Annotated in this window: 46 protein-coding genes and 3 pseudogenes; 29 read left to right on the plus strand and 20 right to left on the minus strand. The window is 51.3% G+C overall.

Annotation, left to right across the window (positions count from 1 at the left end; all coding sequences use genetic code 11):
- Positions 1-182: 182 nt before the first annotated feature.
- Positions 183-1,385 carry a succinyldiaminopimelate transaminase gene (gene dapC, locus N5J69_RS20410; RefSeq protein ID WP_116585174.1) on the minus strand — a complete coding sequence of 401 codons (1,203 nt, stop codon included), beginning with the start codon at positions 1,383-1,385 and terminating at the stop codon, positions 183-185.
- Between the two features lie 574 nt (positions 1,386-1,959).
- Between dapC and N5J69_RS20415 the strand changes: the two genes are divergently transcribed.
- On the plus strand, positions 1,960-2,742 hold the full coding sequence (locus tag N5J69_RS20415; protein WP_279772454.1) for a transporter substrate-binding domain-containing protein: 783 nt from the start codon (positions 1,960-1,962) through the stop codon (positions 2,740-2,742).
- Between the two features lie 376 nt (positions 2,743-3,118).
- Positions 3,119-3,595: pseudogene (locus N5J69_RS20420) on the plus strand (alkene reductase); the annotation flags it as partial.
- A 20-nt stretch (positions 3,596-3,615) separates the two neighbouring features.
- On the opposite strand, the gene N5J69_RS20425 reads toward N5J69_RS20420, so the two are convergent.
- Both N5J69_RS20425 and N5J69_RS20430 read right to left on the minus strand, forming a co-directional pair.
- The gene (locus N5J69_RS20425; RefSeq protein WP_201306397.1) at positions 3,616-4,251 is read right to left on the minus strand and encodes a TetR/AcrR family transcriptional regulator; all 636 of its coding nucleotides are present in this window, start codon (positions 4,249-4,251) and stop codon (positions 3,616-3,618) included.
- A gap of 56 nt (positions 4,252-4,307) precedes the next feature.
- The gene (locus N5J69_RS20430) at positions 4,308-5,171 is read right to left on the minus strand and encodes a helix-turn-helix domain-containing protein (protein ID WP_159222806.1); all 864 of its coding nucleotides are present in this window, start codon (positions 5,169-5,171) and stop codon (positions 4,308-4,310) included.
- Positions 5,172-5,466: 295 nt separating this feature from the next.
- Here N5J69_RS20430 and N5J69_RS20435 point away from each other — a divergent pair, with 295 nt between their 5' ends.
- The 4 genes from N5J69_RS20435 (at position 5,467) to N5J69_RS20450 (ending at position 10,463) form a co-directional block, all read left to right on the plus strand.
- Positions 5,467-6,582 (plus strand): alcohol dehydrogenase catalytic domain-containing protein, encoded by a 1,116-nt coding sequence (locus N5J69_RS20435; protein WP_159222807.1) that lies wholly within the window; start codon positions 5,467-5,469, stop codon positions 6,580-6,582.
- A gap of 53 nt (positions 6,583-6,635) precedes the next feature.
- Complete coding sequence (gene nth, locus N5J69_RS20440) at positions 6,636-7,301, plus strand: endonuclease III (RefSeq protein ID WP_159222808.1); 666 nt, start codon at positions 6,636-6,638, stop codon at positions 7,299-7,301.
- A 31-nt stretch (positions 7,302-7,332) separates the two neighbouring features.
- The gene (locus N5J69_RS20445) at positions 7,333-8,859 is read left to right on the plus strand and encodes an FAD-binding domain-containing protein (protein WP_159222809.1); all 1,527 of its coding nucleotides are present in this window, start codon (positions 7,333-7,335) and stop codon (positions 8,857-8,859) included.
- Positions 8,860-9,302: 443 nt separating this feature from the next.
- The gene (locus tag N5J69_RS20450; RefSeq protein ID WP_159222810.1) at positions 9,303-10,463 is read left to right on the plus strand and encodes an IS30 family transposase; all 1,161 of its coding nucleotides are present in this window, start codon (positions 9,303-9,305) and stop codon (positions 10,461-10,463) included.
- Positions 10,464-11,459: 996 nt separating this feature from the next.
- Here N5J69_RS20450 and umuC read toward each other — a convergent pair.
- Entirely contained in the window at positions 11,460-12,734 is a 1,275-nt protein-coding gene (umuC, locus tag N5J69_RS20455) for a translesion error-prone DNA polymerase V subunit UmuC (RefSeq protein WP_064741215.1), read from the minus strand.
- 8 nt (positions 12,735-12,742) lie between these two features.
- Positions 12,743-13,192: a translesion error-prone DNA polymerase V autoproteolytic subunit gene (gene umuD / locus N5J69_RS20460; RefSeq protein ID WP_073991704.1), complete on the minus strand. Its 450-nt coding sequence runs from the start codon at positions 13,190-13,192 to the stop codon at positions 12,743-12,745.
- A 348-nt stretch (positions 13,193-13,540) separates the two neighbouring features.
- On the opposite strand from umuD (N5J69_RS20460), the gene N5J69_RS20465 reads away from it, so the two are divergent.
- Positions 13,541-13,876, plus strand: a complete 336-nt coding sequence (locus N5J69_RS20465; RefSeq protein ID WP_050680605.1) for a metalloregulator ArsR/SmtB family transcription factor — start codon at positions 13,541-13,543, stop codon at positions 13,874-13,876.
- A 5-nt stretch (positions 13,877-13,881) separates the two neighbouring features.
- Positions 13,882-14,595: an arsenical resistance protein ArsH gene (arsH, locus tag N5J69_RS20470; RefSeq protein WP_116197965.1), complete on the plus strand. Its 714-nt coding sequence runs from the start codon at positions 13,882-13,884 to the stop codon at positions 14,593-14,595.
- A gap of 58 nt (positions 14,596-14,653) precedes the next feature.
- Here the strand turns inward: arsH and arsC are convergent, their stop codons facing one another.
- The 4 genes from arsC to cadR all read right to left on the minus strand — a co-directional run bounded on the left by arsC (position 14,654) and on the right by cadR (position 17,586).
- Positions 14,654-15,082, minus strand: coding sequence for a glutaredoxin-dependent arsenate reductase (gene arsC, locus N5J69_RS20475; protein ID WP_050680607.1), 429 nt, complete (start codon positions 15,080-15,082; stop codon positions 14,654-14,656).
- Positions 15,083-15,131: 49 nt separating this feature from the next.
- Positions 15,132-16,415, minus strand: coding sequence for an arsenic transporter (locus N5J69_RS20480; RefSeq protein WP_050680608.1), 1,284 nt, complete (start codon positions 16,413-16,415; stop codon positions 15,132-15,134).
- A gap of 96 nt (positions 16,416-16,511) precedes the next feature.
- Positions 16,512-16,865: a metalloregulator ArsR/SmtB family transcription factor gene (locus N5J69_RS20485; protein WP_006785991.1), complete on the minus strand. Its 354-nt coding sequence runs from the start codon at positions 16,863-16,865 to the stop codon at positions 16,512-16,514.
- Between the two features lie 262 nt (positions 16,866-17,127).
- On the minus strand, positions 17,128-17,586 hold the full coding sequence (gene cadR, locus N5J69_RS20490) for a Cd(II)/Pb(II)-responsive transcriptional regulator (RefSeq protein WP_050680609.1): 459 nt from the start codon (positions 17,584-17,586) through the stop codon (positions 17,128-17,130).
- 259 nt (positions 17,587-17,845) lie between these two features.
- On the opposite strand from cadR, the gene N5J69_RS20495 reads away from it, so the two are divergent.
- Positions 17,846-20,296, plus strand: coding sequence for a heavy metal translocating P-type ATPase (locus N5J69_RS20495; RefSeq protein WP_050680610.1), 2,451 nt, complete (start codon positions 17,846-17,848; stop codon positions 20,294-20,296).
- 199 nt (positions 20,297-20,495) lie between these two features.
- On the opposite strand, the gene silA is transcribed toward N5J69_RS20495, so the two are convergent.
- The 4 genes from silA to silC form a co-directional block, all read right to left on the minus strand.
- On the minus strand, positions 20,496-23,642 hold the full coding sequence (gene silA, locus N5J69_RS20500) for a Cu(+)/Ag(+) efflux RND transporter permease subunit SilA (protein ID WP_050680611.1): 3,147 nt from the start codon (positions 23,640-23,642) through the stop codon (positions 20,496-20,498).
- 10 nt (positions 23,643-23,652) lie between these two features.
- Positions 23,653-24,945 carry an efflux RND transporter periplasmic adaptor subunit gene (locus N5J69_RS20505; RefSeq protein ID WP_050680612.1) on the minus strand — a complete coding sequence of 431 codons (1,293 nt, stop codon included), beginning with the start codon at positions 24,943-24,945 and terminating at the stop codon, positions 23,653-23,655.
- 113 nt (positions 24,946-25,058) lie between these two features.
- Positions 25,059-25,412 carry a cation efflux system protein CusF gene (gene cusF, locus N5J69_RS20510; protein ID WP_279772459.1) on the minus strand — a complete coding sequence of 118 codons (354 nt, stop codon included), beginning with the start codon at positions 25,410-25,412 and terminating at the stop codon, positions 25,059-25,061.
- 28 nt (positions 25,413-25,440) lie between these two features.
- The gene (silC, locus tag N5J69_RS20515; protein ID WP_039389859.1) at positions 25,441-26,826 is read right to left on the minus strand and encodes a Cu(+)/Ag(+) efflux RND transporter outer membrane channel SilC; all 1,386 of its coding nucleotides are present in this window, start codon (positions 26,824-26,826) and stop codon (positions 25,441-25,443) included.
- Between the two features lie 194 nt (positions 26,827-27,020).
- Between silC and N5J69_RS20520 the strand changes: the two genes are divergently transcribed.
- From N5J69_RS20520 to N5J69_RS20530, 3 genes are all read left to right on the plus strand, one after another.
- Positions 27,021-27,704, plus strand: a complete 684-nt coding sequence (locus tag N5J69_RS20520) for a copper/silver response regulator transcription factor (protein WP_039389857.1) — start codon at positions 27,021-27,023, stop codon at positions 27,702-27,704.
- Entirely contained in the window at positions 27,694-29,148 is a 1,455-nt protein-coding gene (locus tag N5J69_RS20525; RefSeq protein WP_050680614.1) for a Cu(+)/Ag(+) sensor histidine kinase, read from the plus strand. Before N5J69_RS20520 ends, N5J69_RS20525 begins: the two co-directional genes overlap by 11 nt.
- A gap of 269 nt (positions 29,149-29,417) precedes the next feature.
- On the plus strand, positions 29,418-29,840 hold the full coding sequence (locus tag N5J69_RS20530) for a hypothetical protein (protein WP_039389853.1): 423 nt from the start codon (positions 29,418-29,420) through the stop codon (positions 29,838-29,840).
- Between the two features lie 853 nt (positions 29,841-30,693).
- Here the strand turns inward: N5J69_RS20530 and N5J69_RS20535 are convergent.
- Positions 30,694-30,924, minus strand: a complete 231-nt coding sequence (locus N5J69_RS20535; protein WP_050680615.1) for a hypothetical protein — start codon at positions 30,922-30,924, stop codon at positions 30,694-30,696.
- Between the two features lie 297 nt (positions 30,925-31,221).
- Between N5J69_RS20535 and N5J69_RS20540 the strand changes: the two genes are divergently transcribed.
- The 7 genes from N5J69_RS20540 (at position 31,222) to N5J69_RS20570 (ending at position 37,997) form a co-directional block, all read left to right on the plus strand.
- Positions 31,222-33,063 (plus strand): copper resistance system multicopper oxidase, encoded by a 1,842-nt coding sequence (locus N5J69_RS20540; RefSeq protein ID WP_039389849.1) that lies wholly within the window; start codon positions 31,222-31,224, stop codon positions 33,061-33,063.
- Between the two features lie 190 nt (positions 33,064-33,253).
- On the plus strand, positions 33,254-34,051 hold the full coding sequence (locus N5J69_RS20545) for a copper resistance protein B (protein ID WP_231102759.1): 798 nt from the start codon (positions 33,254-33,256) through the stop codon (positions 34,049-34,051).
- Between the two features lie 31 nt (positions 34,052-34,082).
- On the plus strand, positions 34,083-34,463 hold the full coding sequence (gene copC / locus N5J69_RS20550; RefSeq protein WP_039389843.1) for a copper homeostasis periplasmic binding protein CopC: 381 nt from the start codon (positions 34,083-34,085) through the stop codon (positions 34,461-34,463).
- Between the two features lie 4 nt (positions 34,464-34,467).
- The gene (gene copD / locus N5J69_RS20555) at positions 34,468-35,400 is read left to right on the plus strand and encodes a copper homeostasis membrane protein CopD (protein WP_159222823.1); all 933 of its coding nucleotides are present in this window, start codon (positions 34,468-34,470) and stop codon (positions 35,398-35,400) included.
- A gap of 31 nt (positions 35,401-35,431) precedes the next feature.
- On the plus strand, positions 35,432-36,112 hold the full coding sequence (locus N5J69_RS20560) for a heavy metal response regulator transcription factor (protein ID WP_039389839.1): 681 nt from the start codon (positions 35,432-35,434) through the stop codon (positions 36,110-36,112).
- Positions 36,109-37,518 carry a heavy metal sensor histidine kinase gene (locus tag N5J69_RS20565; RefSeq protein WP_064740973.1) on the plus strand — a complete coding sequence of 470 codons (1,410 nt, stop codon included), beginning with the start codon at positions 36,109-36,111 and terminating at the stop codon, positions 37,516-37,518. Before N5J69_RS20560 ends, N5J69_RS20565 begins: the two co-directional genes overlap by 4 nt.
- Before the next feature lie 128 nt (positions 37,519-37,646).
- The gene (locus N5J69_RS20570; protein ID WP_039389835.1) at positions 37,647-37,997 is read left to right on the plus strand and encodes a DUF305 domain-containing protein; all 351 of its coding nucleotides are present in this window, start codon (positions 37,647-37,649) and stop codon (positions 37,995-37,997) included.
- A 149-nt stretch (positions 37,998-38,146) separates the two neighbouring features.
- On the opposite strand, the gene N5J69_RS20575 is transcribed toward N5J69_RS20570, so the two are convergent.
- From N5J69_RS20575 to umuD (N5J69_RS20590), 4 genes and pseudogenes are all read right to left on the minus strand, one after another.
- A complete protein-coding gene (locus N5J69_RS20575; protein ID WP_061704456.1) occupies positions 38,147-40,252 on the minus strand; it encodes a tyrosine-type recombinase/integrase in 2,106 nt (701 codons plus the stop codon).
- Positions 40,252-41,238, minus strand: a complete 987-nt coding sequence (locus N5J69_RS20580; protein WP_064740974.1) for a tyrosine-type recombinase/integrase — start codon at positions 41,236-41,238, stop codon at positions 40,252-40,254. The genes N5J69_RS20575 and N5J69_RS20580 overlap by 1 nt, the downstream gene beginning before the upstream one ends.
- Positions 41,239-41,311: 73 nt before the next feature.
- Positions 41,312-41,536 (minus strand): annotated as a pseudogene (locus N5J69_RS20585) (DNA polymerase V subunit UmuC); the annotation flags it as partial.
- Between the two features lies 1 nt (position 41,537).
- Positions 41,538-41,978, minus strand: coding sequence for a translesion error-prone DNA polymerase V autoproteolytic subunit (gene umuD, locus N5J69_RS20590; RefSeq protein WP_159222825.1), 441 nt, complete (start codon positions 41,976-41,978; stop codon positions 41,538-41,540).
- A gap of 899 nt (positions 41,979-42,877) precedes the next feature.
- Here umuD (N5J69_RS20590) and N5J69_RS20595 point away from each other — a divergent pair.
- From N5J69_RS20595 to N5J69_RS20625, 7 genes and pseudogenes are all read left to right on the plus strand, one after another.
- A pseudogene (locus tag N5J69_RS20595) lies at positions 42,878-42,990 on the plus strand (single-stranded DNA-binding protein); the annotation flags it as partial.
- Between the two features lie 26 nt (positions 42,991-43,016).
- Positions 43,017-43,559: a single-stranded DNA-binding protein gene (locus N5J69_RS20600; RefSeq protein ID WP_159222826.1), complete on the plus strand. Its 543-nt coding sequence runs from the start codon at positions 43,017-43,019 to the stop codon at positions 43,557-43,559.
- Positions 43,560-43,709: 150 nt separating this feature from the next.
- Positions 43,710-44,252, plus strand: coding sequence for a conjugation system SOS inhibitor PsiB family protein (locus N5J69_RS20605; RefSeq protein ID WP_159222827.1), 543 nt, complete (start codon positions 43,710-43,712; stop codon positions 44,250-44,252).
- 194 nt (positions 44,253-44,446) lie between these two features.
- Positions 44,447-44,647 carry a hypothetical protein gene (locus N5J69_RS20610; RefSeq protein ID WP_279772460.1) on the plus strand — a complete coding sequence of 67 codons (201 nt, stop codon included), beginning with the start codon at positions 44,447-44,449 and terminating at the stop codon, positions 44,645-44,647.
- Between the two features lie 354 nt (positions 44,648-45,001).
- A complete protein-coding gene (locus N5J69_RS20615; protein WP_159222829.1) occupies positions 45,002-45,259 on the plus strand; it encodes a hypothetical protein in 258 nt (85 codons plus the stop codon).
- 27 nt (positions 45,260-45,286) lie between these two features.
- On the plus strand, positions 45,287-45,508 hold the full coding sequence (locus N5J69_RS20620; RefSeq protein ID WP_279772461.1) for a hypothetical protein: 222 nt from the start codon (positions 45,287-45,289) through the stop codon (positions 45,506-45,508).
- 149 nt (positions 45,509-45,657) lie between these two features.
- Positions 45,658-46,047, plus strand: coding sequence for a hypothetical protein (locus N5J69_RS20625; RefSeq protein WP_159222831.1), 390 nt, complete (start codon positions 45,658-45,660; stop codon positions 46,045-46,047).
- A 192-nt stretch (positions 46,048-46,239) separates the two neighbouring features.
- On the opposite strand, the gene N5J69_RS20630 is transcribed toward N5J69_RS20625, so the two are convergent.
- Together N5J69_RS20630 and N5J69_RS20635 are read right to left on the minus strand one after the other, a co-directional pair.
- A complete protein-coding gene (locus N5J69_RS20630) occupies positions 46,240-46,524 on the minus strand; it encodes a helix-turn-helix transcriptional regulator (RefSeq protein WP_159222832.1) in 285 nt (94 codons plus the stop codon).
- Complete coding sequence (locus N5J69_RS20635) at positions 46,514-46,834, minus strand: type II toxin-antitoxin system RelE/ParE family toxin (protein ID WP_137230237.1); 321 nt, start codon at positions 46,832-46,834, stop codon at positions 46,514-46,516. Before N5J69_RS20635 ends, N5J69_RS20630 begins: the two co-directional genes overlap by 11 nt.
- Positions 46,835-47,458: 624 nt before the next feature.
- Between N5J69_RS20635 and N5J69_RS20640 the strand changes: the two genes are divergently transcribed.
- From N5J69_RS20640 to N5J69_RS20650, 3 genes are all read left to right on the plus strand, one after another.
- Complete coding sequence (locus N5J69_RS20640) at positions 47,459-47,836, plus strand: DUF5983 family protein (protein WP_159222833.1); 378 nt, start codon at positions 47,459-47,461, stop codon at positions 47,834-47,836.
- Positions 47,837-47,914: 78 nt separating this feature from the next.
- A complete protein-coding gene (locus N5J69_RS20645) occupies positions 47,915-48,064 on the plus strand; it encodes a hypothetical protein (protein ID WP_159222834.1) in 150 nt (49 codons plus the stop codon).
- Positions 48,061-48,423, plus strand: coding sequence for a hypothetical protein (locus N5J69_RS20650; protein WP_159222835.1), 363 nt, complete (start codon positions 48,061-48,063; stop codon positions 48,421-48,423). Before N5J69_RS20645 ends, N5J69_RS20650 begins: the two co-directional genes overlap by 4 nt.
- The last annotated feature ends 471 nt before the right edge of the window (positions 48,424-48,894 follow it).

The raw sequence follows: 48,894 nt of genomic DNA on the forward strand, positions 1-48,894 counted from the left end.
TACAAATCCCGAGAGGCATGTTGACCAAAAGTTGGTCGGAGTGAGGCGCAAATGTTAAAAATGAGATTTTTTTAAATTTTTATATGAGCTTCATATGCTTGAAACCTGACCAGAGAGAATTAAGGATAGCCAGTGGTATCTAAATTTGATACCACTGGCTAGTTTACGTTTGTTATAAGTACTTAAATACGATAGGTAGACATAAAATCCCGTATACGTATTGCCGCTTCCACACATTCTGCAACAGATGCAACCAATGCCATTCGAACCCAGCCTGAGCCCGGATTGATTCCGTCAACCTCCCGCGAGAGATAGGAACCTGGAATAACCGTAACATGTGCATGGCGAAAGAGTTGACGGCAAAAGTCTGTATCGTCGCCAGGAACTTTTGCCCAAAGATAAAAGCCTCCGTCAGGCTTGTTCACTTTAAGAACGGGGGTCAGAATTTCCAGAACCGCGTCAAACTTTTCCCGGTAAAGAGAACGGTTGTCGCGAACGTGTGTCTCATCCCGCCAGGCAGTGGCGCTTGCTAGCTGGCTGTGCACCGGCATTGCGCAGCCGTGGTATGTGCGGTAAAGCAAAAATGCTTTGAGAATTTCTGCATCGCCAGCCACAAATCCAGACCTAAGACCCGGAAGGTTCGAACGTTTTGAAAGACTGTGGAAAACAACACAGCGCTTAAAATCGCTTCGGCCAAGTTCAGAACACGCAGTCATTAAGCCCGGAGGAGGCGTCAGTTCGTCAAAGTACAATTCGCTGTAGCATTCATCAGCTGCAATAATAAAATCGTATTTATCCGCAAGGCTAATGAGTGATTTCAGTGTTTCGAGAGGAATAAGTGCACCGGTAGGGTTGCCGGGGGAACACAGAAAGACAATTTGACAACGTGTCCAGATATCTGCTGAAACAGCCTCAAAGTCAGGAATAAAACCATTACTCTCAAGGCATGGCAGGTAATGCGGAACAGCGCCAGCAAGGATGGCAGCACCTTCATATATCTGATAGAAAGGGTTTGGGCTGACCACTAGGCCATCGACATTCGGTTCAACAACGGCCTGGGTAAAAGCAAACAATGCTTCACGTGTCCCGTTTACCGGAAGAACGTGACGGCTGGCATCAAGCCATCCTGCCGGAACGTCAAACCTCTGTTCACACCAGTTTATGATTGCCTCGCGCAATGCAGGAATACCCAAGGTAGCGGGATACACCGACATCTTATCAATACTGGCGATAAGCATTTGTTTGACCAGGTCAGGGGCCGGATGTTTAGGCTCTCCGATCGACAATGATATAGGCGTGTGATTTTCATCAGGTTGAACCTCAGCAAGCAAAGCTCGAAGTTTTTCAAACGGGTAGGGGTGAAGTTGTTTCAGCGCAGGGTTCATATTGGCCAACACTCCAGTGTTTCTGAGTTGAAGGAAATTTCGTGACGCAAGCCACAAATCCTTCTTAGAGACCACTCTTTATCATGATCGTTCTCATTCGCTGATTTTTCTGAACACTTCAGAATTCGAAAAAAGCCACCCTCTTTTGCCTTAAACGTGGCCCGTAATGTATCTTGCTAAGACCATATACACTAGGTATATACACGATAGTGTGACCACACCAGTACACTCTAAAATTTTATTTATATATATGTATTAAAAGGAAAAAATATTTATTCTTTAATCATTCCTGCAGGCAGGAAAGTATACTACCCCATCAAAAATTTAGGCATATTTTTACGGCAATTTAGTCATCAGGTACCTTGGAAAAAAATAATTTTTTTACATTTTGTAAGGAAATAGTCACTTAAAGTTATAATTGTTTGTGTAGATTAAATTCTTGCTAAACCGGATGAAGGGAAGGACATCGAGCAGTGTCGTCAGTGAAGTAGCACATACTCAGACATAAGTTTGGCGAACTAAGGCTACTGCTCTTAATCCAGAGCGATTTTAAAATTTAATAGGAATGATTATCGTGTTAAGTAAAAATAATTTTCTGCGAATTATTGTTCTTCTGACTCTGTCACCAGCAGTTTTAGCAGATCGGCTGACATTACGTGTTGGGGTTGATTTGACTTATCCTCCCTTTCAAAGTGCCGAAAAAACAGGGCATCCAGAAGGATTCGATATTGACGTGACCAATGCCATTTGCAAATCGATCAATGCAAAATGTGACTACGTAGTCAATACGTTCGACGCTCAGATACCGGCGCTTCTGGCAAAAAAAATTGATGTTATTTCCCCACTAGGCGTCACACTAAAAAGGATGAAAGCCATTGATTTTAGCGATTATGTATTCCATGTGCCGACACAACTCGTAGCCCGGAAAGATCTTTCCCTTTATCCTCAAGCAGATAAGCTGAGGGGGGAAAATATTGCCGTCCAACAGGGATCGATTCAAGAGGCCTATGCCAATAAATACTGGCTTCCTGCTGGTGTTAACATTAAGAGTTATCCTGATCAGGATGCCATCTACCAAGATTTATATGCAGGTCGTGTCGACGGCGCGCTGAGTCCGTCAGTAGGAATTATGTTTGGTTTTTTAAAAACGCCGGAAGGTCAGAATTTTGAACTTAAAGGACCAGAGGTGACCGACGATAATCTATTCAGTGCAGGGTCGGCATATGGGATTCGTAAAAATGATGACCAGACTAAAAGATTAATCAACAAAGGGATACAAAATATTATAAATGATGGTACTTTTGAAAAACTTAAAAAACGCTATTTTGGTAATGTAGACCTGAGCGTGAAAAAATAGTGCAGGATGGCAAAGGTAAGCAAACGTTCTATGCTCGGTCTCAATGCAATTGAACTGTTTTTTAAAACCCTTCTACTGTTTCTGGTCATTATGTTCAAGCTGTTTTCATAGGTAACTTTCTTTGTTATATATGACTAATCAGGCAGATAATCTGCGCTGACTATGATTTCAATCTTAGAGGGCATTATTACATTCTCATTTTACTATTTTTTCTACAACGGCATATACAGTATCATGCAAAATAAATATATTATGGTTGATGGAGGCACGGTTTAAACTTTGTCATTGAATTACTATACATCAGCAGAGAAACGTAATGCCGAGAATGGGCTGGTTATGAAAGACGATTCATTCCTAGTAAAGCGGAGGGACGGTTGGAAATCGTATCCGTTTTCTTTCTGAGGTGGTCAGCGAAGTGGTGTCTGCGGTCGGAACTGAACAGAGGGGCGTACGCATATCGCCTAACGGGGAGATTCTGGGCGTTAACGATACCGATCCGGTTACGCTGTTTACCGCTGCTGCCCGGAGACTGGACGAAATCGGCATTGCTTATCTTGAGGTACGCGAGTCACCAGACGGTCCCGGAATGCTTGGTTCTGATAAGCCTCCGGTGTATCCGGAAATCCGCCAAGCGTTTTCCGGCACGTTTATCATGAACAATGACTTCAGCTATGCCCGTGCTACACGAGCATTGGCTGATGGGGAAGCTGATGCAGTTTCGTTTGGCAGAGACTTCATCAGTAATCCTGATCTGCCGCACGTATTCCGTCAGGGCAAAATGCCCGTCGAGAGCAATGTCTCCACCTGGTATTCTGCCGGTGAGAAAGGTTACACGGAATATCACGCTATCTGAAAAACCGGCACCCCGGCACGTCAGGCTTCCGGGAAGCCATCAGGAAACAGCAGCCTTATGGCATCGCTGATATCGTCCGGGCACCGCTTAAGCAACGTCTGCACATCCGCACCGTAGAGCGCCTTAAAAGCAGCTGGCTGAAGGACCAGCTCTACAAAGCGCTTTGCCTGTTCATCTGACAAAGGCATTCCGCAGGATGAAATGGCATCGCTGAGGCAGCGTATCGATCCCTCCAGGCTGACCTGATAGGCCATTGCGGCCAGTTCGGGGAAGTTTGCCGTCTCTGCGGCCGTTATTCGCATCAGAGCTATGCAGCGTGGGTGAAGCAGGTTCCGGAGTAACTCCAGCCCGGTCTCGTGAAGTCGTTCGGTCGGATCACCTCCAGTCGGCAGGACAGCAAAGTTACCAAACATCATTTCAATCGAACGCTGTACTACTGCGCCAAACAGAGCCTGCTTGGTAGTGTAGCGGGCATAAAGTGATGACTTTCCGGTGCCGGAAGTCGCCGCCACCATATCCATCGACGTACGGGCAAAACCCTGCTTCAGAAAAAGTGTGGTTGCGGCATTAATAATGAGTAAATCAACCTGACCGATATCTTCTGCCCGTGGTCGGCCTCGGGGGCGCGATACAGGCTCCTGAGTTTTTTTCTTCACCTTTTCAGGAAAGCTCCGTGTAGTTACTGATGAAAAGTGGGGAACAGCTGTGCCTGCTAGCCTGTTTGGAAAAGGTTATCAGTTACGGGGACATAATAGTCGCCCCGGAAGCGGGGTGATAGTAGGTTTTCATCGTCTACCGGGCTGATAACGAACAGGTCGTGTCCGTTACGCCTGGCTTCGGCCCGGCATGGCAGAATATGACGGTATGCAGCTACCTGCAGTTCGGTCAGATCGGCCGAAGTACCTTCAAAAGGAAAGCGCAGGAACCTGCCCTGGCTGGAGCCTCCATCCCCGGGAATGACATTTTTATCCCCGGAGCAGCCAAATGTCAGTGTAAAGCGGATGGTGCCGCAGGTGTCAGCCGCTTCAAACCGTTCGGCAAACCGATCCGGTGTTGCTCCGTGCAGAAGACGCACCGCCTTTTTCAGCCCATGATCACGCTGCGCAGTATGAAAATTGTTGCTGGCAAGGTTTTCACGGTCGCACAGGTAGCTGAAGGTCACGTCAGAAAATGCGGGGACACTTAACCACACTGGCTCCGGCTCCGGTATTGTGTGTGCGACTGACAACAGGCTGGGCTGCAGCCCGTAAAAATACCAGTCCTCTGTCTGCCGGTAGCGTGCCGGTGGCTGGCGAAAGTGCCGTGTAAAAGTCCGGGTGAAAGCCTGCTGATTGGCAAATCCAAATTGTTCAGCTGCGCTGATAACCGGTATGCCTGTCATTTTCAGCATAATGGCCGATTCAGACAGCCTTCTTTCCCTGATGTATGTCGCCAGCTTCATCCCTGTCTCTTGCCTGAAAAGCCGCTGAAGATACCATTTGCTGTAACCGGACTTCCCTGCCACGTCGTCCAGAGTGATTTTTTTATCGAGGTTTTTTTCAATCCATACGATCAGATCACGGGTAAAACTTTTCATTTTAATGGCCCTGGTGTGACAGCTTTTTTCCGGGTTCTTTGATTTTCTTTATCGCGTTTATCAATGAAATTAATCAATATCTTATAGAAGACAGCTGAAATGAAAAAAATCGTTTCAGAATAAAAACGATATCGTCCATTAATCATGATAAAGCCTTTGATATGAAACTGATTTTTATCTTTGCGCACAATTTTAATAATATGCAAATGGATGCTGTAATTTATTTAAATAGAAATTATTTATCTATAATTATACCACCGAAGCGCGCTGCGCTCATTATTAAGGAAAAGCTATCATGAATAAAAGAAAGATGCGCGCTGCAAGAATGCATGAAAAAGGGAAGCCGCTGGCAATTGATCACATCGACATTCCTGACGTGAGGCCCACAGAGGTGCTTGTCCGGGTGAAGGCCTGCGGACTCGTACCCAACCTGCAGAACGTTTTGCAAAAGTGGGATGAAATTGCGCCGGATCTGCCTCTGCCGGAAATGCCTGCAATTTTTGGTCTGGACGTCTCCGGCGTGGTGGAATCCGTGGGCGAACGCGTGCGTGACTTCAGTCCCGGCGATCGTGTGTACGTTAACCCGCTGCGCTTTTGTGGCTCCTGCAGCGCGTGCCGCAATGGTCACAGCCTTGACTGTGACAGGATGATTCTGAACGGTTATTTTGGGATACGGCCCGAGAGCAAGGCGCTGTTCGAAGACTACCGGTACGGAGGCTATGCTGAATTTATGCCAGCACCGCAGAACAGCCTTGTGCGAATACCGGACAACCTGAACTTCAATACTGCTGCGCGTTTTGGCTACCTCGGCACCGCTTATCGTGCACTGAAACGTGGAAATGTTGGCCCCGGAAAAACAGTCCTCATCAATGGTGTTACAGGCACGCTGGGGCTTGGCGCCGTGGCGTTAGCGCTTGCGCTGGGAGCTCGTCAGGTACTCGGAACCGCCCGGGACGAATCGCTTTTTGAGCGAGTCAGAACGCTGGGAGAACCAGGCAGAATCGAAATTCTTAAATCAGGAACTGAATCCTTAAAAGAGTGGAGTCAGCGCATTACCGGCGGCCGGGGTGTGGACGTGGTGATTGATGCACTGAGTCCCGGAGCTCCGGGTAAACCTATGCAGGATGCAATAGAAAGCCTGAATCGCGGAGGCTGCATCGTGGATGTTGGCTCCGTGAATGAGAAAGTGCCGCTGGACGTGTTCTGGATGATGTCCAACAACATCAGCTTTATCGGCTCCTCCTGGTTTTCTGCTGAACAGGGACAGGAGATGGCAGACCTCGCTGAGACCGGGGTCCTGGACCTGGCATTTTATGATAACCAGCCTTATTTGCTGGACGACATCAATGAGGCTGTCAGCGATACAGAGGATCGTCAAGGTGGCTTCACCAACATTATTGTTAACCCCTAATGCAGCCCGTCTCTTTCCTCAGAGGGAAGAGACGCACTCTCAGGCAGAACTTTATGCGCGCAGCTACAACCAGCCGGGTAAGTAAAATATACCGCATCCTCAGGGACACGCAGCCTACCTTTGAAGAAACAGATGACGAGTGGATGACGCACGGCCTCTCTGAAACACCTTTTAAACATCTGGTCTCCTCAGCACTGTCCACTGTAACCACCACCCGACGAACTGTCAGAGCCTGCGATGCGCTCTATGCGGAAGTGAGCAATTTTGATGACATCCGCCGGATGCCTGAAGAGAGGCTTATTGAACTGATAAAGCCGGTTGCACACTACAACCGCAAGGCGAAAACCCTTCAACGAATGTGCGATATGATTATTGAAGATTTCGGCAACACGATCCCGGATACGAAGGAAGATTTGCTCAGACTGCCCGGTATCGGCCAGAAGTGTGCAAACCTGATGCTGAATTACAAACACGACAAGCCGGTAGTCGCCGTAGACACGCACATACACCGTGTCATAAACCGGCTTGGCATTGTGAAAGCAAAAACGCACGAAAAATCAGCGGAACAGCTGAACAGTATTACGCCCGGAGAGTTTAAAAAACATGCCCACGAATGGCTTATTGCTGTCGGCATGAACATCTGTAAACCCAGAAATCCACGCTGTAAAGAGTGCCCCGTATCGCCTTACTGTGACTATTACCAGGGCAATACGGAATAAGTATTCAGGACGTTAAAACAGGACGGTAGAGATGCTTCAGGTGGTCTGGTTTAAGCGTGATCTGCGCATATATGATAACGAAGCACTTTCCCGCGCGTGTGCTGCAGGTCCGGTACTGTGCATCTACGTGCTTGAACCGGAGTACTGGTCGCTGAAAGATACCAGCGATCGCCAGTGGCAGTTCATCCGGGAATCTCTGGATGACCTTTCTGCGCAGCTGCGCAGCATTGGGGGCCACCTGACGGTACTGGAGGGAACCGTCACGGGAGCGCTGTCAGAACTGCGCCGGCGTACCGGAAGATTTGTTCTGCACAGTCACGAAGAAACCGGAAATCTGTGGACCTTTAGTCGGGACAAAAATGTCATGGCCTGGTGCCGGGCGCGGGGTTGTGACTGGTTTCAGTACGCCCAGAATGGCGTATGCCGCCCCGTTTCGCGGCGCCACGAACGCTTTAAGGCACACTGGGATGCCTGGTCGGCCCGCCCTCTTTTTTGTGTGCCGGAGCAGGCAGACTTTCTTACCGTGCCAGACGGACTGGCTACGGCCTCTTTGCCTCAGAGCGTGTGCCACGATCCCTGGGCATGTCCGGGCCGGCAGACCGGAGGGAGGGCCGCAGGCCTGGCGGTCCTGAATGACTTCCTGCAGCATCGCGGAGAAATGTACAGTGGATCCATCAGCTCACCTGTTACGGCTGAGTCCGGCTGTTCACGGCTTAGTCCTCATATCGCTAACGGTACGCTGAGCCTGCGCGAAATTGCCCAGCGCACTACTGACTCACGTACACAGACTCTTTCACCACAGAGGAAGAAGAGCCTCAGTGCCTTTCATACGCGACTATGGTGGCACTGCTACTTTATACAGACGCTTGAAAACCGGCCGGAAATGGAGGAAGTGCCTCTGGTTCCCCAAATGGGGCTTCTTGAGAGGCCGTTCAGCCAGGAGAGGTTCAACGCCTGGAAGAACGGGCGTACCGGCTGGCCGATGGTGGATGCGTGTATGAGATATCTGCATCATCACGGCTGGATCAACTTTCGCATGCGGGCCATGCTGGTATCAGCGGCTTGCTGGTCGCTCTCTCTTCCCTCAGGTCCGGTAGCGGCCTGGCTTGCACAGCTGTTTGTTGATTACGATCCCGGCATTCACTATCCGCAAATTCAGATGCAGAGTGGAATGGCGGCTAACGGTGTATTGCGTATCTACAACCCGGTGATGCAGGCTCACTCGCTTGATCCTGATGCCCGGTTTGTCAGGACCTGGGTACCTGAACTCCGTGATATCAGTGATGCATGGATATTCGAACCCTGGAAGATGCCGTCCCGCCTGCAAAAGCAGGCAGAACAACAGAGCGGCGTTTCCGTTTCTCTGCCGCTGGTCGATTTTGCCCTGGAACATCGTCAGGCAAAAGCGGCGGTCGCATCACTCAGGCAGCGACACGGGCTGACTGCTGCACCGGGGTTTCGTGAGAAACCTGACGGCCAGCACACCAGGCGCCCGGCGACACGGAAAGAAACAGGCGTGAAAAAGAAGAAGGATGCACAACAGCTGGATCTATTCTGATGATATGAGCGCTTGTTCAGAACAAAAACAAACCGGCAGGGCACAGGCAGGACAACCTGAGTTTTATCGCTTAGAAATCAGGTAGCACTAACAGTGCGCCTGCTTAGGCCTCAGTTACGTCTGCGATGGCAGCTAAAGGTCAAGCCTGGTGATGCAAACGGTGTGGGGCCAGCGAATGTGCAGGCTAAGTCGTCACAGTGGGCCGGGAAGGAATTGCCACCATTTTGCGGTGTACTGGCCCGCGCGCCAGACAATCCGAGGTGGATCAAACCGTTGCTCTCACGCAATATTTTACGATGTACCAATCAATGTTGATCATTCACAGTAGAATGGCAATGTCCGCTATTCGCTCCTGGCGGAACTTGCAGTGCGCAGTTCCGATTTGTGCTGTGAGTTCAACGGGTCGACGCAACGCTATCCTTAAACAAGGGGGGGACGTTGCCATGAAACGAAGAACGCGCATTTACTACACACCAGAACAGAAAGCGATTATCTGGGACAGGTATAAGCAAGGTGATTCCATGCATGATATCGCCAGAATGTTCGACAGATATCACTCTTCTGTTATGCCCACTATTCACCAGACTGGTGGTTATCGCCCTCCTGTCAGAAAGCGACACCGGCTGGCTCTTTCACTTGATGAAAGAGAGGAAATATCCAGGGGGCTGGTAGCAAAAAGTAGCATCAGGGACATCGCCGTCAAATTATCAAGAGCCCCTTCAACTATTAGTCGCGAGATCAAAAGGCATGGAGGTGCAAAACATTACCGAGCTGCAAATGCGGATAAGGACGCGTGGGAAAGTGCTCTGAGACCAAAACCTTGCAAGCTAATTGAAAGCCCCACATTGTGTAAACTCATTGCAGAAAAGATGCATCAGGACTGGTCGCCGGAACAAATCGCCGGTTGGCTGAAACGCTGTTATCCGGATAATCAGGAAATGCATGTGTCACACGAAACGATTTATAAAACGCTTTTTATACAAACCCGGGGAGCATTAAAAAAAGAACTACAGCAATGCCTCAGAAGCGGAAGAGTTGTGCGTAGATCCAGAACGTCATCGCTTAAAGGAAAAGGATTAGGGTCAATCCCGGATGCGATACCTATCAGAGAAAGGCCACCTGAAGCCACAGACAGAGCCATACCAGGTCACTGGGAAGGCGATCTGATCCAGGGCTCGAAAAACTCCTATATTGTCACTCTCGTAGAACGCCATTCCCGCTTTGTTATGCTGGCTAAAATCAGGGACAACAGAACAATAACGGTTATATCTGCACTCATCAAACAAGCCCGGGAATTACCCGTTGAGCTTTATAAAACAATAACATGGGATCGGGGGTCTGAAATGACCAGCCACAACCGGTTTACTATAGCCACAGACATCCAGGTTTATTTCTGTGATCCTCAATCTCCCTGGCAACGCGGCTCAAATGAAAATACGAACAGATTGCTCAGACAGTATTTTCCAAAAGGAACAGACTTATCAGTTCACAGCCAGCAAAGACTAAACAGTGTTGCCAGACAGCTCAACGAGAGGCCGAGAAAAACGCTAGACTATGAATCACCCGCAGAGCGGTTCAATCAGTGTGTTGCATCCATCGGTTGAACTCACAGCAAAAAGCAGGCATTACTGCTCTGCTGATAGACTAATAAGCACTGTTAGATTAAATACTACATACAGGCGGTTACAAACTACAAACAATTGTGCTCTCCGGGTTTACACATGCGAAAATCCGGCTGATACTTAAGTAATCCTTCACCAGGCATGTGCAACGACCTAAACTATCGTTTTTCTTGGCTCCCTGTCTGGGAGCCATTTTTTTGCCATTCTCGGCCTATGCTTGCTTACGAAACTGTATTTTTCTTCCATGCTGAAGGGAGTATCTCTCCCCTGCTGGACTGGAGCCGGCACGTTTGCCGTAACCTGCGAACAATGGTTGATTATTCAGCCCGCTAAAGATGGCGGGTATTTACAGGCAGAGTCCCTTCGAGTCAGGTCTCTGGCTCAGCCATGCCGGTAGATGCGACCAAGTATGAAAAAGCGTTTTTTCCCGCTTACGCTTGTTATTGTGGCTATCTTTTCTATTGTTAATACCGGCCGGCGGCTCCGGCTGACCGCGATAAAATCAAGAGTCACAGTATTCCTCTTTGTACCGCCTTCTGGGCGGTTTTTTTTGTCCTGAAAACGGGCGTGCTGCTGCCGGCGTCCGCTGTCGGGTGCCTGAAGCGCAGGTGCGTGGTCGTGATATAGAAGTTAAGTTCCGGGGCAGCCATCCGGGATAAACATCCCGGATGGCTGAAAAAAATCCCGAAACCTGGCCACCAGAGCCGGGAAGGAAAATAAGGCAGTGAAATTCGCGATAAGAAAATCCGCCGCCTACAGTATCACACTTTTTGCAGGGGAGCGCAGAGGTTCAGCAGGCCTGCTGCAGGTCCCGGGATTCATGATCGGGACTTTATGTTTAATATTTAGTTGTCATCAGTAAATGTCTGCTCTTCGCTCATAGCGAACCTTAAAACACCAATAATTTCTGTAGATTTTCCATTCCACATAAAGTGATTTATGTGGAATACAGTTTCAACTGCTTAATTAATAATCGTCTCAGAGCACACGTGCTTTAGGAATGTCTGACCAGCGCGTGGTCCAGGCAGGGCTAAGCATTTCACGCTTCATTTTCCACTCAGTGTTAATTCCCTGTCCGGCAAACCACACATTTCCCAGTCCTGACTGATTAATGCCGTCCAGTACCTTCATCAGCTGTGCGCTTTTAGCCCGTGGCCGATTATCGTCAAACAGATTTAGCTGGCTTACGCCGTTCGGCGTAAAGTTATCAAGCATGATGCCTGCTTTCATGTATCTGCGACCCTCAAGCCAGATACAATCGAGCGACCGCATCGCAGACTCAATGATGTCCCGCGTATCCTGTGTTGGTAGTGTCAGCTTCTCTCCGGCGCTGTTTCCGTAAAACACCTCACCGCTGGCGTGTGGCGACGTCCGGATAAACACGCCGATGTTGCGGCAGTACTGACGTTCCCCTCGCAGCTTTTCCGCTGCGCGTGCAGCGTACTGACACAGCGCCTGCTGCATGGCTGTTTTTGTTGTAATGCGCTCCCCGAAGCTGCGACTGCAGACTATCTGCTGTTTTGCCGGCGGCAGTTCTTCCAGCGGAATACATGACTCACCGTTCAGCTCGCGTACGGTGCGTTCCAGTACCACGGAAAAGTTATCGCGAATGAACTTTGGACGCGCGCGTGACAGCTGCAGGGCGGTTTCGATGCCCATCAGGCTGAGTCGCTTACCGATTCGCCGTCCCACACCCCATATTTCCTCAACGGGCTGGTTAGCTAGCAGAGTTTCGGTACGTTTCGGATTACCCGGCGTCAGCGCCAGCACGCCGCGAAACTGCTTCCACTCCTTACTCGCCCACTGGGCCGATTTTGCCAGCGTTTTAGTGGGCCCCATGCCGACACCGACGGTAAGACCCGTTGTGGTAAATACATGCGCGCGCAGGCGACGACCAAAAGCTTCGAAGTCCTCACAGCCGTTAATACCGGTAAGATCCAGAAACATCTCATCGATGCTGTACTGTTCGACGCGTGGTGTTATGTCCTCAAGCGCGGTCATTACTCTCTGGCTGAGACTGTGATAAAGCGCATAGTTTGAGCTGAACACGTGTACCTTTTCCGGATAGTGCTGTGTTTTTATCTGGAACCACGGTGCACCCATTTTTATGCCCAGTGCTTTTGCGCCATCAGAGCGCGCAATAACGCAGCCATCGTTATTACTAAGTACGACTACTGGCCTGCCACGCAGGTCCGGGCGGAAAAGCGTCTCACAGCTGGCATAGAAAGAATTGACGTCAGCCAGTCCGAACATGGGCATAATTATCTCCGACGTGCACGTGTACTGTTAAAGAACCAGGTGACAACGCCGAGCAGCTGGAGCTCTTCCGGATAGATGGCGGCGTAAGCAGGGTTCATGGGCAGCAGTGCCACCCGTGGGATCAGCTGCAGGCGCTTAACTGTGAACTCACCTCCAACCTCGGCGATGACGATGTCGCCGTGCGTGGGTGGCTCTGCGCGATCGACCACCATAACATCACCGTCATAAAGCCCCAGCTCCTGCATGCTGTTGCCACTGGCCCGTACGAAGAATGTGGACGCCCGTCTGCGAATACAGAGCTCATTCAGGTCCAGCTCTTTCTCTACATAATCCTGAGCAGGGGAGGGAAAACCAGCTGAGCAGGGATCTGCGTACAGCGGCACCTTTACCGTTGGGGTAAAAATCGGCGGCCATAACAGCGTCAGGCCCTGAGCGCAACTGACCGCTTTCATAACGCGGCGTCCCGGACGTGCTGCCGAGTACGGATTAAGAAAAAAAATGTAAAGCGCATAAAAATCCTCCTTTAAATTATACTGTTTATATGAACAGTATTATTGAGCCTGAAATTTCTGGCAAGAGGAAGCGAAACGGTTATGGCTAAAGCTGTTGTCAGATCGCTGAAATTTTACCGAAATTCTGAGCTATGGCCTTTTTATATGCGCTGCCACTGCAGCCGGGTCAACAGGGTATAAAAGGCTTTCCTTTTGAGTGCAGCCCTTTTATGGCAATAAGAGGCTTGACCATTCAGTAAGCTTTAAATTATATTTCCATTATTCTGGAAATATAGATTTAGTGATGGCATGGACATACAAAATGCTGCTAATGCTCTCAGGGAACTGGGACACGTGACGCGACTGGGAGTTTACCGTGAACTGGTGAAAGCCGGGCCTGAAGGACTGCCCGTGGGTGACATCCAGAAAAGACTGGCTATTCCTGCCTCCACGCTCAGCCATCATCTTTCTGCGCTGATGTCCGCTGGCCTCATAAGTCAGGAACGTCAGAGCCGAACCCTGTTCTGCAGGCCCTGTTATTCGCAGCTTGAGCAGCTGATGGCTTTTCTGACTGAAGAGTGCTGCGCCGGCGGCAGCGACTGCAGCCTGTTCACCGCTATTACCCTTAAAGAGACTCCATTGTGAATAACGTGAATGATGCCCTGAACAATATCGATCCGACGCTCCTGGATGCACCGCTGACGGAAGAAAAGCTGAAGGCAGCAGAGGTGGCACACCCGCCCCGCATCCTGATGCTCTACGGCTCGCTGCGTGAGCGCTCTTACAGCCGTCTCGCCACGGAGGAGGCCGCCCGGCTGCTGATGGCCATGGGCGCGGAAGTTAAAATATTCAATCCGTCCGGCCTGCCGCTGCCGGATGACGCCCCGGAGACGCACCCGAAGGTTGCAGAGCTCCGCGAGCTGGTACTCTGGTCAGAAGGCATGGTCTGGTGCTCGCCGGAGCGTCACGGTGCCATGACCGGCATCATGAAGACGCAGATTGACTGGATACCGCTGACGTCCGGTGCGGTCCGGCCGTCACAGGGAAAAACCCTTGCAGTGATGCAGGTCAGCGGCGGCTCACAGTCCTTCAACGCCGTAAATCAGATGCGCATTCTCGGGCGCTGGATGCGCATGATCACTATCCCGAACCAGTCATCCGTGGCGAAAGCCTGGGCCGAGTTTGATGAGGACGGCCGCATGAAGCCTTCTTCGTATTACGACCGCATCGTGGACGTCATGGAGGAACTGATGAAGTTCACCCTGCTGACGCGCGGGCGAAGCAACTGCCTGACCGACCGCTACAGTGAAAGGAAAGAGAGTGCCGCTCAGCTCTCAGAGCGGGTCAACCAGCGCAGCATATAAAAAAGCCGGCAGATGCCGGCTTTTTTCACACTCGTTATGTCTGCAGCCTGGTGAAAAATCAGTGGCTGACGCGGTGACCGTGCTCATCAATGACCACTTCGCCATCCTCTTTGGTAAACGCTCCCTGCTGCGGATCTGGCAGAATGTCGAGAACCGCTTCGGACGGACGGCAGAGCTTCGTTCCGAGCGGCGTCACCACCACCGGGCGATTAATAAGGATCGGATGAGCCAGCATGGCATCGAGCAGTTCGTTATCGCTGAAGCGGTCTTCTGCAAGGCCGAGCTGCTCGTACGGTTCGGTATTCTTGCGCAGCAGGGCGCGTAAGCTGATGCCCATGTCCGCAATCAGCTTCTTCAGCTCGTCGCGTGACGGCGGTGTTTCCAGATACAGAATAACCTTGGGTTCGGTGCCGCTGTTGCGGATAAGCGCCAGGGTGTTGCGGGACGTCCCGCACGCCGGGTTGTGATAAATGGTGATGTCAGTCATAAGCGGTACTCCGTAAAGGCGCTGCACAGTCGCAACACCGGGGTTAAGGTTAAACAGACAGGCGCAGGGCCAGCGCGGTCAGCGTCACAAAAAGTACCGGCAGGGTCATCACGATGCCCACGCGGAAGTAGTAGCTCCAGCTGACAGTAATGTTTTTTTGCGCCAGTACGTGCAGCCACAGCAGGGTAGCGAGGCTGCCGATGGGGGTGATCTTCGGGCCGAGGTCGCAGCCGATGATGTTGGCGTAAATCATCGCTTCCTTCACCACGCCCTGTGCGGTGCTGCCGTCAATCGAAAGCGCACCAACGAGCACGGTAGGCATGTTGTTCATGACTGATGAAAGCGCCGCCGTCAGAAAGCCGGTGCCGAGCGTTGCGCCCCAGACACCATGCTCTGCAAACCGGTTCAGGGCGGCAGAAAGGTAATCAGTTAGCCCGGCATTGCGTAGTCCGTATACCACCAGGTACATGCCCAGCGAGAAGATAACGATCTGCCAGGGCGCACCTTTCAGTACCTTTCCGGTATCAATCACATTGCCTTTCCGGGCTACCAGCCAGAGAATAAACGCCGCCACCGCGGCCACAAGGCTGACCGGCACGCCGAGTGGTTCGAGGGCAAAGAAGCCGATCAGCAGCAGGATGAGAACAATCCAGCCGGTTTTAAAGGTACGCGCATCGCGAATGGCCTCACGCGGCGCCTTCAGCTTCGCCAGGTCGTAAGTGGCCGGGATGTCCCTGCGGAAAAACAGGTGCAGCATCACCAGCGTGGCGGCCACGGACGCGATATTCACCGGCACCATCACCGAGGCATACTCGCTGAAACCCAGTTTAAAGAAGTCTGCCGTGACAATGTTCACCAGGTTCGACACGATGAGCGGCAGGCTGGAGGTATCAGCGATGAAGCCTGCCGCCATCACAAACGCCAGCGTGGCGCCCGGGCTGAAGCCCAGCGCCAGCAGCATGGCGATAACGATCGGCGTCAGAATAAGCGCTGCCCCGTCATTGGCGAACAGGGCGGCTACCGCCGCACCCAGCAGAACGATATACGTGAACAGCAACCGGCCCCTGCCGCCGCCCCAGCGTGAAACGTGCAGCGCGGCCCACTCAAAAAAGCCGGACTCATCAAGCAGCAGGCTGATAATGATGACCGCAATAAACGTGGCCGTGGCGTTCCAGACAATCTGCCAGACTACAGGAATGTCCCCGATGTGTACCACGCCGGTCAGCAGCGCCAGTGCGGCGCCGATAACGGCACTCCAGCCAATGCTGAGCCCTTTCGGCTGCCAGATCACCAGTATCAGGGTCAGGATAAAAATCGCACCCGCCAGAAACATACTCTCTCCTTCTTAATTATACCTGCCCGTTAAAGCGGGCTGCTAAGTGTACCCTGTAAATATATTCGTTTAATCGAATGTGTTTAGATAAAATTTTTACATGCAGACAGCTTTGCCGTTGGTGGTTGCGTTATCACGCTCAGCCTGCTGACTGAGATGAAGAATTTCATCCCGCTGACACAGATATGCCTGCTCAATGACCGCTGCTGCCCACGCAGGCATGTGTGGCGATAACCGGTAATGGATCCACTTGCCGTCGCGCCTGTCGATAAGCAGTCCACTCTCTCTGAGCAGGGCCAGGTGCCGCGATATTTTTGGCTGTGTTTCTTTCAGGATAGATACAAGCTCGCAGACGCAGAGCTCCCCTTTTTCGCGCAACAACAGCACCAGGCTGAGCCGGGTTTCGTCAGAAAGATTCTTAAAAAGTTGCAGGGGCAGAAGTGACGGCATAATTTCTCCTTCGTGGCGGACAGCAACAAGTCTCGTCTTCTGCAGACGAAAGGTCAATTTTATATTGATAAATTCATATATGTTGTGACGTGCTTACAGGCTTTTCTGTACAGCTTAATGAGGGAATAGCGGTTAAACGATGTCACACAGATTTTAACGGCAGCATACTTTCAGCAACCTGAATGGCCGGGCATGACGAAGTAACATCACAAAAAAAGCCTGTTGCTTTAGTGAACCGTTCTACTTACAGCAGAAAGCAGCATCAGCAAGAGTGGCTTCCGGCCAGATGACCTGCAGTGATAACCGGCACGATATCCTCAGGCTCTTCTGCCTGCTCCAGTTCGCGCAGAATACCGCAGTCCCGTGTTGCCCGGTTGGCATTGCAGTGGCTCCGGAGCTCAAACAGTTGCTTTTCCAGCATATTCAGTTCACGAATACGGGCCTGAACGTGGTTCAGATGTTCATTTATCAGGGCATTAACCTTACCGCAGTCTGCGTCAGGCTGGCTTCGCGCCTGCAGCAGCACCCGGATTTCTTCATGGGTCATATCCAGCGCCCGACAGCGCCGGATAAACATAAGCCTTTCGAGATGTGCGCTGTCGTAATGGCGGTAGTTATTAGTCTGGTCCCGCAATGCGGCCTGCAAAAGCCCCTCTCGCTCATAATAACGTACCGTCTCTACAGGACATCCCGCCTGGCGGGCCAGTTCACCAATTTTCATATCACACCTCTTCTGAGCTTGACCCTGTAGTTACATCAGGGTCTTTAATGCCAGTATACGTTATGAACGGGATAAAAAAATGAGTGACTGCTGCAGTAATAAAAAATGTGGATCAGCCGCAACCGTAGAGGAGGCGTCTGTTAAAAATACCGCAACTGCCCCGACTGAGGCTTCCGGGAAGATGCCACCAAAAACGACTGAGACCACACCGGCTTGTTGCAGCACCGGGAGCTGCTGCTCAACGGACGGCCTGAGCCAGGTGTCCGAACTGGTTGCAGAGCATCCCCGCAACGATGACGTTCAGACGCGTCTGCGCATCATGCAGATGGACTGTCCGACGGAGGAGGCGCTCCTCCGAAAAAAACTGGCAAAACTACCTGCCGTCAGCAATCTTGAATTCAATCTGATTCAGAGGGTGCTCACCGTGACCCATACGCCGCAGGCGCTGGAACCGGTTCTGCAGGCGGTGCGCTCGCTGGGTTTTGACCCGGAACCGATTGATAAAGCAATGCAGCCTGAAGGCAACTGCTGTTCAGCCCGTGAGGCGGAAAGTACCGGCGGTTCTTGCTGCGCGCCTGCCCCTATCACATTCGGTGAGCTGCAGACCCAGCTGGTGACCGCTGAAGGGGTGCGTACCAGTATCAGGATCATGCAGATGGACTGCCCGGTTGAAGAGGGCATGATTCGCAAAAAGCTGGACGGCATGTCAGTCGTCAAGGAGCTGGATTTCAATCTTATGCAGCGCGTACTGACGGTAGTTCACGCACCGAATGCGCTGGAGCCTGTTCTGGCCGCCATTCGTTCGCTGGGCTTTGAACCTGAACTTCCTGACAGCAATGGCCGTCACGCGGTTACTGAGGAAAAGAAAAAACCCTGGTGGCCGCTCGCGTTTGCCGGTGTGGCGGCAATCGCCGCCGAAGCCATGCATTGGGCGGGCATGCCGGAATGGCTGGAAGCGGCTCTTGCTCTTGCTGCCGTTGCGGCCTGTGGCCTGTCCACGTACAAAAAAGGCTGGATTGCTCTTCGCAACGGCAACCTGAACATCAACGCCCTGATGAGTATTGCCGTCACCGGGGCGCTGGCGCTCGGACAGTGGCCTGAAGCCGCCATGGTAATGGTACTGTTCACGGTTGCGGAACTGATTGAAGCGAAGTCTCTTGATCGCGCCCGCAATGCCATTGGCTCTCTGATGAAGCTGACGCCTGAAACCGCCACGGTTCAGCAACCAGACGGCTCCTGGAAAGAAACTGAGGCCAGGTCTGTATCCCTTAACAGCGTGGTCAGGGTAAAGCCGGGCGAGCGTATCGCCCTCGACGGCACGGTGGTCCGGGGCAGGACTGCCATTAATCAGGCACCTATTACCGGCGAAAGTCTGCCGGTGGATAAAGGGGAAGGTGACCCGGTCTTCGCCGGGACGGTCAACGGCTCCGGTGGCTTTGAGTACCGGGTAACGGCCGCTGCCGGAAATACCACGCTGGCGCGTATCATTCATGCCGTGGAGGAAGCGCAGGGGGCAAAAGCCCCTACGCAGCGCTTTGTTGACCGCTTTGCACAAATTTATACCCCTTTGGTGTTTGCTATTGCCGTCGCAGTTGCCGTTCTCCCGCCACTGATTGCAGGTGAAAGCTGGCAGGAGTGGATTTACAAGGCGCTGGTTATGCTGGTTATTGCCTGCCCTTGTGCGCTCGTCATTTCCACGCCAGTGACCATTGTCAGCGGCCTGACGGCAGCAGCTCGCCGGGGGATATTTATCAAGGGCGGCGTTTATCTTGAAGAGGGCCGAAAGCTGAAGTGGCTGGCGCTCGACAAGACCGGCACCCTGACGCACGGTAAGCCGGTACAGACGGATGCGATTATCTATACCGGGGTGGCAGAAGAGGAGGGGCGCAAGCTGGCTGTGAGCCTGGCAGGTTACTCCGATCATCCGGTTTCGCAGGCTGTATCGGCGGCATCAGATGGCATTCAGCGTTATGAAGTGGAAAACTTTGAGGCGCTGCCAGGCCGCGGCGTGCGTGGCGTCATCAACGGTGAAACCTACAGTCTGGGCAATCTGAGGCTGGCTGAAGAAACGGTGCGCTGCCCGGAAGCGGTCAGGGCTGCATTAATGGAACTGGAGAACGTCGGTAAAACGGTCATCATGCTCTGTGACACTCATCAGGTGCTTGGGCTGTTTGCGGTGGCTGATACGGTGAAGGAAAGCAGCCGCGAGGCGATAAGTCAGTTGCATAGTCTGGGCGTCAAAACGCTCATGTTGACCGGAGACAATGCGCACACGGCGCAGGCCATTGCCGGTCAGGTTGGTATTGATGAGGCGCGGGGGGATCAACTGCCGGAAGATAAACTGCGTGCTGTAGAAACATTTACGGCGCAGGGCACGACCGGCATGGTAGGCGACGGCATCAATGATGCACCGGCGCTGGCCCGCGCCGATATCGGCTTTGCCATGGGTGCAATGGGCACGGATACCGCCATCGAGACGGCCGATGTGGCCCTCATGGATGACGATTTGCGTAAAATTCCGGCTTTTGTCCGACTCTCCCGGCAGACGTATAACATTCTGGTTCAGAATATCGTTATGGCTATTGGGATCAAGGCAGTATTCCTGGCCCTGACCATTGCCGGTATGGGGACCATGTGGATGGCCGTATTCGCGGATGTGGGGGCAAGCCTGCTTGTCGTGGCAAACGGTCTGCGCCTGTTGCGTAATTAGCAGGGCTGCTGCCTATCGGATTAGGGCGGGCAGTTACAGGAGATGTAGTTGGCTTATATTGTCTGCGTTATGCTACCAAGGTAGGCTCTGAAAAAGAGAGGGACAGCATCACTGACACCGCTCTTTTCATAATGGCTATAGTGCAGTTTTGATACCTATCCTGATATAAAGGCCCTCTCTGACAGAGGGCCTTTTGATATCATAATATCCTTGCTTTATGCCTACGCAGCCAGATTAATTTGTAGGCAGCAGGAATAATGAACAGTGATAGAAGCGGAGCTGTGATCATCCCCCCAATCATGGGTGCTGCAATCCGACTCATGACTTCTGAGCCTGCTCCCGTTCCCCAGAGAATGGGTAGCAGACCCGCAATGATCACTGCCACGGTCATGGCTTTTGGCCGGACACGCAGAACTGCACCATGGTAGAGGGCTTCATCAAGACTTTCAGATGTGAATGTCTCTCGGTGGGACAATTCCGGGTGTGCTTCAATGGCATGACGCAGATACATCAGCATGACCACTCCAAATTCTGCCGCCACCCCAGCCAGGGCGATAAATCCGGTTCCGGTCGCCACAGACATGTGGAAGTCCTGCCAGTAGAGGAACCATATTCCCCCGACCAGGGCAAACGGAAGACTCATCAGGATCAGCAGGGCTTCATCAGCCCGGCGGAAGGCGAGGTATAACAGAATGAAAATGATCATCACCGTCATCGGTACCATCAGTTTCAGTTTCTTGTTGGCGTGCTCAAGTAACTCAAATTGACCGGAGAATGACACACTGGTACCCGGTCTAAGTTTCACTTTCTTGCTGATGGCCGTCTTAATATCGTTTACCACCGAAACCATATCCCTGCCGCGCGCATCAATATAAATCCAGCTGGCAGGCCGGGCATTTTCTGTTTTCAGCATGGTTGGTCCGGAAACGACCCTAACGTCAGTTACATCCCCCAGCGTGATTTGCTGCTTCATCGGTGTCAGAATCGGCATCTGTTTCAGCGCCTGCGGACTGTTCCGGTAATCCTGCGGGTAACGGATATTAATCGGATACCGGGCCACGCCCTCAACCGTTTCCCCCACCGTCGCGCCGCCGATGGCTGAGGAGACGAACAGCTGGACATCACCCACCGTCATCCCGTAGCGGGAGGCTTTTTCACGGTTAATATCGATGCCAATGTAGCGCCCACCCTCCAGTCGCTCAGCCAGAGCAGATACCACGCCCGGCACGGTTTTGGCTACCGCCTCAATGCTCTGCGCCGTTGCATCGATATCGGACAGAACAGTACCTGACACCTTGATACCTATCGGACTTTTGATCCCGGTTGAGAGCATATCAATACGGTTACGGATGGGGGGCACCCAGAGGTTAGCCAGTCCGGGTAAACGGACCGTTTTATCGAGTTCGTCAATAATCTTGTCAATCGTCATGCCGGGCCGCCACTGATCCTCTGGTTTGAGCTGGATCGTGGTTTCCATCATTTCGAGCGGCGCGGAATCCGTCGCGGTCTCGGCCTTCCCGGTCTTGCCAAAAACAGAAGCTACTTCAGGTACGGTTTTGATGAGCTTATCCGTGGTCTGTAAGATCGCAGCGGCCTCTGCCGGCGATACGCCCGGCAATGTTGAGGGCATATACAACAGGTCGCCCTCGTTTATCTTCGGCAGAAACTCGCCGCCCACCTGACTCAGGGGCCAGATAACCGTGAAGATGGATAAGGTCGCAACCAGCAGGGTTGTTTTTGGCCAGTGAAGTACCCGCAGCAGCAAAGGATGATACGCTTTAATCAGCAGCCGGTTCAGAGGATTGCTGGTCTCGGCAGGAATCTTCCCCCGGATCCAGAATCCCATCAGAATCGGGATGACGATGATGGCCAGCGCGGCCGCGCCCGCCATGGAGTAGGTTTTCGTAAAGGCCAGTGGACCAAAGAGACGACCTTCCTGTCCTTCCAGGGTAAAAATAGGAATAAAGGACAGGGTAATGATCAGCAGACTGATAAACAGCGCAGGCCCCACTTCAACGGAGGCATCGGTGATAACCTTCCAGCGGGTTGCGTTGTCAATCTGCTCATCCGGATGCTGATGATCCCACTCTTCCAGCCGTTTATGCGCATTTTCAATCATCACGATGGCGGCATCCACCATCGCCCCTACCGCAATGGCGATCCCTCCCAGCGACATTATATTGGCGTTCAGCCCCTGGAAATGCATGACAATAAAGGCGATACACAGACCAAGGGGCAGAGAAATAATCGCCACCAGGGCAGAACGAACATGCCACAGAAACAGGGCGCAGACGATGGCTACCACGATAAACTCTTCCAGGAGTTTGTAGCTGAGGTTGTCAATGGCCCGGTCAATTAACTGGCTGCGATCGTAGGTAGTCACAATATCAACGCCCTCAGGCAAACTTGCCTTCAGGGTCTCCAGTTTATCTTTCACTGCAGTGATAACGTCGCGCGCATTTTTACCCGACCGCAGGATCACGACGCCGCCGGCGACTTCTCCCTGACCGTTAAGCTCTGCTATACCACGCCGCATTTCAGGCCCGGTCTGCACGCGGGCCACGTCCCGCAGATAAATCGGTACACCGTTTTCTCCGGTTTTCAGGACGATGTTATTGAAATCGTCTATGGACTGGAGGTAACCGCTGGCCCGGACCATGTACTCCGCTTCGGCGATTTCAACGGATGAGCCACCGGCTTCCTGGTTAGATGACTCAAGGGCCTGTTTTACTTCAGGCAGGCTGATGCCGTACTGGGTCTGTTTCTCCGGGTTAACCTGAATTTGGTACTGCTTGACCACGCCGCCTACTGATGCAACTTCCGCGACGTTAGGGATAGTTTTCAGTTCAAATTTCAGGAACCAGTCCTGCAGGGAGCGCAGTTCGGAAAGGTCATGTTTTCCGCTGTGATCAACCAGAGCATATTCAAATATCCAACCCACACCTGTGGCATCAGGCCCGATTTCCGAGCTTACACCGGCAGGCAGTTTCCGTTGAACCTGATTAAGGTATTCCAGCACACGTGAGCGGGCCCAGTACAGATCGGTCCCGTCCTCAAAAATGACATACACATAGGAATCGCCGAACTGGGAAAAACCGCGCACGGTCTTGGCACCGGGTACCGACAGCATGGTGGTCGTGAGCGGATATGTAACCTGGTTTTCAACAATCTGCGGAGCCTGACCAGGATAGCTGGTCTTGATAATTACCTGTACATCGGACAGATCGGGTAGCGCATCCACAGGGGTGTTGATGATAGTCCAGGTGCCCCAGACACTAAGAAACAGAGCGGCCATCATAACGAGGAAACGGTTGGCAACCGATCGCCGTATAATCCATTCAATCATCATCGTCTCCTCAATGACCGGAATGTGTATTTGCAGACGGAGCGGACATTGGCGGCATTGTGCCGTCCGTTGTTTCCGGATGACGCATACGTTCCAGTGCGCCCGTAATGTTGGCTTCGGAGTCAATCAGGAACATGCCGCTGACTACCACCATATCGCCTTCATTGAGGCCGGTGCCGATACCGGACTGTTGCTGAGATTCGTGGAGAACGTGGACCTTTTTTGGCACAAACCGACCTTCTGCATCGACAGTGATCACGCGCTGTTCTTTACCGGTGTCAATAACGGCCTGCGACGGGATCAGCAACATTTCCTGGCTCCGGGTATTCAGTTTCAGATAGGCATTCATGCCCGGTTTAAGACGTTCGTCCTTGTTTGATACCTGCAGACGTACCTGCAGGGTCCGGGTGGTTTGATCGACGCTGGGAAGAATGTTCCATTTTTCTACATGGAACGATTTATCCGGATAGGCCGGTACTGAAATTTCAAATTGAGAGGTGTCTTTCAGGAGATAGGCGATGGATTCGGGTACTGCCGCACTGATCCAGACCGGATCCATCCCCTGAATCTGTGCCACCACTTTATCTTTTGAGATATTCATACCAGTGCGCAGGTCAAACGCCGTAATGACACCATCTATCGGTGCCTTAATGGTAAACCGGGTCTGAATACTCCGGGTTGACCGCAGTTTCTGGATATCCTTTTCCGGCATTCCGGCCAGACGAAGTCGTTCAAGCACACCTTTAATTTGCGTTGGTGTCCCTCCGGTGCCAGATAACAGTAGAAACTCACTTTGTGCTTCCACCCATTCCGGAATGGTAATATCGATAAGCGGTGTACCTTCCTTCACATGATCGCCAATCGTCAGGGGATACACTTTTTCGACGAAACCGTCAGAGCGAGCCTGCACAATGACAAACTGATACTCGTTGTAACTAACATTGGCCGGTATTGTCTGAGAATAATTCAGCATTCCGCGTGTGACTTTTTGCGTTTTTAATCCCAGGTTCTGAACCAGCGTTGGATCAATACGGATCCCATCGCTGATTTTCTCGCCGCTTTCATCTGCATATTTTGGCACCAGGTCCATGTCCATAAAGGGTGATTTTCCGGGTTTATCAAATTTCGTATCCGGTTTCATCGGGTCATACCAGAAAAGTATCTTTCGCTCCGGTGCCTTTAGTTCCGTTTGTACTGTTTTTTGTTCCGGGTTTACATACTGCAAGGCAGTAACCGATATCAGCCCTCCTGCTATCAGGCTGCTGATAATTATTGCAGCATATTTTATCTTTAAAGAAGCCATACAATTTCTCGCTGAAAAATCAAAACACCTGACATATGCGCCTGATCATTAATTCACAGAAATCTCTTTTTAAATGTTCAGGCACACTGGATGTATTCGCTCCGGGCTGACAGTCAGGATTGCGTAACGTTAATGCTTTTGAGTAAGGAGACATTTCCCTGCTGAATAAACGAGAAATCAACGTGGTTACCGGTTTTCAGCGCATTAATGGTGTCGTCTGCATTCATAAAGGTGAAGCGCATGGTCATTGCAGGCCAGCCCACCTCAGGGATAGCTTCGTGCGAAATGGTGATTTTTTTACTGTTCATATCAATGTCTTTAACGACACCGTTGCTATTAATAATTTGCTGTGACGAAGCATCACTGGCAGCATTCATATCGCCATGGTGATGTATTTCAGCATGAAGACCGGCAGAAAACATGACAGAGAAGGCGCCCAATAAAACGGCTTTAAGTGAATTACGCATTTTTTATTTCCTGATTAATTAAATAAATTTACTGTACCCAACCGCCACCCAGTGCGGTGAATAGATTGATTTCGTTAACCTGCCGGGAATATGTAAGATCGAGAATGGTTTGCTGTGTCGTGAACAGGGAGCGTTCTGCGTCCAGCACTTCAATGTAGCTGACAGCACCACTTGAATATAATCCTCTGGCACGCTGGAGGGTTATCTGAAGTGAATCGAGATAACGCTGCTGTGCCTCAAGTTGCTGGTTAAGGCTGTCCCGCAGCGCAAGCGTATCGGATACATCCTTAAAGGCGGACTGAATTTTTTGTTCGTAGTTAACCACCGACTGTTGCTGGCGAATTTCGGCCAATTTCAAATTGGCTTTGTTCCTGCCGGCATTAAAAACAGGAATTTCAATTTTGGGAATAAAATTCCACATTCCGCTTCCTGGCGTAAAGAGGCTGGACAGCTCCGTACTGCTTGCGGAAAGACTACTGGTCAGGGTAATAGATGGGAAAAACGCCGCTCGCGCTGCGCCAATATTGGCATCAGCTGCTTTGAGCTGGTATTCCGCTTCCATGATATCCGGGCGCTGCAGTAAAATTTGTGACGACAGGTTTGGTGGCAGTTTTACTGGTGCGATCTCACCACCTTTCATCGTTTTTTCTGACGGAAGTGCGCGGTAGGTTCCCACCAGCAGTCGCAGGGCATTGTTTGCCTGCGCCAGATCGCCTTCTCGTTTGGCTATCTCAGCGCGGGTACTTTCGATTTGTCCCCTGGCCTGTTCAAGCGCCAGAACGTTCGTACTCCCGGTCACCAGCTGTTGCTCAACGAAAGCATAAGACTGTTGATAATTTTTCAGCGTTTCCCGCGCAATACGGAGTTGTTCGTACGCCAGTTGCTGGCTGAAATAGCTCTGTGAAACGTTGGATACCAGCAGGATGTGTACGGCCCGACGGGCTTCTTCGCTGGCAAAATAGTTCTGGCGGTCAGCTTCACTCATGTTCTTAAGCTTGCCGAAAAAATCGAGTTCATAGCTGAGCTCCAGACCCGCGTCGTACTCCTGTGCGGTCGGCTTGTCATCTTTCAGACCAACGCGGTAGGTGATCCCGGATGAGGCATTCAACTGGGGATAACGGTCTGCATCCGTGACGTTGAACTGGGCCCGGGCCTCTTCAACCTTCAGGGCGGCCATTCTCAAATCACGGTTGTTTGTCAGGGCTTCATCGATCAGCCGGGTAACCTGGGGATCGACAAAAAAAATACGCCAGCCCGTATCCTGATAGCCATTTACCGCTGGCGTCAGGCTGTTGCGTGACAAAGAAAACTGCTGTGGTACTGGCGCTGCCGGCCGCTGATAGTCAGGTGCCAGCGAAACGCAGCCAGCCAGTATAAAAATCATGCTGATGCTTAATAGTTTTAATTTGAACATAACGCTTCTCTTCCAGGCAGGCCTGGTAAATGGTTCAAATGAAGTCCAGAGTATTGATAGGGGGATGTTACAGAATGCTCTCTGTTTGCCAGGTGACTGGATAATGACAATGCTGTCATTTTTAACGTAAGCCGTTGATTACATGCTTAGGCTAAATAGAATGAATGGCACGGGTAGTCAGCCAGGGGAGCAAGATGAAAATACTGATCGTTGAAGATGAAGTAAAAACTGGTGAGTACCTCAGTAAAGGGCTTACTGAAGCGGGATTTGTAGTTGATCACGCCGATAATGGTCTGACCGGATATCATCTCGCCATAACAGCCGAATATGATTTACTGATTCTGGATATCATGCTCCCGGATGTAAACGGCTGGGATATTATTCGTATGCTTCGTGCCGCAGGTAAAGGTATGCCTGTTTTGCTGCTTACGGCTCTCGGCACCATTGAGCACCGGGTTAAAGGACTTGAGCTGGGCGCGGACGATTACCTGATTAAACCATTTGCGTTTGCTGAGCTTCTTGCCCGAGTCAGGACACTTTTACGACGGGGTAACACAGTCATCACGGAAAGCCAGTTTAAGGTGGCTGATCTGATGGTAGACCTTGTTTCAAGAAAGGTTAGCCGCGCAGGGAAACGTATCTTGCTGACGAGTAAGGAGTTCTCTCTACTGGAATTCTTCATTCGTCATCAGGGAGAGGTGCTGCCCCGTTCGCTGATTGCATCGCAGGTCTGGGATATGAACTTTGACAGCGATACTAATGCTATAGACGTGGCAGTAAAACGCCTCAGGGCAAAGATAGACAACGATTATGAGCCTAAGCTGATCCAGACGGTCCGCGGCGTGGGATATATCCTGGAGGTTCCGGATGCGTTTTAATTTCTCAGGGCGCCCTTACTCTCTCGCACTGAGACTAACCTTCTTTATCAGCCTGTCCACCATAATTGCGTTTTTTGCTTTTACCTGGTTTATGCTGCATTCCGTTGAAAAACACTTTGCAGAGCAGGATGTGCGGGATCTGAAACAAATCAGTATCGCGATGAACAGAATACTGCAGACACCTGTAGCTCCGGACCAAAAAAAAATAAGTAAAATCAAAGAATCCATATCAGATTACCGCAACGTCGCTGTTCTTATTTTGACTGATGGGGGTGACGTGTTGTTCAGTTCACCACAAGGAGCGACGTTACGTTCTGTGGTCAATGCATCAAACTTTACAGCGCATAGTCGGGCCAGGGAAATATTCCTCTGGACAGTAAAAGAGCCAACTTTACTTATGCGCAACGGCTCTGACATGAAAATGGAGACTTACAGAATCGTTGCATCTTCAGGCAAAGCAACGCTTAACGGAAAACCACAGACGTATCAGATGATAATTGGGCTCTCGATTGACTTTCATCTTCATTACCTTGAAGCACTAAAAAAGAATTTAATTGCCATTGCCTTCGTAATCAGCCTGTTGATAATTTTCATTATCCGCATAGCGGTTCGCCAGGGTCATCTTCCTCTCCGCAACGTCAGCAAGGCCATTAAAAATATTACCTCGGAGAACCTGGATGTGAGACTGGAACCGTCCAAAGTTCCCATCGAGCTGGAGCAACTGGTGATATCGTTTAACCATATGATTGAAAAGATTGAGGATGTATTTACGCGACAGGCAAATTTCTCTGCTGATATCGCCCATGAAATCAGAACGCCCATAACCAATCTGGTTACACAGACTGAAATCGCGCTAAGTCAGCACAGAACGCAGAAAGAGCTGGAGGATGTGTTGTATTCCAGCCTTGAAGAGTATAACAGAATGACAAAAATGGTCAGCGATATGCTTTTTCTGGCACAGGCTGATAATAATCAATTGATCCCCGAACGGATAATGTTTGATCTCCGCACAGAAGTGGTCAAGGTGTTTGATTTTTTCGAAGCCTGGGCAGAAGAACTCAATGTTTCTCTGCAGTTAAACGGGTCGTGCTGCCTTATTAAAGGAGACCCACTTATGTACCGAAGGGCATTAAATAATCTTCTGTCTAACGCTCTGCGTTATACGCAGTCAGGGAAGACAGTGACTGTAACCATTGCGGGGAATGAGAATAGTGTTCAGCTTATAGTTGAAAATCCAGGGAAACCGATACCTGCAGAACACCTGCCACGTTTGTTTGATCGGTTTTATCGCGTCGATCCATCGCGGCAAAGAAAGGGAGAAGGCAGTGGGATTGGTCTGGCGATTGTAAAGTCAATCGTAAACGCTCATCACGGGAAACTGTGGGTCGAATCAGATACAGTTTCGACACGATTCATATTGCTATTACCCAGAATGGCTGCATAGTGTCCCGAATGTCTCCAGTTTTTTCGATGAATAATAAATATATTACAGAGATGTCATTAAGCTGTCATGCCTTCAACAGAATTAAGCAGGTAGAATCGTCCTCACTAAGCAGGCGGAACAGTCTTTATGGATCAATATCAACGGAATACAGGCACTGAGTTACGCATATTATCTTTTTTTAAGATGAAATCAGTCTGGCTTGTAAGTTCTTTAGTTGATGACATCTTTGACAGTCCGTTATTTATTCCATTATCAACGGGAAACTTATTATGAAAAGTTTAATCTTCGCTTCCTCTGTCGGACTTAGCTTAATTCCTTCAGCCTGGGCGGATGGAAATATCAACATTCATGAGCATGTTAATAATGCCCAGGCGGCAGCGCATCAGCAACAGTTTTCATCCGTTCCTGAATCTGTCAGGGGGGAAGTATTACAAATGAAGAGTATGGATCAGCATGAACAGGCCCTTAATGTTCATAATTCCATGAAAAATGGTGCTTCTGATGCCCATCAGAAAATGGCGAAGAACCATCAGAAAATGTCAGATGATATGGCCGGCATGAAATCAAGTACCGCGCCATCTTTTGCAGAAATGGATGAACATGAAAGGGCCGCCGTTGCCCACGAAAATATGAGTAACGGCCAGTCAGAAGCACACCAGTCAATGGCTGCAATACATCGCGGTATGAAGTAAAACTGACGGAAGCGGGTTGCTATATCAGTCCTTAATGTTTTTGCAGATGTAGATATTCTTACCTTAAAGATACGATCCCTTTATTCAAAAAAGCCCCTATATGGGGCTTTTTTGCAACGCTTACAAAAAATAAACATCTTTTTTATAAGATTTAATTTTTATTTTCCTGCTGCAATTGAAGATGTTATCGCTTTGAACTAATGGCGAGGAGTTCTGTTGAAGCTGTTTCAATCAGCTTAGTTTTTTTACATGGCTGAGTGTGATGTTTCTCAATAAATAATTTGCTTAATGTCGCTTGTTTTTTGAGTGATGCCAAATCACATTAATCAATTCCTCTGGCAATTATTTTAAATATTCACGGCTGAAGCAAGAGCACACCTTTCTGAACGGTTTAGAGTTTTTCATTATGCATAATAGCGGCGTATACGACATGAAATGTAAAAAACTGACTTACAAAATCTATAGGCTCTGATGATATCCTGTAAGCGGTTGTATATTCATTTTGATGCTTTCTACCGTTTCAACATGAGGCCTTTCAGGCTTAACCTGAAGATAAATCGCAGATTGCAGTGCAGGTTAGGGCGATTAGCTGGCAGACAAGACCTGAACCGGGTGAAAAAAGGGAAATACAGTTACACCTTACTGCACGTTGAGTAAACCGGGGGCTGCGGTAAAAAGAATGTTTAAAATATAAAAATGTAGCCCGCCACAGTCAGCGGGCCGGCTGAAATCAGCCTGAAAGAAGATTTACCGGAAATACATTAATGATGAGGGTAATACACAACACATCCCGGATGCAGTGGCAAGGAAGAACAGAAAACTCCGGGCGAATTTTCTGTCCACATACTATCCGTTATTTCTCTTCCAGCATCATTTTACGGTGCATATCGATAATGCTCTGATGCGCAGCTGAGTTTGCATTATCCATGCTCTCATGCGCAAGAATGGCACGTTCATGCTCATTCATCGCAGAGACAGAAACACGGTTATCAGTGTTATCTAGTACTGTTTCAGGATGCTGCTGTGCCCATGCGGACGAAGCGGAAATCAGGATCACAAGAGGGATAAGCTTTACTTTTTTCATGGTGGCAGTCCTTAACGTTGAATGTAAAATAAGAATAAACAATTACCGGCCGGGTTTACCTGTGGCCTTAGTGATGTTCATCGTACAGAAGAAAAAACGTTACGGCGAAAAATGACAGAAATGTAATTTATAAACAGTGCGTTCCAACATTACACAATTGTAATCACACAAAGTCTGTAGCTGTGGTAGCTTTCCGGTAACAAAAAACTTTTCATCCTGAACGGTAAGCACGGCTTGTGCTTCCGGAGCGGAGAGAGCCATTCTCCCGGGATAACAGAAAATTGCCGGAGTTCAGTCATGCAGCTTAAAAGTTCACGACGTAATTTCATTAAAGGGATCACTGCCGCTGGCATTGTGGGCGGACTGGGCCTGCGAACATTCGATGCATTCTCGGCGGTAAGCCTGATGCAGTCCCGCACACTTACCGGCACAGACTTTGATCTGTTTATTGGCGAGACGCCGCTAAATATCACCGGTAAAACCCGGTATGCAAAAACCATTAATGCCGGCCTGCCAGGCCCTCTGTTGCGCTGGAAAGAAGGCGATACCGTTACATTAAGAGTTAAAAATCGCCTTTCTGAACCGACATCAATTCACTGGCATGGCATTCTTCTGCCGGCGAATATGGATGGCGTACCGGGACTGAGTTTTCATGGTATTGAGCCGGACGATACCTATGTTTACTCCTTTAAGATAAAGCAGAACGGTACATACTGGTATCACAGCCATTCCGGCCTGCAGGAGCAGGAAGGTGTCTATGGCCCGATTATTATTGATGCAGCTGAACCAGAACCGTTTGTCTGGGACAGCGAACACATAGTCATGCTTACCGACTGGTCTGATGAAAAAGCATCAGACATTCTCGCCAAACTGAAAAAGCAGTCCGATTATTACAACTTTGCGAAACCTACCGTTTCTGACTTTTTCCGTGACGCCAGGGAAAAAGGTCTAGGCAGTACGTTGTCCGATCGGAAAATGTGGGCGGAAATGAAGATGAATCCGACGGATCTGGCTGACGTCAGTGGTGCCACATATACCTATCTCATGAACGGGCAGGGCCCTGGAAAAAACTGGACAGGGCTGTTCCGTAAAGGCGAGAAGGTACGCCTGCGTTTCATTAACGGTTCCGCCATGACCTACTTTGATGTGCGCATTCCGGGGTTGAAAATGACGGTCGTGGCGGCTGATGGCCAGTATGTCACGCCTGTTGCTGTTGACGAGTTCCGCATCGCTGTGGCCGAAACTTACGATGTAATCGTGGAGCCGGCTGAAGATGCCTACACTATTTTCGCGCAGTCTATGGACAGAAGCGGCTACGCTCGCGGCACGCTGGCTGTCCGTGAAGGGCTTTATGCTCCGGTACCGGCTCCCGATCCTCGCCCCTGGCTGACTATGGACGATATGGGTATGGGCGGCATGGATCATGGCAGCATGGGCGATATGGATCACAGCCAGATGCAGAGCATGAATAACGACACCATGACGGGCATGGATGGTAATGCTATGCAGGCTATGGATGGCTCTGGTGTCTCCGGAGCAGCAGAAAGTATGCCGGAAATGGACCATAGCGCCATGGCCGGGATGGATCACGGCAGTATGAGTGGCATGGGGGACATGCAGAAACATCCTGCATCTGAAACAGACAATCCTCTGGTTGATATGCAGGCCATGATGCCGGCGCCTAAATTAAGTGACCCGGGCATTGGTCTGCGTAATAACGGCAGAAAAGTCCTTACGTATGCCGATCTGAAAAGCACATTTGACGATCCGGACGGGCGTGAGCCATCGCGTACCATCGAGCTACATCTCACCGGACATATGGAAAAATTCGCCTGGTCATTCAACGGTATTAAATTCTCCGATTCAGAACCGGTTACGTTGCGATATGGCGAACGCGTGCGTGTGGTGCTGGTTAACGACACGATGATGACGCACCCCATTCACCTGCATGGTATGTGGAGCGATCTGGAGGATGAGGACGGTAATTTCCTGGTACGCAAACACACTATCGATATGCCTCCGGGTACCCGCCGAAGCTATCGGGTAACTGCCGATGCACTCGGGCGGTGGGCTTATCACTGTCATCTTCTTTTCCATATGGAAACCGGCATGTTTCGTGAAGTCCGGGTTACAGAGTGAGGTAGCGATAATGTCAGTTTCAGGATGGAATGATATGACAAAGTATTTTTCACGTTCCGCTGCAGGTTTGCTGGCCTGCACTGCGTTTGCCGGAGCGATAGTGATGCCCGCGTTTGCAGCACCTACGGGACCATCTGACAATTTACAACAGCATGATATGTCAGGCATGGACCATTCTGCTATGCAGGGAATGGATCATGCGTCTATGGAAGGAATGACGCCTGGGACATCCGGTATGGGGGGTATGGAATCCATGCAGCCCGCGGCGCCAGCAGAAAGCCGTACACCCATTCCGCCGGTTACGGAGGCGGACCGTAAGGCAGCATTCCCGGACGTACATGGGCATAAGGTTCATGACAACAGCATAAATTACTTTGTGCTTGCCGATCAGCTTGAATGGCAAAAAAACAACGATCCGGGTGGCTTCAGCTGGGATGTAAGCGGCTGGGCTGGCGGGGATATCAATCGACTCTGGTTACGTAGCGAAGGTGAAACCACCCGAGGTAAAGCCGAATCCGCAGAAGTTCAGGCTTTATGGGGACATGCTCTGACACCCTGGTGGGACGTGGTTGCCGGTGCCCGGCAGGATTTCAGGCCCGGAAAACCGCAAACCTGGCTGGCTGCTGGTTTTCAGGGCATGGCGTTGTACAACTTTGAAAGTGAGCTGACTGCGTTTGCCGGCGAGCAGGGACGGACAGCGCTCAGGCTGGAAGCCGAATACGATGTGCTGCTGACCAATCGCCTGATCCTGCAACCTTCCTTTGAGGCGAATATTTACGGGAAAGATGATGAGGCACGGGAAACCGGTAAAGGCCTTTCCAGTACCGAACTTGCTCTTCGCCTTCGCTATGAAGTGAAAAGAGAATTTGCACCTTACGTAGGGGTTTCGTGGAGCCAGCTCTATGGCAATACTGCTGATATGGCTGCCCGTGAAGGTGAAAAAGATAACGAAGTGCGCTTCCTCCTCGGGGCTCGCATGTGGTTCTGATGCAGTTAATTCAAACAAAACAGGTATTATTATGAAACATTCATCTGCCAAATATTTCTTCGCTTTAATTGCTTCTGGCGCGGCTTTTGCTGCACAGGCGCATCCGGAACTGGCGTCTGCTGTCCCTGCTGATAAGTCTCAGATAACGGCACCGTCTAAACTGGAACTGCATTTCACCGAAAATCTGGTAACGAAATTTTCCGGCGCCCGTCTTGTAATGACCGCCATGCCGGGCATGTCTTCTCATGCGCCAATGCCGGTTGCGGCTAAAGTCTCAGCGGGCAGCGATCCGAAAACGATGATTATCACACCGGCAAAAACTCTGCCTGCAGGAACCTATAAAGTGGAATGGCGGGCGGTATCTTCTGATACTCACCCCCGGACCGGCAACTACAGTTTCAGCGTGAAGTAATACCATGAACGATCAGACTTTTATTATGATCCGTTTTTTTCTTTACCTTGATCTTATGCTTCTTTTTGGCCTGCCTTTATTCGAAATTTATGGGGTAAAGGGAGTATTGAAGAAATCGGTATCGTTGTTCAGCGTCTGGTCGTTCTTTTTTACGCTCATCTCTGCTGGCATGGTTTTGTCCCTTGCAAATATGCTGCTTGTCGCTCAGGCCATGAGTGGCGTCAGTGATCCCGGCGAACTGACTCTCCATATTATGGAGATGGTTGTCGGGGAAACTGCAGTGGGCATGAGCTGGGTTATCCGCTTCGCTGCACTGGTCATGGCGTTTATCGGGCTTGGCCTGCGGCTCAGGCATGTCGGGCTGTCACGTTATGTGCTTACCCTGTCCGGCGGTATAGCACTTGCTACACTGGCATGGGGCGGGCATGCGGCAATGAATGACGGCATCAGCTACTATCTTCATCTTCTGAGCGATATCATTCATCTGACAGCGGCCGGGGCCTGGATCGGTGCACTGGCGGCTTTTACTCTGCTCTTATGCATCAAAAAGGCTGAAAAGGCTGTCTATGCCAGCCAGCTGGCCGCAGCGTTGTCGGGTTTTGCCCGTGCCGGCACGATCATTGTGCTGAGCATTGTCATCACCGCCGTGGTTAACTTCGTATTTATCGTTGAAAAGCCTCTGAGTACCCTGCCGGGCAGTGACTATGGTCTGCTGCTGCTGATAAAAACTGTTCTGTTTTTTCTGATGCTGCTGCTGGCCGCCGCCAATCGCTTCCGGCTTACACCGCGACTGGAAACGGCCCTGCTTCAGGGCCAATATAAGATGGGTATTTACCTGATGCGTAAAAGCATTATCACGGAATTTACTGTTTCGGTACTGATACTGGCAACCGTCGCCTGGCTGGGCACGCTATCGCCGGGTACCGGTATGGAATAACGACTAACCGTAGCCTGCAGGAAAGCTGCCCATGACCACTATGCTGATCGTTGAGGATGAACTGAAAACCGGTACCTACCTGAAACAGGGGCTTCTGGAAGCGGGATATGATGTAACCCTTGTAAACGATGGGCGTCAGGGACTGGAGCATATCCTGCGACAGCATTATGATCTCATTATTCTGGATGTAATGCTGCCCTCAATGGACGGCTGGGATATTCTTCAGCAGATGCGTATGGCCCGGCACGAAGAGCCCGTGTTGTTTCTGACTGCCCGGGATAACGTCAGTGAAAAGATTAAAGGTCTCGATCTTGGCGCGGATGACTATCTGCTCAAACCCTTTGATTTTGCCGAACTCCTGGCGCGTATCCGCACCCTGCTCAGACGCAACCGTACGCAAACGTCCGGTACGCACCGCATTGCTGATTTGGTTATGGATGTCACCCGCCGGAGTGTGAGCCGTTCCGGCAAAAAGATACATTTGTCTGCTAAAGAATTTGTGCTGCTTGAGCTACTGTTACAGCGGACCGGAGAGGTGCTGCCAAGGAGCCTGCTTTCATCTCTGGTCTGGAATATCAATTTTGAAAGCGATACCAATGTGATTGATGTAGCCGTCAGACGACTTCGCAGTAAGGTGGATGATGACTTTACACCAAAGCTTATTCACACGGTACGGGGTATCGGATATGTGCTGGAGATACGGGAAGAGTGAAGCGTAACTGGTCCCTGACATCACGACTGAGCATAATCTTTGCCGGCGTGATGATGTCCGTCTGGCTTCTTTCGAGTGTGCTGCTTGTAGCCGCCCTCAGCAGTTATTTTCGTCATCAGGATGCCACATTGCTGACCGGAAAGCTTGAGCTTGCCACAGAGCTTCTTGAGGGCGAGGTGCACGCCGGAAAGCTCGACAGCGCATCGCTTGCACGAAAGCTTTCGGATGCCATGGTTGGTCACAGCGGACTTTATCTTTCCGTTAAAACAATTGATAACCAGATGCTGGCCGACTATTCATCTCCCGGTTTTTTGGTGCCTTATGAGCGCTTTAGCGGCGAAGCTACCCGTCCGGGTATTATGCAGACGGTGGAGGAAGACAGCAGGCGTTATAACGTTATGGTCAGAAAAATTAATGCGAAGAGCGCAGGTAAACTAAACGATGTACTGATTACGGCCGCCTATGATACCAGCCTTCATGATGAGTTTATCGGTCAGCTTAAAAGATGGCTGGTCTGGTTTAATGTCGCTCTGATATTTATCTCCGTTTTTCTGGGATGGCTCGTCACCCGGATGGGACTCAGGCCTCTGAATGAAATAAACCGGCTTGCCTCGGCAATTACGATTAACAGCCTGAGCAAACGTCTCCCTGGCCATAATCTGCCAGCCGAACTGAAGGTAACAGTAGCTGAATTTAACAGCATGCTTGAACGGCTGGAAGATTCATTTAGTCGTCTGTCTGAGTTCTCTTCGGATATCGCGCATGAACTGCGTACCCCTGTCAGTAATCTGATGATGCAGACTCAGGTTGCGCTGTCACGTGAACGTGATGCCGAAAGTTACCGTGAGGTGCTTTTTTCAAATCTGGAAGAGCTGAGCCGGCTCGCCAGAATGAGCAGTGATATGCTTTTCCTGGCTAAATCTGAAAACGGGCTGATGCCTCTGGAGAAACAGGACGTTTCGTTAAACGCAGAGCTGGAAGAGCTCCTCGATTTTTTTGAACCACTTGCCGGTGACAGCGGCAAAACGCTTTCTCTGCAGGGGGAGGCAGTTGTCAGAGGCGATCGCCTGATGCTGCGTCGTGCAATGAGTAATCTGATAACTAACGCCATAAAATATTCATTACCCGGATCAGCCATTAATGTGCTGGCTGAACACCACGCCGGCAGGGTTTTTATACATGTCTCTAACCCCACAGAAAATATCAACAGGGATAGTCTGAACCGGCTTTTTGACCGTTTTTACCGGGGCGACGCTTCCCGTCAGCATAATACGGATGGTGCCGGGCTGGGGCTGTCTATCACCCGTTCTGTTTTACTGGCTCATGAGGGCGATCTGCAGGTTTCCATGAACGATAATGTAATTACGTTCACGGCAATGATGCCGGCTCCCCGGGAGGTGTTTTAACGTTTTACCGGCAGGTCGGCAATTTTCATGGTCTTGTACTGCCTTAGTATCAGTAATAGGTTTCCCGGCACATTAAAGGATATCGGGAAAATCTGAAGTCTGAATCCAATACATGAAGGAGTGACGTTATGAAAAAAACGCAATTTGTTTTTGCTTCACTGATTTTTGCCCTGCCGGCTGCCGTTATAGCACAGCAGCCGGATTCAAAGATGTCCCAGGATATGAATATGTCCCCGGCTTCAAAAGAGTACATGTCTGGTATGCAAAAGATGCACAGCGGCATGATGAATGCCATGAAGGAGCAGGATGCTGACAGAGCGTTTGCCAGGGGCATGATTGAGCACCACAAAGGGGCTATTGCCATGGCCGAAACGGAACTGAAATACGGGAAAGATCCGGAAATGAAGAAGATGGCAGAGGACATTATCAAAGCGCAAAAAGGTGAAATTGAGCATATGGAAACGTGGCTGAAAAAATAATCATCTTCCGCTTTGGGGTCTGTTAACGTAAAGCAGGTTTCTGGCGGAGGACCTCTGGGAATCTTTAATGAGAAAGTAATATAACCTGTCTGAACCTTCGCCCCGGGTCCATTCAGGCAAAATGCTTCTTCGGGGCGAAACAGGGTGCCTTACTGTTTTTTCAATGCATAATCCAGTTTTTCCATATCGTTAACGACAATTTCTTGCTCGTCAGCAGTCAGAGGAACTTCCTCCAGATAACGCTTCACTGAAGCCTTACTTTCCAGCAGCAGGCCTCTGGCGCTTTCTTTAGGTAGGTTAAAATCGCACCCGATACAGGCCATACGGTGAGGGCAGCTGCTCCAGAATGGGTTCGTACAGAAAGAATCCCCTAAATCGTAATAGGTTGCCGGTCCGGTCAGGCTGACAGCCTCCGGATCATGATCGATTAGCACGCTCATCATATGCGCCACCCGGTCCGCCTTCACAAAAGATGCAGCCAGCTGGGTAGGACGTATACGAATATAATGCATGGTGGACTGAGGCGTAGAATGACCTGACCACTGCATCAGCTCATACAAAGTCATGCCCTGTGGAACACTGGCCAGGGCTGTAACTGCTGAAGCGCGCCCCCGATGGCTGGTAATTGGCCCCCGGCTGTCTTGCGCAGGCACACCCGCTCTGGCACAGAGAACCGGGATGACAGTCCGGTTTATGACATCCCTGCCGACAGGTTTGCCCCGAAACTGAAACAGGAAGCGGACTTTTTCACCGGTACGCTCATCCGTAAGAGCTGCCTGTTCCTGTGGACGTTCGCTGAGCCAGATATCAACGTACTTTTTCACGACGGCAGAGATAGGTTTTACAAAGGCTTTAGACGTTTTTCCTGCCGGTACGCTGAGGTAGCAAAGCGTTCCTGCCGGAATGATGTTGCCATCCTCCCGCCTGATATCATCCGCCTGCAGAGTGATGCAGCCAGCAGTAAGACGCATTAACTCGTTCTGGCGCAGCCCGGCATGTGTCCAGATAACGGCCATCGCCTGCAACATGGACAGAGGATAGTGAATGTCACTCAGGAGATCTTCATGGCGCAGATTGAGGCTTGCCCAGATCAGCTTCAGCCAGACCGGATCATCAATGACGCGGGGATTTACACTCTGACGGAACAGTGGAGTGCCAGGCGTAGAGAGATGTCGTGCCGGACTGAATTTCAGTCGCCCCCAGCCCCAGTTTTCATAATCGATCATGAAACGGCGAACCGCATAAACAAATCCACTACGGGAATTCGGCAGCAAGGGCTCACCTATCCGGGCAGATTGCCGGGCACCTCCTTCAGTGCCCAGTGACAGCTCGCCCACCTTCATTCGTCCAACTGCCGCAATAAAGCTGGCACAGGTTTCCATTGTCCAGTCGGCCGGTTCGTGAATATCCGGATATTCACGGGCAAGCCACAGCCCACAGCGGAGAATAAAACTGTACTGGTTCTCCCGCGATCGGGGGCGAAGCACTGACGTATGCCTCCATTTCCGGCACCACCTGACCCAGTCTGCCGCGATACCTTGCGTGGGTTTTTCATGCCATTCTTTATAATTCCGCATACGAACAGAATTTTTTATGATGCCCATTGCGGCAAGTGCGTGTGAAACCCTGCCAGCTGTTTTTGCTATTCCCCGGTCGTGATAATTCTGTGCCCGCCACAGCAGATCGATCGTAAAGCTTTCAAGTTGAGGATTTTTATTCATCAGCATCAGTACGCCGAGTATGGCTGACAGAGCATTTTTCTGGTTCTGACTTTTATACCCAAGCGAAACCAGAGCTTCAGTCAGACGGCTGAGCTCCTGACTGAAAATGTTCTGTCCAAAAATGGCTCGGGCATACAGCGACGGCGCGCCCTGATGCGGCAAACTGAACGGAGAAGAAAATGGGCCAAGATGAAAGGCAAAAGCGGCAAGCAGCGGCCTGCCTGATTCATGCTGCTGTAACAGATAAATCCATTTTTCCTGCGGCCACTGCCAGCAGGGTTTCCCTGTCCGGTGTGTTTCTGCCAGAACGGAAAGAATTATGATTCTGATCAGCCTGTCACTGGTTCCACTGCGAGTGGCAATATCCTGCAAAGGCATCAGTAACAATGACAAAGAATCCGGCTGTTCGAGAGCGGCTGATCTGCGATGGCCTGTACTTAGCGCTGCCCGTTCTTCAGCAGTGAGCACATCATTCAGCTGATAATCTGTACGTTCAAAGGGGCTATAAGTACACATGATTATTTCTTCTTTCATCAGCGAGTCTCCGTCTGAAAAATAAGGCCGGCAACTTTTCGATCAATTTCAGCTACTGCAGCGGCCATCCGACCAGCCAAATCAGAACCTGAAAGATGGATGTAAATCTGGGTAGTACGCGGATCGCGGTGTCCTGCGTATGCGGCTAGTTCATGGAGTTTCCATCCAAAGCGTGCCAGGTGCGTCAGACGAAGATGGCGGAAGGTATGTGTGGTGATTTGTGGAAGGCCGGCATCAAGTGCCCATTTCCGGACGGTTTTACTCCAGTTCCAGAAAGACAGGGGGGCACCGTGGTTACGATCAGAAGCCGAGCGAAACAATGCACCTTCTCGGTAACCCGCGAGCCGTAACTGCCGGAAATGATTTGCCAGCACCGGTGTTACGGCGGAACTGTAGCAGACTATCCTTTCCCGCCTGTTTTTCGTCGTTTCGGCGCGAACACGAATCAGACGATGAGCAGGATCAATATCTTCAAGCATGAGGGAGGCTACTTCTGCGCGACGAAGCGCACCGTAATACGCCAGGGCTAGCATCAATCTGTCACGCAGGGAGGCGGCAGAGACATGCATCAGGAATCTGAGCCATTGCTCATCATCAGGAATAACGGGCAGACGTGTGATACGGGGAACCAGACCGCGTCCCGTATAAGCGCTCCCCGGCAAACCCGAACGGGGTAACGGGTTGAGACTGCAGATATCCTGATAAACCAGAAAGTCATACCAGAGACGGATCGCAGAAAGGCGCAGCTGGAGCGTGGCGCTGGCCGCGGGAAAAGGCATGCCGGGTAGCTGAGGGCTGATGTAGGCGGCCAGGTCTTCAAACCGGGCCTTTTCAGGTTCAATGCTGTTCTGGCTGCAGAACGCAAAATAATGGCTGAGGGCACTGCGGTAGGCGGAGAGTGTGGCCTGAGCCCTGCCCAGGTCGGACAGCAGTTTCAGCCAGCGCTCCGCCAGTACCAGAACGTCCTCATTTGGTGGAATCATCATTGTGTTTACCTCTGACAGCAGCATTGCTACTCAAAGTTTACCCAGTCAATGTTGCATTCCACTTAACTTACTATAAGGCGTAATTGCTTGAAAATATGTGTATTTTTTCAGGGAAACGCTGGTTTTTTATCTTAAACCACGGGTCGCCCATTTTAACGTACTTTTTGGCTTCCTTGCTGCGCGCGATGACGCAGCCGTCGTTATTCGACAGGATGGCCACCGGCGCATTTTTAAGGTCAGGCCGGAACACCTTCTCCGCGCTCGCATAAAAGCTGTTCACGTCAATTAAGCCAAACATGTCAGTTCCTTTTGCGAGGGCTGTGCACGAAGTGCACCACCACGCCGAAGATCTCAAGCGTGTCCGGGTCCGGGATAATAACGGGGTAGGCAGGGTTCATAGGCTGCAGAACAGGTCCCTTCGGGGTAAGCAAAAGACGTTTTACCGTGAACTCGCCGTAAAGCTCGGCGATAACCACGTCGTTGTGCTCCGGCGTGAGGGAGCGATCCACGATAAGCAGGTCGCCGTCATAGAGGCCGACGTCCTGCATGCTGTTGCCCTGCGCACGCAGGAAAAAGGTGCTTGCCCGGTGGGCTATCAGATATTCATTAAGATCGAGCTCCTGCTCCGCGTAGTCCTGACAGGGTGAGGGAAACCCGCATGGCACGCGTTCCAGGAAAAGGGGCCTGAAGCTGGGCGGCGGATTATCTGCCGGGTGCAGCAACTCAAAGGCGTTGAACATAGCAAAATCCCTGTTAAAGCGCTGTATGTATTTACAGTAGTATTAACTGGCTTGACGGGCAGTGCAAGACAGTGAAAAACGTCTGAGCGCAGGATTAAAAGACAGTCATTGATTTATATAGGTTTATAGCAAAACGCCTGCTCAAAAATTAATCACTCGGGTGCAGGCTTAGGCTGGCAGGGCCTGCAGCTGATTATCCACAGCTTTATGCGCCGCCTGTGCAGGAAAGATGTGGATAAGGGTCCCCTTCGGCTCCCCGGCGTTGCCGGGTCGTCAAGCCTCACTGCGCTAACCGGCAGAGCCGGTAAGCTCCGCCGGACCGCGAAGCGTTCCGGGCCTGACGGCTGGAGTCTGATGACTTAAGGCAAACCGGGCTGGCGCTCCTCTAAAAAGGCCGCTGAGGGTTTTTCAAACGAAACCGCAGGTGTAGGATTATGCCCGTTTTCAGGGAGCTTTCGCATAAGGACTATGTTTTGAAATCTGCACATCCTCCGTATTTATTTCATTTCTTCCTCCGGTATCGCCCTCACGTGCTGAGGACAGACTCCTGACGGCCAAATCTGGCCACCCCACAGCTTAAAAACAACGGCAGGACCACAGCCTGACATGCAGCCAGCCCGCGGGCTGGCGCGAACCGCGCCGGCATAAGCCCGCCGCCGCTCTGAGGCGCAACGCCGTTTCGCTGCCGCTCAGCCGCCGTTGCCGGTGCATCGTGCTGTACTTTTCCGCCGGGCTTCACCGGTTTAAGTCCTTTCGCCGGGGCTGAGACAAGCACTGGTGCCGTGGTCGTCCAGGGTGAAGTGAACGCCGTGAAAATTTATTTCCGGCCACTGCGTTAGACCAGAAATAAATTTCCCCGTCGCCCCGGACGCCTGCCGTCACCCGCGCTGGTTTAAGCCCTCGCGGCGAAGGATCTCAAACGGGTGAAGTGAATACCGGAGGTAAAAACCAGCCGATTTCCACAAAACGTCAACACCGCGGCTCCCGAAACTCAACGGGTGACGTGGTTTAAAAACCAACTGCATGAGGAGAACGAACATGGCTTCACGGGGCGTCAACAAAGTCATCCTGGTCGGCAATCTGGGACAGGACCCGGAGGTGCGCTACATGCCGAACGGCGGCGCGGTCGCAAACATCACGCTGGCCACGTCAGAAGCCTGGCGTGATAAGCAGACCGGCGAGAACAAAGAGGTCACGGAGTGGCACCGCGTGGTGCTGTTCGGAAAGCTCGCGGAGGTGGCGGGGGAGTATCTCCGCAAGGGCTCACAGGTCTACATCGAGGGCCAGCTGCGCACGCGTAAATGGCAGGGGGCGGACGGACAGGACAGGTACACCACCGAAGTCGTCGTGAACGTTGGCGGCACCATGCAGATGCTGGGCGGACGCGGCGGCAGCGCTGCAGGACAGACCGGACAACAGTTCAGCGGCCAGCAAAACGCTAAGCCGTCACAGCCAGCTGCAGGTAACGGCGGCAAAGGCGGTAAGGGCGGACGCGGTGCTGCTCAGCCACAGCCTGACCCCCAGGCACCGCCGCAAGGCAACTACCCGCCGGCAGATTTTGACGACGACATTCCGTTCTGAAGATGACGCGGCTTCGCTCTCGCGAGGCTGCAACTGTGATGAAAACAGCAGTTAACAGAATCAGCAAGGCGGCCGGACGGCCGGGATGGTTGCCCTGGCGGAGCGGTAACTCCGCGCAGGGCATGACATTCAGATAATAAGGAACCCAATATGTCAGCGAATCAGTCTAGACAAAAAATCCGTAACGGCAAGACCCCCGCATATTACGGCCGCCGGCGCGGCAACTACCGCAGCTGCTGCGGCAGCGAACTGACCCGTGATGAGAGCGTGACACTGCAACGTCTTAAGGCGTTCACGCCGGGCGACTTTGAAGCCTACAGCGCGCGCGGCGAGGAGTTTCGCCGGCGGCTGTGCGGGACCGTGCTGAACGCTCTGCAGCTCAGCAAAGCCTGGCTTACCGACTGCGAGTGTCGGGGAGAGTGGGGCGGGGTCTTCCCGGTTCATCTCCGCCTGACGCACCGCAAAAATCCGCTCGTCACGCTCGACATCCTGAGCCCGGGCAGCGAGTCACCGTTCTGGCACGGGCTTCTCTGGATAAACCCCGATCACACCGGCCTGTATGTTCTGAACACCGAACAGTTTGAGCCGCAAACCATCGGGCAGCTGCTGAAGCGCGTTGAGGAAATGGTCTCAGCGGGGGTAACGCCGGCGGAAATCGTGGCGGTGCTGGGCAGAAAAGGGGGGCTCGCATGAATACTGTCATGATGATCCCAGCAGTGGCGCCACGCCTTTATCGGCAGCTGCACAGAGTCTGCAGACTACACGATGTCGCTTCACGCCCTGCGCAGGCATCAGCGCTGGCGGGGACGGCAGAAAAAAAGGATAAGGCATGCCCTCCGGTGCTCACGTTACTGAACATGCCTTGCAGTATAGGGCGGCCCGCTTCTGTGGCGTCAGAACGAACCGTACTGGCGATGACGCACCAGGCTGAAGCGCAGGAAAGACTTATCTGCGAGGCTGAAACGGCGCTGGCCAGCCAGACTGTTCGCACATACCGGCAATGGTACTCGCACTGGCGTCATCGTGGTGTACGGGTAAACGACCTGCTGGATATGACGTGGGTGTGGCGCCATCGATGCAGCAGGTAACCGTTCAGACCTTTTAATGATTTAAGTTGGCGCGTCGATAAGATAAGTATCTCACACCAGAAATGGTTGTCGTTGGTAAATCCGTTTAGGCGATGCTTCGCTGCATCGTCTTTATTCCCGTAGCTGTCATCCTGATTTCTCCGGTTATTCAGCCGGGGTGATTTTTAGTGCATCGAACAAATCATTCGGCGTTAGTGCTAAAGTGATTTTTTGCCCATCAGGCCTGACAATGTTGAAAGCCTCACTGTTGAGTCCATATACTTGAGGAAGGCGCGGAAATCGCGCTGAATGCAGGCAGCGGCACCGTCCTGGACACCTCCCGACTTAAGGCAACGAGGCGCTAGGGTATTTTGTATGGAACAAATTTCTGGAACATTCGAATTAGCAAAATATCTGCCGGTTTGCCTGGCAGTATTGCTCTGGCTGTTTTATTGGCGTACCCGGCGTACTCTTAGCAGACATGAAAGGATGAAAGAGTTAACGCCAGCGCATACCCAGGAAGAAACCTTAGATCGCCTGATTAATGCAGAGTGCGAATTGCTATCTTTTTCATTTTTGCTTTCAACTATGATGTCGCTGATAACGGCGGTGACTGTATTAGTGCTGATGTAAGACAGCCGGAAATTTAAAGGAAAAAATATGCATCAAAGCACAGATATAGTAGACGTCATGCGCATAGTGATACCCGTTATAATGGCGTTGATTTTTTGGATTTATCTGGCGTTTATTAAGCGCGATATAAAAGAAACGCAATCAAATCTCAAAGACAGACTGTGGCTTGACGATCCATCGCAGGCTGAAGAATCCCAGCTAGACAGAGACCTCAAGAAACACATATCTAACAAAGAGATACAGGCCTAAAGACGCAGATATTTGCAATCCTGTTTACCGGGCTGGCGATAATTTTCATCTGTATAACGAGCCGTTGAATGCTATCTATCCGCGAATTGTCACGGAAAAGATGATTTAATAAGCCCTGCTGAACAATCGGGCTAAAAGGAGTCGGTAGTATGTTGGAAGCATTTAGTGGCGGAGTAAATTTTTTCACGGCGGCAGTATTTTCGCTGATTATATGGGGAACGTTCTGCGTAGCGGCCTGGTATAACTTTTTCAGTGCTGCACGGCGCGATTCATGGCACAGCGGCGGGCTGTCAGACTTTATCGACCTGTTTCCTGACTGGCTGGTTAATGGCGTACTGGCGGCATGGTTTGTCGTCGGGACATTTCCCCTGCTTAACTATAAGGCCGATAAAGAGCAGTTCGGTTCTGCAATAGGGCGAGCAAGGGAAATGGGCCTTTTCGACGACAGGCCGTGGTACGGGGTAGGCGGCTATCAGTTTCTGGCCGTGATACTGGTCCTTGTCGCCAGCTACCTGATACACCGCTATCTTGACGACTGAAAACGGATGTAAGCCAGTCTTTCAGGTCTATATGATGCCGCTCACTGAAGCGGCATTTTTGTTTCAGTAATACAGGGGTTTTACCGGATGCCCGGAGAAGTGCGTAAAAAAACCGCCTAGCGGCGGTTCTTCTGTTAGTCATGAATCTCTTTTTCATGGAGAGCTCTTAAATGCGCACCACTTTTCAAACGATCAGCCCATTACGATTTTGATACTCGCACCACATGCCGCAGCGTATCTTTCAAGGGTGGTGATACTGGCTTTACTGGCATTCTTTTCCAGTTTGCTCACGGCTGGTTGTGTGATCCCCATGCGTTCAGCTACCTGAGTGCTGTTGATACCCGCTTTGCGGCGCATGTCAGCCAGGAGTTCCTGTAACTCTTCCTCTTTCTTCTCTGCGAGATAAGCGGCCATAACATCAGGATTCTGTAAAGCCTTTGCCTTTACCTCAGCGTAAGGAATACCTTTAACTTTCATCTGTCAGCTCCTCCAGTCTTTTCAATGCTATTTTGATTTCTGCCGGTGGCGTCCTGGGTGTCTTTTTGATAAATGTCCGTAAAATGTATATTTTTCTTCCCTTAGCAAAAGCGAAAAAAGTACGTGTAATATCTTTCTTTCCCGCCCGTAACTCAAAAAGCCCTTCCTGAATAATATCCGTATGCGGATAGCGTAGCTGGTTGCCCTGTAACTCCAGCTTATCCAGTGCTGCTAACGCTTTACCCTGCATCGCGCTGTCCAGGGCGAATATTTCCTGTTGTGCTTCAGGATGAAAGATCAGTTCAAACACTTAGCGCCCCATTCCTTTATCACATCATTGTTCCAGTAGTACAATGATAACCTAAAGGCTATTATAGCTCAAGGGTTATGGATAACCTTTAGGTTATTAGTTGCGGTTTATTTTGTACCTCGCAGCATGGAAGCCGCCAGATGCCGGTAAGGGGAACTGCGCCGGTCAGGGGCGGTGAGACAAGCAGTCAGTCAGTTACGGATGGCCGGCACCCTGATGGCCCCCTCCGGCTCCCCGGCGCTGCCGGGTCGTAAGGCCTGCTTCGCTAACCGGCACGCCGGACCGCGAAGCGTTCCGTGCCAGCAGGCTAAGGCCGGATGGCTTTAACGGCCAACTACAGCTGCGGGCCTGCGCCCGCGCCTTCACCGCGCCGTCATCCCTCCGTCGCTTCGATGTCGTCACGCCTTAACGGCGCGCCGGGTGTATGCATTCCCTCTCATACCGGTGGTCATCTCTCATCACTCCTCTCGCGAAGGGCCGGGTTTCGCACCATCGCCCGGAAAAAGCAAGGCTGAAGTGTACGGCTTCGCCGGCCCTGCTTTGTCCGTTCGCCGTCGCGTGCACGCCCTTTGCCGCGAAAGGTCCCGACGAGAGATGAATTAAACACCACAAAGGAGAACCGGAATGAATACACAGAACGTCAACACCGCCGCTCTGGAGCCCTCGGAAAGATGGGGTGAAGAACAGGCAAAAACCTGTATAGAGAAATGCCTGGTGCTCAGTACGGTGCACATGACGGCGAAAGACAATGACCTGTTTTACTGGCTCTCACGTCGCACAGAAAAGGGGGATGGGGCCTGGATGTGGATTCACGATACGGGCTATGGATTCCTTATCTGCCTTGATGCTGACGGGGACAGGCTCAGGTGGCTGCATAACCGGGGCATTTCTGAAAGCCTCTGTTACCTGTTGGAAACCGTTTCAGGACTGTCCGGCACGCGGATGTTTAACTTTGACAGAGACGCGGACATACAGCCCGGTTTTGTGACGTACGACTGGTAGAGCGCGGCAGTCAGTCTGCATAAGATTCCGGCGCGGCAGCAACCGTGCCGGTTAATTCAGAAGCGAAGGAGTTAACTGATGCGTTACAGTAAGAAAGTTGAGGAGCAGGCACAACGTTTTGCTCAGGCTTACCGGGAAGGCAGGTCCGCCAGCATGCCGGCGATGCGGTTCAGTGAATGGCCCTGTTTCATGGTCACCGTCAGAAAAATGCAGGGAGGGCAGGGATGAAGGCCTTTAACGATGATTTACCGGTTACACAGGAAGAAATTGACCGGGTACTGGGAAAGTGCTGCCACATCACGCTGAATACCGGCGCAGAGGCGCTTTACATTAACGGTAATTTCGTCACTGATGCATATCCGGGAGAACCGCCGTTACTGAATCTCGCGCGTAGCATCGCAGCGGCTTCAGGTCACAACCTGTGCTGCTTTGTGGTGCCCGAACCTGATAATGAAGAGTGGCCATGGAATGACGTTGTGGATCAGCTAGTGCTGCTCGCGAGAAAGAATCCGCCACAGCATTCGATACCCGAAACGCCGGCAGTGCCGCGAGGTCTGCTGGCCAGACTTCTCTGTAACCGGCATTAAGCAATTTATGGAAGGCAGGCCTGTTCCTGCCTGTTTTTTCGTCGGGCGCATGCAGTTATGGCCCAAAGACAACACAGACGGCCCTGCGGGCCGCGAGCAGCCGGTGCTGCCGCACCGGTCCTCTCCCTTCGCCTGCGCTTTCTCTACGGGACGCTGTCTCCCTGTCTTCTCTGTCAGCTTCATGCTGCTGTTAATCTATCTGCTGTGCTGGAGCTGCTTCTCTGGTTTCCTTTCCATGAAGGTCAAAGGCATAAACAGCCTGATGGCCCCCTCCGGCTCCCCGGCGTTGCCGGGTCGTCAGCCCTACTGCGCTAACCGGCAAAGCCGGTAAGCTCCGCCGAATCCCTCCGGGGTTCGGGCCTGACGGCTGGGGTCTGATGGCAACGGCCAGGTCAACCCCTGCAGCGGGCTTTCGCCCGCGCATTCACTGGCCACAAAAGGCCGTGGCCGCTGAGGACCGGACCGGCAAAG

The sequence above is a fragment of the Pantoea sp. GD03673 genome (assembly GCF_029844725.1).
Lineage (GTDB): Bacteria > Pseudomonadota > Gammaproteobacteria > Enterobacterales > Enterobacteriaceae > Pantoea.

Bases quoted from the DNA above. Each gene is read 5' to 3' on its own strand.
- dapC (WP_116585174.1), bottom strand. From the start codon at position 1,385: ATGAACCCTGCGCTGAAACAACTTCACCCCTACCCGTTTGAAAAACTT.
- N5J69_RS20430 (WP_159222806.1), bottom strand. From the start codon at position 5,171: ATGAAAAGTTTTACCCGTGATCTGATCGTATGGATTGAAAAAAACCTC.
- N5J69_RS20435 (WP_159222807.1), top strand. From the start codon at position 5,467: ATGAATAAAAGAAAGATGCGCGCTGCAAGAATGCATGAAAAAGGGAAG.
- nth (WP_159222808.1), top strand. From the start codon at position 6,636: ATGCGCGCAGCTACAACCAGCCGGGTAAGTAAAATATACCGCATCCTC.
- N5J69_RS20445 (WP_159222809.1), top strand. From the start codon at position 7,333: ATGCTTCAGGTGGTCTGGTTTAAGCGTGATCTGCGCATATATGATAAC.
- N5J69_RS20450 (WP_159222810.1), top strand. From the start codon at position 9,303: ATGAAACGAAGAACGCGCATTTACTACACACCAGAACAGAAAGCGATT.
- umuC (WP_064741215.1), bottom strand. From the start codon at position 12,734: ATGTTCGGACTGGCTGACGTCAATTCTTTCTATGCCAGCTGTGAGACG.
- umuD (WP_073991704.1), bottom strand. From the start codon at position 13,192: ATGAAAGCGGTCAGTTGCGCTCAGGGCCTGACGCTGTTATGGCCGCCG.
- N5J69_RS20465 (WP_050680605.1), top strand. From the start codon at position 13,541: ATGGACATACAAAATGCTGCTAATGCTCTCAGGGAACTGGGACACGTG.
- arsC (WP_050680607.1), bottom strand. From the start codon at position 15,082: ATGACTGACATCACCATTTATCACAACCCGGCGTGCGGGACGTCCCGC.
- N5J69_RS20480 (WP_050680608.1), bottom strand. From the start codon at position 16,415: ATGTTTCTGGCGGGTGCGATTTTTATCCTGACCCTGATACTGGTGATC.
- N5J69_RS20485 (WP_006785991.1), bottom strand. From the start codon at position 16,865: ATGCCGTCACTTCTGCCCCTGCAACTTTTTAAGAATCTTTCTGACGAA.
- cadR (WP_050680609.1), bottom strand. From the start codon at position 17,586: ATGAAAATTGGTGAACTGGCCCGCCAGGCGGGATGTCCTGTAGAGACG.
- silA (WP_050680611.1), bottom strand. From the start codon at position 23,642: ATGATTGAATGGATTATACGGCGATCGGTTGCCAACCGTTTCCTCGTT.
- N5J69_RS20505 (WP_050680612.1), bottom strand. From the start codon at position 24,945: ATGGCTTCTTTAAAGATAAAATATGCTGCAATAATTATCAGCAGCCTG.
- cusF (WP_279772459.1), bottom strand. From the start codon at position 25,412: ATGCGTAATTCACTTAAAGCCGTTTTATTGGGCGCCTTCTCTGTCATG.
- silC (WP_039389859.1), bottom strand. From the start codon at position 26,826: ATGTTCAAATTAAAACTATTAAGCATCAGCATGATTTTTATACTGGCT.
- N5J69_RS20520 (WP_039389857.1), top strand. From the start codon at position 27,021: ATGAAAATACTGATCGTTGAAGATGAAGTAAAAACTGGTGAGTACCTC.
- N5J69_RS20525 (WP_050680614.1), top strand. From the start codon at position 27,694: ATGCGTTTTAATTTCTCAGGGCGCCCTTACTCTCTCGCACTGAGACTA.
- N5J69_RS20530 (WP_039389853.1), top strand. From the start codon at position 29,418: ATGAAAAGTTTAATCTTCGCTTCCTCTGTCGGACTTAGCTTAATTCCT.
- N5J69_RS20535 (WP_050680615.1), bottom strand. From the start codon at position 30,924: ATGAAAAAAGTAAAGCTTATCCCTCTTGTGATCCTGATTTCCGCTTCG.
- N5J69_RS20540 (WP_039389849.1), top strand. From the start codon at position 31,222: ATGCAGCTTAAAAGTTCACGACGTAATTTCATTAAAGGGATCACTGCC.
- N5J69_RS20545 (WP_231102759.1), top strand. From the start codon at position 33,254: ATGGATCATGCGTCTATGGAAGGAATGACGCCTGGGACATCCGGTATG.
- copC (WP_039389843.1), top strand. From the start codon at position 34,083: ATGAAACATTCATCTGCCAAATATTTCTTCGCTTTAATTGCTTCTGGC.
- copD (WP_159222823.1), top strand. From the start codon at position 34,468: ATGAACGATCAGACTTTTATTATGATCCGTTTTTTTCTTTACCTTGAT.
- N5J69_RS20560 (WP_039389839.1), top strand. From the start codon at position 35,432: ATGACCACTATGCTGATCGTTGAGGATGAACTGAAAACCGGTACCTAC.
- N5J69_RS20570 (WP_039389835.1), top strand. From the start codon at position 37,647: ATGAAAAAAACGCAATTTGTTTTTGCTTCACTGATTTTTGCCCTGCCG.
- N5J69_RS20575 (WP_061704456.1), bottom strand. From the start codon at position 40,252: ATGAAAGAAGAAATAATCATGTGTACTTATAGCCCCTTTGAACGTACA.
- N5J69_RS20580 (WP_064740974.1), bottom strand. From the start codon at position 41,238: ATGATGATTCCACCAAATGAGGACGTTCTGGTACTGGCGGAGCGCTGG.
- umuD (WP_159222825.1), bottom strand. From the start codon at position 41,978: ATGTTCAACGCCTTTGAGTTGCTGCACCCGGCAGATAATCCGCCGCCC.
- N5J69_RS20600 (WP_159222826.1), top strand. From the start codon at position 43,017: ATGGCTTCACGGGGCGTCAACAAAGTCATCCTGGTCGGCAATCTGGGA.
- N5J69_RS20605 (WP_159222827.1), top strand. From the start codon at position 43,710: ATGTCAGCGAATCAGTCTAGACAAAAAATCCGTAACGGCAAGACCCCC.
- N5J69_RS20615 (WP_159222829.1), top strand. From the start codon at position 45,002: ATGGAACAAATTTCTGGAACATTCGAATTAGCAAAATATCTGCCGGTT.
- N5J69_RS20620 (WP_279772461.1), top strand. From the start codon at position 45,287: ATGCATCAAAGCACAGATATAGTAGACGTCATGCGCATAGTGATACCC.
- N5J69_RS20625 (WP_159222831.1), top strand. From the start codon at position 45,658: ATGTTGGAAGCATTTAGTGGCGGAGTAAATTTTTTCACGGCGGCAGTA.
- N5J69_RS20630 (WP_159222832.1), bottom strand. From the start codon at position 46,524: ATGAAAGTTAAAGGTATTCCTTACGCTGAGGTAAAGGCAAAGGCTTTA.
- N5J69_RS20640 (WP_159222833.1), top strand. From the start codon at position 47,459: ATGAATACACAGAACGTCAACACCGCCGCTCTGGAGCCCTCGGAAAGA.
- N5J69_RS20645 (WP_159222834.1), top strand. From the start codon at position 47,915: ATGCGTTACAGTAAGAAAGTTGAGGAGCAGGCACAACGTTTTGCTCAG.
- N5J69_RS20650 (WP_159222835.1), top strand. From the start codon at position 48,061: ATGAAGGCCTTTAACGATGATTTACCGGTTACACAGGAAGAAATTGAC.